The organism is Microbacterium sp. KR10-403, assembly GCF_040196215.1.
In the GTDB taxonomy this organism is placed as follows: Bacteria; Actinomycetota; Actinomycetes; order Actinomycetales; family Microbacteriaceae; genus Microbacterium.
In genome coordinates this window covers 114648-169327 of record NZ_JBEGDC010000007.1, presented here as the reverse complement: position 1 = coordinate 169327, position 54680 = coordinate 114648, and the positions used below count along the sequence as shown (strand labels likewise).

Genomic DNA, 54680 nt, shown 5'->3' with positions numbered 1-54680 from the left:
AGTCAGACCCTCTACGGCGAAGAGACCCTGCGCCAGGTGGCCGCCCAGGCGCAGCAGGTCGTCGCGGGCCTCGCGGGCCTGCCCGTGAAGGTCGTCTACAAGCCGGTGCTGACCGAGCCCGACGGCATCCGCCGCCTGGCGCTCGACGCCAACGCGCACGACGAGGTCATCGGCGTCATCGCCTGGATGCACACGTTCAGCCCCGCCAAGATGTGGATCGCGGGCCTCGACGCGCTGCGCAAGCCGCTGCTGCACCTGCACACGCAGGCGAACGTCGACCTGCCGTGGGACGACATCGACTTCGACTTCATGAACCTCAACCAGGCCGCGCACGGCGACCGCGAGTTCGGGTACATCCAGACCCGCTTGGGCGTGCCGCGCAAGACGGTCGTCGGGCACGTGTCGAACCCGGCGGTGCTCGCGCAGGTCGAGCAGTGGGAGCGCGCGGCGGCCGGGCTCGCGGCATCCCGCTCCCTCACACTCGCCCGCTTCGGCGACAACATGCGCCACGTGGCCGTGACCGAGGGCGACAAGACCGAGGCGCAGCTGCAGTTCGGCGTGCAGGTGAACACCTGGGGCGTGAACGAGCTCGCCGAGGCGGTGGATGCCGCGACCGACGCCCAGGTCGACGCCCTGATCGACGAGTACCTGGCGTCGTACGACGTCGCCGCCGAGCTGCGCCCGGGCGGTGATCGTCACTCGTCGCTGCGGGACGGCGCCGCGATCGAGGTGGGCCTGCGGTCCTTCCTCGAGGAGGGCGGCTTCGGTGCGTTCACGACCTCGTTCGAAGACCTGGGCTCCCTGAAGCAGCTGCCCGGCCTGGGCGTGCAGCGCCTGATGGCCGAGGGGTACGGGTTCGGCGCCGAGGGCGACTGGAAGACGGCCGTGCTCATCCGCATCGCGAACGTCATGGGTGCGGGGCTGCCCGGCGGCGCGTCGCTCATGGAGGACTACACCTACGACCTGGTGCCGGGCGACGAGAAGATCCTCGGCGCGCACATGCTCGAGGTGTCGCCGTCGCTGACCACCGCGACACCGCGTCTCGAGGTGCACCCGCTGGGCATCGGCGGCAAGGACGACCCGGTGCGCCTCGTGTTCACCGCCGATCCGGGCCCTGCGGTCGTGGTGGCGCTCAGCGACATGCGCGACCGGTTCCGGCTCGTGGCGAACGTCGTCGAGAACGTGTCGGCGCCCGACCTGCCCAAGCTGCCGGTGGGCCGCGCGGTCTGGAAGCCGCAGCCCGATTTCACCACCTCGACGACGTGCTGGCTGACCGCCGGCGCCGCGCACCACACCGTCATGACCACGGCCGTGGGCATCGAGGTGTGGCGCGACTTCGCCGAGATGGCGCAGACCGAGCTGCTGGTCATCGACGAGAGCACGACGGTGCCCGGCTTCGCGCGCGAGGTGCGCTGGAACCAGGCGTACTACCGCCTCGCCCAGGGGCTGTAGCCGCCGGAGTACCGTCGAGGCCATGAGCCTTCGCGACGCGCTCGGCATCGAGCAGCCCATCGTCCTCGGTCCGTTCGGCGGACTGTCGTCCATCGACCTGGTCGCCGCCGTGAGCGACGCCGGCGGCTTGGGGTCGTACGGTCTGTACGGGTACGCGCCCGACCGCATCCGCGAGACGATCCGGGCGCTGCGCGCGGCGACCGACAAGCCGTTCGCCGTCAACCTGTGGCTGCCCACGGGCGATGAGGTGACGCCGGCCGAGGTCGACCTCACGGCGGCGTCGCGCGCGGCGGCGCCGCTGTTCGCCGAGCTCGGCGTGGCCTTGCCGACGCCGCCCGAGCGCTTCCTCCCGCCCGTCGAAGACCAGCTGCAGGCCGTGCTCGACGAGGCGCCCGCCGTGCTCAGCGTGGTCTACGGCGCGCCGTCGACCGAGTTGGTGACGACGCTGCACGAGCGCGGCATCCGCATCACCGGCACGGTCACGACGGTCGCCGAGGCGCGGGCGATGGATGCCGCGGGCGTCGACGCGATCGTCGCCAGCGGCGCCGAGGCGGCCGGGCACCGAGTGTCGTTCCTCGACCGGCCCGAGCACTCGCTGGTGGGGACCTTCGCGCTCGTGCCGCAGGTGGTGGATGCCGTCAGCGTCCCCGTCATCGCGGCGGGCGGGGTGGCCGACCGTCGGGGCGTGGCCGCCGCCTTCGCGCTCGGGGCGTCCGGCGTGCAGGTGGGCACCGCGTTCCTGCGCACGCGCCAGTCGGCGGCATCCGACGCGCACCGCGAGGCCATCGTGGCGGCCGGCGACACGACCACCGTGCTCACCCGGGCGATGAGCGGACGGCTGAGCCGCGGCATCCCGAACCGTGCCATGCGCGCGATCGAGACGGCCGGCCAGATCGCACCGTTCCCCGCGCAGAACTGGCTGACCGGCCAGTTCCGGGCCGAGGCCGGCACGCGCGGGCTGGGGGAGTACCAGTCGCTGTGGGCGGGTCAGGCGGCGGCGCTGTCGACGCGCGACGATGCGGCCGAGGTCTTCGCGGAGCTCGTGGCGGGGCTGCCGGGCTGATGCGGCCTGGCCGACGGCCCCGACCGGTCAGCCGAGCGCGACGAAGAAGCCGAGCACCGCGCTGACGATCGACAGGATCAGCAGTACGAGCGCGGGAGCGGCCTTCTCCTTGCGGCGCAGGTGGGTCACGACCGCACCGATCATGAGCACGGCGAGGCAGCACGCGGCGATCGGCGTGAGCACCGTGGCGATGCCGGTCGCCAGCGGCAGGATGAGCCCGACGGCGCCGATGATCTCGGCGATGCCGATCATGCGCACCACCGGTGCGGCGAAATCATCGGTCCAGGCCATGCCGCCTTCGCGCAGGGCGTCCTTCGAGCGCAGGGCCTTCATGCCGCCCGCGCCGAGGAAGGCGAGCGCGAGCGCGACGTTGACGATCCAGAGGGCGATGGTCATGGGGGTTGGTCTCCATTCGTGTGGTCAATTACCATGAGTAACCAACCACACTCATCGACCGCGTACAAAAGGCACATGGGTGTGCCTGACGCACACGGAGGTCCGGATGTCACAGAGCGCAGAAGACGTGCGCAGCGCCTATGAAGACAGTTGCCACGCACGCGGCGATGTCGGCCCGATCGTGCGCGACGTGCTCGACCGCGTCGCCGACAAGTGGTCGCTGCTGGTCATCGCCACGCTGCAGCAGGGGCGGCTGCGCTTCTCGCAGCTGCAGGCGCACATCCCCGGCGTCTCGCAGCGCATGCTCACGCGCACGCTGCGTCACCTCGAGCGCGACGGGCTGATCTCGCGCACCGTGCACGCCGAGGTGCCGCCGCGCGTGGAGTACGAGCTGACGCCAATGGGCGGCACGCTCCTCGCCCCCGCGATCGCGCTCGCCGAGTGGGCCATCGCCCATCACGAACAGATCGAGGAGCGCCGCGCCGCCTACGACGCGCGCTGAGCGCTGAGCTCTCAGCGCCGGCGGCCGAACAGCCCGCGGCGCGGCGCGCGGGCGGCCGCGGCCTCGACCTGCGCTGCGGCGGCGGCCGCGGCATCCCGCCGCTCTCGCCACTCCGCCAGCTCGGCCTCGACGTCGCGCGTCGGAGTCACCACGGGCGGGCCGCCCTGCAACTGGCGGCGTGCCTCGACGACACGCCGGTTGAAGTCCTCGAGGTGCTCGCGCACCGCGCTCTCGCTGTGCAGCGCGTCGAGGGTCTCGTGCAACCGCTCGTTCTCGACGCGCAGCGTCAGCGCCGGCGGTCCGAGTCCCGAAAGCTGCTCGGTCTGGATCTTGCGGCGGATCCACCAGTCCGGGTCGTGATGGTCGCCGAGGCCCTCGAGCGGCTTGCCGGCACCGGGCAGGTCGTCGAACTCGCCGCGGCGGATCGCCTGCTGGATCGAGGTCTCCACGTACGCCCAGCGCTCGGTCTCGGTCATCGGACGGGGAGTGGATGCCGCGGCCGGCGCCTGCCCGTACAGCTCGGGATTCTCGCGCCGCTCCCGCTCCTGGCGGTAGCGTGCGGCGGCGTCTCGGGGGTCGTCTGCCATGTCGCACCTTCCGTTTCCCCGAGCCTACGCCGCCCGTCCGCGCGGACCGCCGGTATGTGACCGGTCCCACTGTTGCGGCGGGGCCCGAGTAGAATCGGCCGTCGGCCCGAAGATCGAACAACCTCAGGAAGTCCCATGGCACGCATTCCCCTGTCCGGAACCCAGCACGCCCTGCGCGCAGGCGATTACGAGGCGGTCATCGCCGGGGTCGGCGCATCGCTGCGCAGCCTCACCTACCAGGGGCGCGACCTGGTGATCCCGTTCGACGCCGACGAGGTGCGCCCGGGGCACCGCGGCGCCACCCTCGCGCCGTGGCCGAACCGCATCGTCGACGGTCGCTACACGTTCGACGGCGTCGAGCAGCAGGTGCCGCTCACCGAGCCCGCCCGTCACCACGCGCTGCACGGCCTGGCCTCGTGGATCGAGTTCGTGCCCGTCGACAAGGAAGCCAGCCACGTCACGCTCGAGGCCGTGATCGAGGCGCAGAAGGGCTATCCGTGGCGCGTGATCGTGCGCACCACCTACGCGCTGACCTCGGTCGGGCTCACCCAGTCGGTGACCGCCGTCAACGACAGTGCCGAGCCCGCGCCGTGGGGCACCTCGGCCCACCCGTACCTGGTGGCCGGCGCCGGGCACGTCGACGACTGGACGTTCGAGCTGCCCGCCGCCCAGGTGCTGCAGGTCACGCCCGACCGGCTCATCCCGACCGAGCTGACGGGGGTCGAGGTCGACGCCGCGCGCTTCGACTTCCGCACCGCGCGCCCGATCGGCGCCGTCGAGCTCGACCACGCGTTCACGGGCCTGGCCGGCGACGAAGACGGCGTGGTGACCGCGCGGCTGACCGACGCCTCGGGCAGCGGGGTCGAGATGGTGTGGGATGCCGCGTGCCCCTGGGTGCAGGCGTACACGTCCGACCAGCCCGCCGGTGCCGCCGACCCGTCGCACCGCGCCGGTGTCGCGCTCGAGCCGATGACCTGCGCACCGGACGCGTTCAACGCCGCACGGTACCCCTACGATGCGGGCATGATCACACTGCAGCCCGGCGAATCGACCACCGCGCACTGGCGCATCGGCGCGATCGGATGACCCTCGCCGCCATCACCGACGACCCGGCGCGCCAGCTCTGGGGGCAGGTGTTCGGCACCGGCTCCTCGATGACCGCGCTGGTGCTCTACATCCTCGCCGTCGTGGCGATGTGGCGGGTCTTCTCGAAGGCCGGGTATCCCGGCATCCTCGCGATCATCCCGATCGTGAACGTTTTCATCCTCGTCAAGATCGCCGGATACTCGGCCTGGATGACGCTGCTGTTCCTCATCCCGATCGTGAACATCGTCTTCTCGATCATCGTCGCGGTGCGCATCGGGCGCGGCTTCGGCAAGGGCGGCGGTTGGTCGTTCTTCCTGCTGTGGCTGCTGTCGATCATCGGGCTGTTCATCCTCGGCTACGGGAGCGCCCGCTACACCAAGCCCGCCTGATCCCCACCCGTGGGACCGGCTCGAGGGCCCGGCCCGCGGCATCCCTCCCTCCTCTCCACACGACAACACCCCTGTGCACGCTCGGAAGCCCGAGAGACGTGCACAGGGGTGATGTCGTGAAGCCGCGCTCGCGTCAGCTGCCCGACGAATCCGAGCCCTGGTCCTGCGGCATGTCGGTGGGCATGTCGGTCGGCGCTCCGCCGTCCGGTGCCTGCGGCATGTCGGTCGGGCGGGTGCCGTCCTGCGGGGGCTCGCCGCCACCCTGGCCGCCGCCGGGGCCGCCCTGGCCGCCGCCCATTCCGCCGCCGGGGCCGCCCATCTCCGACGAGGTCTGCTCGCCGGCGGTCGCCGTGGCCACGGTCGTGGAGCCTGCCGTGCCCGCCTCGGCGAGCGGGCCGGCGACCGTCGTGCCGGCGGTGCCGCCCGAGGTGAGCGTGTACTCGGTGCCGTTGCTGAGCTTCGACGACGAATAGACGACGTTCGACGCCTGCTTCTCTAGTGTGATGGATGCCAGGGCCGTGCCGTCGGCGTCGACCACCGTCAGCACGGTGCCGGCCTGGGCGGCCGAGTCGAGTGTGAACTCGACGCTGGCCTGGTCGGAGTCGTCGGCCGACGGCGCGACCGCCATGCCGCTGGAGCCGACCGCCATCAGGACACCGCCCGAGATCGTCATCCCCTTGTCGGCGTCGAGGGCGCCGTTGCCGTCGTTCGTGGGGCCCGAGACGACGACGGTGCCGCCGCTCTGGACGATCGCGCCCGAGTTCACGTCGAGCCCGTCGCCCTCGGCGTCGACGATCACCGTGCCGCCCGAGATCGCCAGCGTCTGCGTACCGGTGCCCTCGTCGGGCTCCGACACGTTGATGCCGTCGTCGCTCGTGGTGATGTCGACGGTGCCGTCGGTGATGTCGATTCCGGCGGCCTCGAGGCCCTCGTAGGCCTTCTTCACGGTGACGGTGCCGGCCGAGACGGCGAGTGCCAGGTCGGCGTGCGTGCCGTCGTCGCCGGTCGACAGGGTGACGTCGGCGCCGTTGTAGTGCGCGTACTTGTCGGTGTTCACCGCGTCGTCGGCGCTGTCGATCGTGATCGTGCCGCCCTCGAACACCGCGATGACGCCGGCCGAGACGCCCTTGGCGCCCGACTCCGGGTCTTCGTCCGACCCACCGCCCGCGACGATCGAGAGCGTGCCGCCTGTCGTGACGACGTCGGTCGCGGCATCCACCCCCTCGTCGCCCGAGGTGATCGAGATCTTTCCGCCCGCGATGTCGACGTAGCCGCGGTCGGCGTCCTCGTCGTTGTCGGACTTGAGTGCGTCGCCGCCCGCGTCGATGGTGATCGTGCCGTCGCGGAAGATGAGGTAGTCCTTGCCGCGGATGCCGTCGTCGACCGCGGTCACGTCGATCGTGCCCGACTGGATGACCAGACCATCGGTCGACGCGATCGCGTCGTTGCCCTTGCCGTCCACGGTCAGCGAGCCGGTGCCGGTGATGGTGAGGTCGGCCTTGCTGTACAGCGCCGCGTTCGCGTCGGCGTCGTCGGCATAGCTCGTGGCGTCGCTGAGCGCGTTCTCCGTGCCGTCGGCGAGGATGACGACCGCCTCGTCGGCTGCCTGGATGTCGATGGCGGGGCCGTCGGCGTTCGCGATCGTCACGCCGTCGAGCACCAGCTTCACCTGGCCGTCGGCGGTGCTGTTGACGACGACCTGGCCGGTCGAGTCGCCCGTGAGCACATAGGTGCCCGCCGCGGTGACGGTGACGATGCCGTCCTTCACGGTCACGCCGTCGGAACTGGATGCCGTGGCCGACGTGCCGTCGAGGGTGATCGTCACCGCATCGTCGGCCGACCAGTCGGCGTCGTCATCGGAGTCGTGGGCGTCCTGGTTGGCGGCGAGCACCTGCTCGGCGGTCTGCGCGGCCGCGGAGGTGCTCGTGCCGGCGGCGGCCGTGCTGGTCTCATCGCCCGAGGCGGCGCCGCTGCATCCGGCCAGCACGAGGGAGAGGGCCAGGGCCGGGGCTGCGAGCAGCCAGAGCTTGGCGGACTTCGGTCGGGAGGTCATGCGGGTGTCCTTTCGTCGGCGGAGCGTTCGGCGTCCGCGAAGTGGCGCTGCAGTGTCCGGCACCACTTGTTGCTGGGGAGTTCGGGATACAGCGCGGCCATGCCGGTGCCGTACTTGGAGATCGAGGTGGGTCGGTGGCCCGCGCGCCACAGCGCTCGGTCCATGGCCCCCGCGCGTCTGCCGGACTTGGTCTCGACGATCACGCGGTCGGGGGTGCGCAGGACGCCGCGGCCCGGTGCGCTCCACTCCAGGTCGATGTCGATCGTGGTGCGCGAGTCCTCGGCGGGCACGGCGCCCGGCAGCATGAGCGTGATGCGGCGGTAGTGGGAGTCCATGCTCGGACGCAGGCGGCGCGCGACGTTCTCGGCCGCGGGGATCTCGCCGGCGTCGAGAAGAGCGGCGGCCTGTTCGCGGCGGGCTTCGTCGAGCGCGACATCGGCGACCGGCACACGCTGCTTGACGGTGGCCCGCCGGCCGCTCTTGGTCTTCACCTCGAGGAACGAGTCGCCCGAGTCGACGTAGGTGCGGGCGCGCACCTTGAAGCGGCGCCGGCGCCCGCGCGCCGTGGTCAGGTAGCTGTCGAGCTCGGGGGTGTCGAAGTAGCGCGAGGCGTAGGCGAGCGTCGAGACGCCGTCGATCTGCAGGAGGCGGGTGGATGCCGGCAGCCGGCCGACGATCACCGGCAGCTCCGCGAGCGGGAGCACGTACTTGCGGTCGATGCGGGTCTGCAGGGCCGCGTGGGCGTTGAGCTCGACGAGATCGATCGGCGCGAAGGCCGCGAGGTCGGCGACCGGGGTGAGCGTGCTCATCGTCCGGCTCCGATCTGCGTCAGCGTACGGGAGTCGGCGGCCGCGGCATCCCGCCTCGCGTTCTTGTCGACCGCATACCGCACGTCCACGACGGTCGTGTCGGAGACGAGGTTGACCTCGCGCACGTGCAGGACGTGGATGCGGCCGCCCAGCGTCTCTCCGACGACGGCGCGCAGCGCGTCCTCGTCGGTGTACGCCCGATCCAGGGTGAGGCGCTGCTCGCGGTAGCGGCGGAAGAGCGCGGGGCTGTCGATGAGGGCCAGCGCGATGACGATGAGCGCCATCAGCACGATGCCCAGCCAGGTCACGCCACCGGAGAGGCCGGCGATGAGGCCGAGGGCCAGTGCGGCGAAGAAGTAGGCGATCTCGCTCTGCTCGATCTCGCTCGAGCGCAGGCGGATGATCGACAGGACGCCGAACAGGCCGAGTCCGAGGCCGGCGCCGACGGTGGTCGAGCCGAGGACGATGGAGACGGCGAGGACTCCGACGTTGATGCCTACGAACGCGACAGCCAGGTCGCGACGCCGGTGCCGGGGGAAGTACACCGCGAATGCGAGAATCGCGATCGCGACGAGATCGAGGCCGACGGCGGCGAGCTGTTCCATGAATCCTCCTGAAGTGTTCGGATTCCATTAAGCCGCGCGTCACTTTGCGAATCCTATGAGGTGACTTTGACGGGACGGCGAATCTCCCGGAGCCGTATTCCGGCTAATCTTGCAGGGGATCAACCGCCGTTCACAGGAGTGCCCGTGGCAGACACGAAGCGAGGCGACGCGGCTCGTCGCTTGGCGTCGTGGCGGCGCCCCAAGGGCATGAAGCTCTCCGACATGGTCGCCGACGGGCTGTACGTCGCCTCGGCCGCGACCCGGCTCGAGCTGAAGAACAGGATCCTCGTGGACGTCATCGCCCGCGGCGAGGACTTCGATGTGCGGCGGCTCATGCCCGAGGCGCGCGAGACGCTGCTCACGCTCGCCGCCGAGGCCGAGCAGGACGCCCTGCGCATCGAGAGCGCGCGGCTGCGGGCCAAGCGGCGGCACAGCGACTCGTACGGCACGCACGACTATCGCAGCCGCGACGTGCGCAACCTGCGCAAGCGGCAGCGGCAGTCCGAACAGGTGGCCGCCGAGCTGCGCACCCGGGCCGAGGACGACGACGAGCTGCGCACGCTCATCGAAGACGCGCGCGAGGCCGCGTGGGCCGAGGTCGAGCGCAACATCGACTCGACGCTGCGCATCGAGGCGGCTCGTCCCGACCTCGAGCCCGACTACGGCAAGCTGCGCGACGCGCGCATGCAGTCGCTGCGGCTCATCGACCTGCCCCGCCTGGCCGCGCACCGGCGGCGCAACGCCGAGGGCGCCGCCGGCACGCTGAACGACGAGCAGGCGACGGATGCCCCGGCCGACAAGATCGGCGGCGTCGACCTGTCGGAACTGGAGTAGGCCCCGATTCGCGCGATGACCGATCGTCGGATAACATGGTCTCTTGTGCGCAGCAGCGCACGGGCGCCTGTAGCTCAATGGATAGAGCATCTGACTACGGATCAGAAGGTTGGGAGTTCGAGTCTCTTCAGGCGCACACTGTGTTGAGACAGTAGCGAAAACCCCGGTTCACAGAACCGGGGTTTTCGCGTTGTCAGGGTCTCTGCGCGGGGGGTTACTCCGGCGCCCCGGTGACGTCGAGCGGACGCAGGGCGGGCGGCACGGTGATCGCCTCGGTGATGGTCTCGATCTTCTCGACTTTCTCGGGCTCGAGGTCTCCGGTCAGGCGGGCGACGGCCTCGTCGAACTGCGTCTGCAGGGCGGCGATCGCCGAGTCGGCGTCGCCGGCGCGCAGCGCCGTCAGCAGCGTGCGGTACGTCGGCGAGACGTCGCGCCGCACGATGTACTCGTCGCTCGTCGAGAAGCTGGCGATGCGCGTCTCGAGGGCCAGCGTCGCCATGTAGCGCGACAGGCGTCGGTTGCCGGATGCCTCGACCAGACGCCGATGGAACGCGAGGTCCGCATCGCCGATGGCCCGCGCATCCTGCCCCGTGCTCACCTTCTCGAGCTCGGCCAGGGCCGCCTCCACGTCGTCGAGCGCCGTCTTGTCGCGCACGATGATGCGCACGGACTCGAACTCGACCGCGCTGCGGGCGTCGTAGAGGTCCTGCAGGTGCTCGACGCCGATCACGCTCACGCGCAGGCCGCGACCGGGCGTGGCGGTCAGCAGCCCCTCCTGCACCAGGCGCTGCGCGGCCTCGCGCAGCGGGCTGCGGCTCACCCCGAGCTGGGTCGCGATCTCGACCTCGCCGATCTGACTGCCCACGGGCAGGGCGCCCGAGAAGATCGCCGTGCGCAGCTCGATCGCGATGAGGTCGACGGTCGAGGGCCGCGCGACGCGGAAGACGGATGCTGCGCCGAGCGGCTGCTTCGCAGGAGGTGCCATGGGATTCCTTCCAGATGTCCGGCGCGGGTCGCTCTGCGCCCGCAGACATGCCGTCACGTCAACCGTAGTGACCGTCCGCGCCGGAGGGGTACGTCACAACGCCACGATAACAATCTTCTGTATACACGCAGACAATCAGACCGCCAGATTGCATAAATGTCGACAGACGGTCATAAGGTGGGGGACGCCCATCAACTGATTTCGGGTCGGGTCGCCAGGCTCGCCGACGCGCCGGCTGGGTGGTTCGCCCCGCACACGACCGAAAGAGGAAAGATGATGACGAAGCGACGTTCCAGCACCCCGATCCGCCTCGGGGCCGCGGCCGTCGGTGTCTTCGCGCTCGTCGCGCTCACCGCCTGCAGCGGCGGTTCGAGCGGCGGTGACGGCGACAGCAGCGGCAAGAGCACGCTCGAGCAGCTGAAGGAGAAGGGGTCGATCACCGTCGCGGTCGCCGACGAGCGGCCCTACTCCTGGAAGGAGAACGGCGAGGCCAAGGGCGCCACGATCGCGATCGACAAGAAGATCTTCCAGGCCATGGGGATCGACGAGGTCAAGGTCGTCGAGGTCGACTGGAACTCGCTGATCCCGGGCCTGAACGCCGGTCGCTTCGACGCGGTCAGCGCGGGCATGTCGATCCTGCCCGACCGTTGCGCGCAGGCGGCGTTCGCCGACCCCGAGATCATGTACACGACCGGCCTCATGGTCGCCAAGGGCAATCCGCTCGGTCTTCAGACGCTCGACGATGTGAAGAAGGCGCAGGATGCCGGGAAGGACGTCAAGCTGGCGGTCCTGAACGGCGGCATCGAGGCCGGCTACGCGAAGAGCCTCGGGCTGAAGGTGTCGCAGTCCGTCAAGGACGCCCAGAGCGGCATGGACGTCGTCGCCAACGGCCGTGCGGACGTGTTCGCGATGACCGCGATCTCGCTGAACTACATGGCCAAGAACAGCGGCAACGGCAATGTCGAGACGACGCCGGCCTTCGTGCAGTCGATCGACGGCACCCCGCAGATCGGCGCCGGCACCGAGGTGTTCCGCAAGTCCGACACCGACCTCGTGAAGGCCTACAACGAGCAGCTCGACAAGATCACGAGCGACGAGAGCACCTACCTCGGCCTCGTGGGCGAGTACGGCTTCACGAAGGAGAACATGCCGCCCGCCGACCTGACCACCGAGCAGCTGTGCAAGGGCGACGAGGGCTGAGTCCTTGTCCTCCGACCTGCTGAACGCGCTCGGCGGCGCCCTGCCGCTGCTCGGCCCGGCGGTCCTCGTGACCGTCGGGCTGACGGTGGCGGGCGCGCTGCTGGCCGTGGTCATCGCGATCGGGCTCGGGCTCATGGCGCGGCTCGAGAACATCGTGCTGCGCGGCATCGCGCGCGTGATCATCGAGTTCTTCCGCGGCACCTCGCTGGTCGTGCAGCTGTTCTGGCTGTTCTTCGTGCTGCCGATGTTCGGGGTCGAATGGCCGCCGATCCTCGTCGGCATCCTGGCGCTCGGCCTGAACTTCGGCGCGTACGGCGCCGAGGTGGTGCGCGGGTCGATCAACTCCGTGCCGCGCGGGCAGTGGGAGGCCACGACGGCCCTCAGCATGTCGACGACGCAGCGGATGTTCCGCGTGATCTTCCCTCAGGCGTGGGCGCTGATGATCCCCTCGCTGACCAACCTGCTCATCCAGCTCCTGAAGGCCACCGCGATCGTGAGCTTCATCACGCTCGCCGACCTCACGCACTGGATCGACAAGCTGCGCATCGGCACCGGCGACACCTTCTTCGCCTACGGCATCGGTCTTGTCCTGTACTTCGTGATCGCGTACGTGCTCACGCTGCTGATGAACGCGCTCGAAGTGCATGCCAAGCACAAGATCGGCCGCGGCCAGTCGCTGCGTGAGGTACTGAGCTTCCGCACCCGTCCGCCCGTCGACCCGGTGGCCACGCCCGCCGCCGACCTCGAAGGGGAGCGTGTGAAATGACCGACCAGCCGATCTGGGACTGGAGCATGGCCTGGCAGGTGCTGCCCGACCTGCTGCTGGCCTTCGTGAAGGTGACCCTCGTGGTCACCGTGCTCGGCACGATCATCGCCGCCGTGCTCGGGCTCATCATCGCGATCGTGAAGCGCTCGGCACCCCAGCCGATCTCGGGCATCGTCGCGTTCGTCGTGAACTTCATCCGGATGACGCCCATCGTCGTGCAGCTGATGTTCGCGTACTTCGCGTTCACCTCGATCGACCCGATGACGATCGGCGTGATCATCTTCGGCATCCACTATTCGACCTACATGTCGGAGGTCTACCGCGCCGGCATCGAAGCGGTGCCCACGGGGCAGTGGGAGGCCAGCACCGCCCTGTCGATGTCGCGGACCCGCACCTGGGTGGCCGTCGTCATCCCGCAGGCGCTGCGCGCCACGATCCCGGCGCTCGGCAACTACGCGATCTCGATGTTCAAGGACACCCCGTTCCTCGTCGCGATCGGCGTCGTCGAGCTGGTGCAGGCCGGGCTCGAGTTCGGCGGCAACCACTTCCGGTACATCGAGGCGATCACCCTGTGCGGTGTCATCTTCCTCGTCGCGAGCTACCCCACCTCGCTGCTGGTGGGGCGATTGGAGAAGCGCCTTGCTTTCACGAACTGACTCCGCGCCCGCCCCGGCCGCTGCCGGCGGCGCGGCGACGGCACCCGTCATCCGCTTCGACCGCGTGCAGAAGCGGTTCGGTGACAACATCGTGCTCAACGACCTGAACTTCGAGGTCGCCAAGGGCGAGCGCGTGACGCTCATCGGGCCGAGCGGATCGGGCAAGACCACGATCCTGCGGCTGGTGATGACGCTCGAAGAGGCCACCGACGGCTACATCTTCATCGACGGCGAGCCGCTCACGCACGAGCTGCGCGGCGGCAAGCGGGTCGAGCTGAAGGAGAAGCACAAGAACGAGGTGCGCAAGCGCATCGGCATGGTGTTCCAGCAGTTCAACCTGTTCCCGAACATGACGGTGATGGAGAACATCATCGAGGCGCCGGTCCATGTCCTGAAGACGCCGAAGGATGCCGCGAAGCAGCGCGCCCTCGAGCTGCTCGACCAGGTGGGGCTCGCCGACAAGGCCGACGCCCACCCGATGCAGCTGTCAGGCGGTCAGCAGCAGCGCGTCGCGATCGCGCGGGCGCTCGCCATGGACCCCGAGATCCTGCTCCTCGACGAGGTGACCAGCGCCCTCGACCCCGAGATCGTGGGCGAGGTGCTCTCGATCCTGCGCGACATCGCGGCGACCACCGACATCACGATGCTGATCGTCACGCACGAGATGCAGTTCGCGCGTGACGTCTCGAACCGGGTGCTCATGTTCGACGGCGGAAAGATCGTCGAAGAGGCCCCGCCCGAGATCATGTTCACCGAGCCCACGCAGCAGCGCACGCAGGAGTTCCTCTCCGCGGTGCTGCGCGGCTGAGGGGTTCCTGCCGCGGTGCTGCGGACCTATCCCGCGGACAGCCGCCTCGTCTCTGTGCGGAGCACCTCGATCATGCGCTCGAGGTAGTCGACGATCGCCGCCTGCTCGGCGGGGGCGTATCCGCTGATCACGCCGCCGAGTGCGCCGCCGAGGCGGCCGAACTCTGCGTCGAGCGGTGAATCGTGCTGCGCGACGGCGCGGATCACCGCGCGCCGTCGGTCCGCGGCATCCGTCTCCCGCACGATGTGGCCGCCGGCTGAAAGACGTGCGATGACGCTTGTGACGCCGGCGGCCGTCAGACCGGTTTCACGGGCGAGTTCCGTGGCGCTCAACGGTCCCTCGCTCTCGATGAGCTGGAGGGTCTTGAGGTCTCCGGCGGAGAGCCCGGCGCGCTCTGCGAGGGCCTGGTGGAACAGGACGACGGCGCCGCTGAGGCGTCGGCCGAGCTCGCCGCCGGATGTCGGGGTTGACACGCATCCTCCAATTGCTTAGATTGAGCGTACTAATTATTTCACTCCAGCTTAGTAAATCAGGAGAGATGCCATGACAGAGGTCGACACGCGCGAACGCGCGGTGGCGGTGCTCATCGAGCGGTTGCGTGACGCGTGGGCGGCGGGGGATGCCGCGGCCTACGCCGCGCTGCACACCGATGACGCACGCTACATCGCCTTCGACGGCAGCGTGATGCGCGGCCGCGCCGAGATCGAGGCGGGGCATGCGCCGCTGTTCGGCGGCATCATGCGCGGCTCGCGGCTCGTCGCCGTCGAGCAGGAGACGCGCTTCATCGACGAGCGGACCGCGCTCGTGGTCCAGCGCGCGGGCATCATCATGCGGTGGCAGCGTGCGCGCACGACTCCCTCCCGCAAGCGGCTCTCGACGAACGCGACGCTCGTGCAGCGTCGTGGTGACGAATGGGCCGTCGTCGCCTTTCAGAACACCCGCTATCGGCCGTTCGCCGAGACGATGATGGGCAGGGTGGTCACGCATCGCGCGAGGCGGTGACGGTCGGCCGCCGCACGAGCATCTCGGTGAAGAACGCGTGGATCACCGCCTGCAATGCGGCTCGCGCCGCGTTGTCGATGGATGCCGCGTGCCCGCCCTCGTCCTGCTCGAGATAGTGCACCTCGGCGTCGGTCTCATCGAGCAGTCGGGCGGCCATCTTGCGCGCCTGCACCGGGCCCACGCGGTCGTCGCTCGTCGCGGCGTAGAAGAGGCTCGGCGGGTACGCGCGGTCGGGATCGATCAGGTGGTACGGCGAGAACGTGCGGATGAACTCCCAGTCGGCCGGGTCATCGGGGTCGCCGTACTCGGCGATCCAGCTGGCGCCCGCCGACAGCCGGGTGTAGCGGCGCATGTCGAGCAGCGGTACGCCGCAGGCGACGGCGCCGAAGTCGTCGGGGAACTGCGTCAGCATGTTGCCGACCAGCAGTCCGCCGTTGCTCCCGCCGTGGCATCCCACCCTCTCCGGCGTCGTGATGCCGCGGGCGACGAGATCGCGGGCGACCGCGACGAAGTCCTCGTAGGCGCGGTGGCGGTTCTCGCGCAGTGCGGCCAGGTGCCAGGCGGGGCCGAACTCGCCGCCGCCGCGGATGTTCGCGACGACGAACACGTTGCCGGCTTCGAGCCAGGCCGGCCCCTGGATCGTCGCGTACTCGGGCGGGCGTGAAACCTCGAAGCCGCCGTATCCGCTCAGCAGTACCGCCGCCGGGCCTTCGAGCGCGCGCGGCGCCACCTGGAAGTACGGGATGCGCGTGCCGTCGGCCGATGTGGCCCAGTGCTGGGTGGTGACGAGGCCCGTCGCGTCGAACACCGCGGGCGCCTGATCGATGGTGCGGGGTGCCGGGGCTGCGGCGTCCGTCACGATCAGCGTCTGCGGGGTGAGGAAGCCACGGGCGAGCAGGAACAGCTCGTCATCCTCGTCGGCGTCGGCGGTGACCACGTCGACGGTGAGGAGATCATCGGTGTCGAGCCCGGTCTGCAGCTCGGTGACGGCCCAGCCATCGGCCGGGTCGAGAGAGACGATGCGGCTGCGCACGTTCTCGAGGATCGTGAGCACGAGACGTGTGCGGGTCCACGACCAGTCCTCGAGCACCGCGGTGCCGGTGGGCGTGAAGACGGGAACGAGCGCCGCGCCGTCGCCGGTCGTCACGGTCTCGAGCGGGCCGACCAGCAGCGTGCCGCCCGGGTGGTGGGTGTCGCCGATCATCCAGTCGGTGGTGGTGCGCACCGCGATGAGGTCGCCGTGCACGTTCGTGTAGGCGTCGTCGGGGACGGCCAGCCGGGTCGGCGCGTCGCCCGGGGCCCACAGGTACTTCTCGCTGTGGAAGAAGTCGTGCGCGATCGACGACAGCGCGGTGGTGTGGCCGTCGGTGTGGTCGACGCCCACGAACACCGACACGTCGGCGGGCTCGGCTTCGATGATGGGGGATGCTGCGGCCAGCTGCGTGCCGCGCGGCCAGACCCGTGCCGATCGGGGGTAGCCCGAGTCGGTGGTCGCGCCGCCGTCGAGCGCGGTCCCGACGAGCAGGGTGTCGGCGTCGATCCAGGCGCAGCGCGACTTGTCGGCGGCCAGCACGAACGGATCGCCGGCGACGAAGCTCCTGGCGGCGAGGTCGAACTCGCGCACGACGTGAGCGTCACCGCCGTCGGGGCTCAGATACACCAGTGCGCGCGCGGTGCCGCGCGGGGCGTGCACGGCGCCGGCGAACGCCCAGGGCGTGCCCTCCTCGCGGCCGAGGGCGTCGATGTCGAGCAGGATCTCCCAGTCGGGGGAGCCCGCGAGGAACGAGTCGCGCGAGGCCCGGCGCCACAGGCCGCGGGGGTTCGCGGCATCCCGCCACAGGTCGTACATCCACGCGCCGTGACGGCTCGGCACGACGATGCGGTCGGGATCGTCGAGGATCGCCTTCAGTCGCGTCGCCAGGTCGGGATCGGAGAAGGCGGCCTCCGTCTCGGCGGTGCGCGCGCGGGCCCAGGCGAGGGCCTTCGGATCGCGGATGTCTTCGAGCCAGAGGAACGGGTCGTCGTCGAGAGGATCTGCCACTCCGCAAGCCTAAGCGCGGGTCTACCCTGAGCCGTATGAAGCTGGTGCAGGTGGCGCAGCACGCCGACGACCTCGAGCGGGCGGCCTCCTTCTACTCGACGTTGCTGCGGACGCAGCCGGCGGCGGTGTTCGATCCGCCCGGGCTGCTGTTCTTCGACCTCGACGGGGTGCGGCTGCTGCTCGACCGCAACGCGCCGTCGTCGCTGATCTACCTGCATGTGGACAACGTGCACGAGACGCTCGAGCGCATCGATGGGCTCGCCGAGGTCGTGTCGCGACCCAGCGTCATCTTCACGCACGAGAACGATCTGCTCGGCCCCGCCGGGCACGATGAGTGGCAGGCGTTCATCCGCGACTCCGAGGGCAACACGGTCGGGCTGGTGGCGTTCCAGCGGCGGTGACGCGCAGGTGCGACCCGACAGATCCTCGGCGGCGGTCGTCGAGGGGGAGGGGATGCTGCGGCACGGCCGACCCGCCGCGCCAGATCTGTCGCCGTTGGGCGTTCTGAGCAGAGACGTCGCGCAACAGCGACAGATCTGCGCAGCGGTACCCAGCGAGACGCGCAGGTCTGCACGCGTTCCCCGCCCCACGGGCCCCTCGCACCACGTAGCCTGGAGGGGTGAGCGCATACGTCTCGGCGTTCGAGCTGTTCTCCATCGGTGTAGGACCCTCGAGCTCCCATACGGTCGGCCCCATGCGGGCGGCCCGCGACTTCGCCGCGCGCATGGCGCCGGTCCTCGATCGCACCGCCCGCGTCACCTGCACGCTGTTCGGCTCGCTCGGCGCCACCGGCCTCGGCCACGGCACGCCCGACGCCGTCGTCGCGGGGCTGCGCGGCGACGAGCCCGAGACGGTCGATCCCGACGCCGTGCGTCGTGCGTGGACCGACTGGCGCGACGGCGATCGACTGCGCGTGAACGGCACGCACGAGGTCGTCTTCGCCAAGGATGACATCGCCTTCGCACCGCGCACGCGCCTGCCCGCGCACCCGAACGCCATGACCCTCACCGCGCTCGATGCCACAGGCGAACAGCTCGCCGAGGAGACCTACTACTCCATCGGCGGCGGGTTCATCAGGCGGGAGGGGGATGCCGCGGCCGCGGCATCCCGCACCTTCCCGTTCTCGTTCGACACGGCCACGGACCTCCTCGCGCTCTGCGACGAGCACGATCTCACCATCGCCGAGGTCGCGCGGATCAACGAGCAGGCGCTGCGCAGCGAGGAGGAGGTCGCAGCCGGGCTCGACGCCATCTGGGACGCGATGGCGGGCTGCGTCACAGCGGGCCTGGCCGCCGACGGGGTGCTGCCGGGCATCCTCAAGGTGAAGCGGCGCGCGAGCGCGATCCGCGCGCAGCTCGAGGCCGTGCAGGCCGACGGTGCGCGCGAGCTGCCGGGCGAGTGGCTGGGTGCGTTCGCGCTCGCCGTCAACGAGGAGAACGCCTCGGGCGGCCGCGTGGTGACCGCGCCCACGAACGGTGCCGCGGGCATCGTGCCCGCGGTCGGCATGTACTGGTGGCGCTTCCTCGCCGACTCGGGCCTCGGAGCGGAAGGCGCCGTGACCCCCGACAGCGAGCCGGCCGGCAGCGCGCTGCTCGGCGAAGAGCACGATGTCGCCGAGGCCAATCGGCGACGCGGCATCCGTCGCTATCTGCTCACGGCGACCGCGCTCGGGTCGCTGTTCAAGGCCAACGCCTCGATCTCGGGCGCCGAGGGCGGCTGTCAGGCCGAGGTGGGCTCGGCGTGTGCGATGGCCGCGGCGGGCCTGACCGCGGTGATGGGCGGCACGAACCGTCAGATCGAGAACGCGGCCGAGATCGCCATGGAGCACCACCTCGGACTCACCTGCGACCCCGTGGCGGGGCTCGTTCAGATTCCGTGCATCGAACGCAATGCCATCGCGGCATCCACCGCCGTCACGGCCACGCGGCTCGCGCTCCGCGGCGACGGCACGCACTACGTGCCGCTCGACACGGTCGTGGAGACCATGCGCCAGACCGGCATCGACATGTCGACGAAGTACAAGGAGACCAGCGAGGGCGGCCTCGCCGTCAACGTCGTCGAGTGCTGACGCAGAACCGGACAGCGTAGGATTGCCCGAACCCGAATACCGGTCAGTTTCTGCGAGGATGCCGATGGCCACCGAACCCGCGACGCCCGAGCGCGTCGCCCCCGCCGCTTCCGTGCGCCCGCGCGCACCCCGCGCACCGTTCCCCGCGCGGTCCTGGTTCGTCGTCATCGTGCTGGGACTCGTCGGCCAGCTCGCCTGGACCGTCGAGAACATGTACCTCAACGTGTTCGTCTACGACACGATCTCGACCGATCCGACGGTGATCGCTGTGCTCGTGGCATCCAGTGCCATCGCCGCCACCCTCGCGACGATGCTCATCGGCGCCGCATCCGACCGGGTGCGCCGACGCAAGCCGTTCATCGCGGTCGGATACATCCTCTGGGGCGCGACGACGGCGCTGTTCGGCTTCGTGCAGCCGGAGGGCGGGGTGGATGCCGCGCAGGCCGTCGGCTTCGCGGTGGTGGCCATCGTCGCCCTGGACTGCATCATGTCGTTCTTCGGCTCGGGTGCCAACGACGCCGCGTTCAACGCGTGGGTGACCGAGTCGACGGTGCCCGCCAACCGCGGCCGGGTCGACGGGGTGCTCGCGATCATGCCGCTCATGGGCATGCTCATCGTGTTCGGCGCGCTCGACGGTCTCACGCAGGACGGGCAGTGGAAGCTCTTCTTCGGCATCGTCGGCGCCGCCACCGCCGTGGTCGGGGTGATCGCGTTCTTCCTCGTGCGCGAGCCGGCCGAGACCCGCACGCCCCCCGACGGCTACTTCGGCGCCGTGATCAACGGCCTGAAACTGCGCACGGTGCGCGAGAACCCGCGGCTGTACATCCTGCTGGCCGCCTGGGCGGTGATCGGCACGAGCACGCAGGTGTTCATCCCGTACCTGATCATCTACATCCAGAGGTACCTGCGCATCGACGGCTATGCGATCGTGCTGGCGAGTGTCCTGATCCTCGCCGCGGTCATCAGCGTGCTGGGCGGGCGGCTCATTGACCGCATCGGCAAGACCGCCGCGATCCTGCCCGCCGTCGCGTTCATGATCGTGGGCCTGGTGGGCATGTTCTTCGTGCGCGGGATGCTGCCGGTCATCGTCTTCGGAACGATCATGATGGGCGGCTTCATGCTGTCGACGGCATCACTGTCGGCGAGCGTGCGCGATGTGACCCCGGCCGACCGCGTCGGCATGGTGCAGGGCCTGCGCATGATCGCGATGGTGCTCATCCCCATGGTCGCCGGTCCCTTCATCGGCTCGGCGGTGATCATCGGCGCCGACGAGACCTATGTCGACCTCGGCGTGGTCAAGCAGGTGCCGACGCCCTGGATCTTCATCGCCGCCGCGGTCGTCGCCGTGCTCGTCGTGATCCCGATGCTCGCGCTGCGCAAGACTCCCGCCCCCGACCCGGAGGACCTCGCCGTATGACCGCTCTCACCCGCTGGGGCGAACAGCTCGACCCCGCCGCTCCGCTGTCCGAGTACCCCCGCCCGCAGCTCGTGCGCGAGAGGTGGCAGAACCTCAACGGCGTGTGGGACGTCGCGTTCACGCCGTTCGGCGGCGCGGACGGCGGCCGCGATGGCGACGGCGCCGGCGCCGGCGACGACGCCGACGACCCGCTGGCCGTGGCCGATCCGACGGTCCCGCCGCGAGAGTGGGACGGCGAGATCGTCGTGCCGTTCTCGCCCGAGACGGCGCTGTCGGGGGTCGGCCGTACGCTGCAGAGCCATGAGACGCTCTGGTACCGCCGCACGTTCACCGCCGATCACGGGGAGGGCGAGCGCGTCATCCTGCATCTGGATGCCGTCGACCAGTCGTGCCGCATCGCGGTCGACGGGGTCGAGGTCGCCTCTCACACCGGCGGCTATCTGCCGGTCATCGTCGACGTGACGGCGGCACTGTCCGATCGCGCGGAGCACGAGCTCGTCGTCGCCGTGCGGGACGTGACGGATGCCGCGTGGCTGGCCCGCGGCAAGCAGTCGAGCTCGCGCGGGGGCATCTGGTACACGCCGCAGTCGGGCATCTGGCAGACGGTATGGCTCGAGGTCGTGCCGGGCGTCGCCGTGGATGCGCTCGTGCTCACACCGCACCTGGAGACCGGAGAGATCGAGATCCGCGTCGGCAGCGAGACTGCGGGCACCAGGGGAGAACCGCTGTCCGCGACCGTCACCGTGCTCGCCGAGGGGGAGGCCGTGGCATCCGCGACCGTCCCCGTCGGGCAGCCGACGCGGGTGGTGCTGCCGCAGCCGGTGCGCGCGTGGTCGCCGGAGGTCCCCTTCCTCTACGACGTCGAGATCGCCCTCGGCGACGACCGCGTGCGCTCGTATGTCGGCATGCGCTCGTTGGGGGTGGGGCGGGATGCCGCGGGCACCCCGCGCCTGCTGCTGAACGGCGAGCCCTACCTGCCGGTGGGGCTGCTCGATCAGGGATACTGGCCCGACGGCGGGTACACCGCGCCGGCGGACGAGGCGCTGGAGTACGACATCCGGCTCGCGAAGCGCCTGGGCTACACGATGCTGCGCAAGCACATCAAGGTCGAGCCGCTGCGCTGGTATCACCACTGCGACCGGCTCGGCATGCTCGTCTGGCAGGACGCCGTCAACGGCGGCACCGCGTACAAGCCGCAGATCATCACGGCGCCGGCGTTCGGCGCGCCGCCGATCCGCGATGACCGGTACCGGGCGTTCGCACGGGCCGACGCGGTCGGCCGGGAGCGGTTCGAGGTCGAACTCGTCGAGATGATCGAGCATCTGCGGTCGGTGCCGTCGATCGCGCTGTGGGTGCCGTTCAACGAGGCATGGGGACAGTTCGATGCCGCGCGCATCGCGGCGCGCGTGCGCGATCTGGACCCGACGCGACCCGTCGACCACGCGAGCGGCTGGCACGACCAGGGCGCCGGCGATCTGCGGAGCCTGCACATCTACTTCCGGCCGGTGCGGCCGCGTCGTCGACGCGACGACCGCGTGCTGGCGGTGACCGAGTACGGCGGATACAGCCTCGTCGTGCCCGGGCACACGTTCGGCACGAAGACCTTCGGCTACCGGCGCTATCGCTCGCGGGAGAAGTGGCAGGCGGCGTTCGAGCGGCTGCACGAGCGTGAGATCGCGCCGGCGATCCGCCGCGGCCTGGCGGCGCTCGTGTACACGCAGCTGTCCGATGTCGAGGACGAGGTCAACGGCCTGGTCACCTACGATCGGCGCTTCGTGAAGGCCGACGAGCAGCGCACGCGGCGCATGAACGACGCGCTGCGTGCGGCGGCGGCCGAGTCGGGCGGCCATCCTGCCGGCCTCAGCCGCGACGACATCACCGGGGAGAGCGCATGACCGCCCGCGAGCTGACCGCGCCCGTCTCGCTCACCGGTCCCGACGGGCGGCTCAACCCCGACGCGGTCGGGTGGGCGCGGCATCCCCTCGTCGAGACCGCCGGCATCGGCCGCGGTCCGCACCGGAGCTGGGGCCGCAACAAGCGCTGGGAGTACTGGAGCGTCATCACGCCCACGCACTTCCTCGCGATGACGATCTCGGCCATCGACTACGCCGCCGTGCATGAGGCGTGGGTGTTCGAACGGAGCACCGGGCGCGAGTGGCACCACGGCGCGACGGTGCTGCCGCAGCGGGGCGTCGAGATGCCGGAGCGGTTGGATGCCGCACCCGCCCGTGCCCGGGCGAAAGGCCTCGAGCTCGACGTCGAGCCGGCAGGCGCCCTGCGCCACGGCGCGGCGCAGCGGGTGCGGCTGCGGGCGCGCTTTCCGCGGGCGTCGTTCGACATCACCGTCACACGTCCGGAGGGCCACGAATGCCTGGCGGTCGTCGTGCCGTGGAGCGCGACCCGGTTCCAGTACACGGTGAAGGATGTCGCGCTGCCGGCTGCCGGCACCGTCACCGTCGACGGGGTCACCCATGAACTGCCCGAGGGATGGGCGGTGCTCGACCACGGGCGCGGGCGCTGGCCGTACGACGTGCGCTGGAACTGGGGAGCCGGCTCGGGCGTCTCGCACGGACGCACGATCGGCGTGCAGGTCGGCGGGAAGTGGACCGACGGCACCGGGCAGACCGAGAACGGCCTGGTCATCGACGGCCGGTTGCACAAGATCCACGCGGAGCTGGTCTGGGAGTACGACCTCGCCGTGCCGGTGCGGCCCTGGAAGATCCACGGCGGCGGGCTCGCGGCATCCTTCACCCCCTTCCACGACAAGCGGTCGCGCACGAACCTGCTCGTGCTCTCGTCGCGCACCGACCAGTGCTTCGGCACGTGGGCGGGCACGTTCACGACCGAAGACGGCGAGACGATCGCGTTCGACGGCATCGAGGGCTGGGCAGAAGACGTGCACAACCGCTGGTGACCGTGCGGCGCGACGCTATGCCGCCGGCGGCAGCGCGTCGTAATCGGGCAGCGCGAATCCCTTGTCGCCGAGGAACGCGCCGGTGCGTCCGGCGAGCCACGGGATCGCCATGAGCCGCATGACGAGATTGCGCGTGGTCAGCGCGAGCTGCGAGCGCGGCGCGAAGAAGCTGCGGAACCGCAGCGCACTGTGCTGCTTGGCGGCGATGAACGTGTGCAGCGCGCTCTCGTAGCGCGTGAGCGCCCCGGGGACGTCGCCGGGGGTGCGCGCGAGCTCTCCGGCGAGCACATACCCCTCGACCATGCCGAGCCCCGTGCCCTCGCCGGCCAGCAGCGAGACGCAGGCCGCGGCGTCCCCCACCAGTCCCACGCTGCCTCGGCTCCAGCGCTCCATGCGGATCTGGCTGACCCGGTCGGCGTAGAGGTCGGATGCCGCGTCCATGCCGTCCAGGAGCGCGGGGACCTCCCACTCCATGTCGGCGAAGGCCCTGCGCACGGCCGCACGCGGGTCGTCGCCGATCGGGCCGAGTCGATCCGATTCGCACACGAACAGCGCGAGCGTGTCGTCGTGGCGCATCGTGAAGCGGGCGGCCTGGCGACCGACGACGGTGTGGGTCGCGTACACGAGCTCCTCACGGGGTCGATACCCCGGGATGTGGAACGCGATGACCGTGCAGCCGAGGTCGTGCTCGAAGCGCCGTTCGGGCCCGAACACCGCCTCGCGGATGCGTGAGTGCAGGCCGTCGGCGCCGATCACGGCGTCGAAGCGCTCGGTCGTGCCGTCGGAGAGCGTGGCGGTGACGCCGTCGGCATCGGGGGAGACATCGGTGATCGAGGTCCCGAACCGCACGGGGGCGTCGCCGCACGCGTCGAGCAGCGCATCCGACAGCTCGCTGCGCGCGATGCTGACGAACCGGTCGCCGACGGCCCTGCGCATGGGCTCGACCTGCGCGGTCGCGATGCGGTGCCCGTGCTCGTCGACGGCGACGAGCTGCTCGACGAAGTACCCGCGCTCGCGCAGCCGGTCCGTGAGGCCCATCCGCTCGGCGAGGTCGTAGCCGAGGCCCCAGAAATCGATGACGTAGCCGCCGGTGCGCCGAGAGGGGGCGCGTTCGAAGAGGACGGGCTCGTGTCCGCGGCGCGCCAGCCAGAAGGCCGCCGTGGGGCCCGCCACGCCCGCGCCGTTGATCGCCACGCGCATCGTCGCACCTCCGCGTCTGAGACCGACGCTACACCGCGCGGTGGCGGCGGCGGGCGGCGCTGTGCGCCGGCGGGAGATCAGTCCTTCGGGCGTCCGCGCAGCTTGTCGGTGAGGCGCTGGAGCTCGGCGAGCTCGTCGTCGTCGAGAGCGGTCATCTGCGCGGCGATCGCACGTGCGTGGGCGGTGGCGATGGCGCGGAAGCGCGAGGCGCCCTCGTCGGTCGCGCGCACGAGCGAACCGCGTCCATCGTCCGGGTCGGGACACTTGGCGATGAGGCCGCGCGCGACCATCCTCTCGACGAGGCGGGAGACGCTGGGCTGGCTGATGAGCATGTTGGCGGTGACGTCGCGCAGCCGTGCGGTCATCTCGGGTGAGCGCGAGACCGTGAGCAGCACGTCGTACTCGGCCTGACTCAGCGTCGCGTCGTCGAAGTCTCCGCTGATCTGCGCGAAGATCTCGTGCTGCGCGCGGAACAGGCTCTCCCAGGCGGCGACGGCCAGGTGACGGTCGGTCATCGCTCCAGCGTATCCGGACCCATAGGCTGACAGAGATGCCTCGATATGTCCGTGCTCTCCTCGTCGCGGCCGCGGTGGCCGCGGCATCCCTCCTCTCCATCGCACCGGCTGCGGCCGCGGTCGTCCCCGCGGGATCCGCCGCGGTCGTCGGACCCGTCGCCGGCGATGTCGACGACTTCTCCTTCTCGAGCCTCGACGTCGATTACACGCTCGGTCGCGACGACGACGGCACGAGCACGCTGAGGGTGGTCGAGACGTTCGTCGCCGAGTTTCCGCAGACCGATCAGAACCACGGCATGAAGCGGTCGATCCCCGACACGTACAACGGGCAACCGCTGAACCTGCATCTCGTGTCGGTGACGGACGAGAACGGCGATCCGCGCCCGGCCGACACGGATGACGACGACGGCTGGTTCACGATCACGTCGCGCAGCGACGACTATCTGCACGGGGCGCAGACCTTCGTGTTCACGTACACCGCACGTCATGTGACCTGGCACTTCTCCGACTCCGGTGCCGACGAGTTCTACTGGGACGTCAACGGCACCGGCTGGGCGCAGCCGTTCGGGACGGTGGATGCCACGCTGCACGTGCCCGCGGAGCTCGCCGGCGCCCTCACCGGGCGGCAGTCGTGCTATCAGGGCGCGTACGGCGCGGACGACGCGTGCGAGATCACCTCGACGCCCGGCGAAGACGGGGCGGTGACGATGCACGCGACGGCGCAGAACCTCGACGCCGGCGAGAACGTGTCGATCGCGGTCGGCTTCACCGAGGGCACGTTCACGCCCTTCGATCCGTCCCCACTGGCGTCGCCGTGGGGCTGGATCCAGGGAGTCGGGGTGCTCGCGACGCTGGCGTCGGTCGTGTCTGCGATCATCGTGCGGGTGCGCAAGCTGCGTGACGAGCCGGGACGCCCCGTGGTCGTGGCCGAGTACACGCCACCGAAGGATGTGGATGCGCTGCTTGCGGCCGTGATGCGCGGTGCGACGTCGAAGGCCGTGCCGGCAGAGGTGCTCGAGCAGGCGATCCGGGGCAGCATCCGCATGATCGAGGGCGAGCGCCGCGTGTTCGGCACGCACAAGATGCAGGCCGAGCTCGTTGATGCATCGCGTGCGGGCGACAAGGACGGCAGGATGCTGCTGACGGGGATGTTCGGTTCCCGCCGCGCACCCGGTGCTGTCTTCACGTTCGGGAAGACCAACAATCGCTTCGCGAAGGCCGGGCAGCAGATGCTCAGGTGGGGCGCGGCCGAGGTCAAGCGGCGGAAATGGAAGCGCCAGGACAAGAAGAACGTACGCTTCCTGCCCGTGCTGCTGGCCGTCGCGGGCCTTGCGGTCACGATCGTCGCGGGAATCATCGCGATGGCGGCGCACGTGTCGGCGGCGGCCGGCGGTGTGATGATCGCGGTCGGCGTCGCGGCTTTCTTCGCGTCGATGGTCCTCATTGCACGCTCGCCTCTCACCGCGGCCGGTGCCGAAGTGCGCGACCATCTCGAGGGACTGAAGATGTTCATCGAATGGGCCGAAGCGGATCGGATCAGGATGCTGCAGTCGCCCTCCGGTGCCGAGAAGACCCCTGTCGATGTGAATGATCGTCGGCAGGTGCTGAAGCTCTACGAGGCGCTGCTGCCGTATGCGGTCGTGTTCGGGCAGGAGAAGGAGTGGGCGCAGCAGCTCGCGACGATGTATCCGGCCGACAGCGGGCCCGGGTGGTATGCCGGGAACATCGCGACGTTCAACGCGGCGACGTTCGCCGCCGGCATCAGTTCCTTGACGGCGACGGCGGCGTCGTCTTCTTCGAGCTCGGGCGGCTCCAGCGGCGGCGGCTTCTCCGGCGGCGGTGGCGGCGGTGGCGGTGGCGGCGGGGTCTGAGCTCTCGGTGGTGTGTGGGCACGGCTGTCAGGCGTGAACGGATGGCCTACGTGCGTCTGATTTCGTCGGTGGCGGGTGTTCGGGTTGTGTTGCCGAGGCGCCGGCGGAGTCGGTTGCGGGCGTGGTGGAGGGATCCGTGGGCGGGTCGCCAGGCACCGGTGGGGTCGAGGTTGCGGGGTGCACGCACCTGGGGGAGTCCGTTCACCATGCGGATCTGCCATCCGCTGGTTTCGATGGTGCGGTGGTGCCACCAGCACAGGGGGACGCCGTTGTCGACGTGGGTGGGTCCGCCTTCGGCGTGGGGGGTGACGTGGTGGATCTCGCACCAGGCGGCGGGGGCGTGGCAGCCGGGGATGATGCAGGTGCCGTCGCGGGCGGTGATGGCTTTGCGTTGGGCGGCGTTGAAGGTGCGGTTGGGTGTGCCCAGGGCGATGATGCGCCCGTCACCGTCGAGGATCTGGCGCTGGGTGCCGGCGTTGCAGGCGTTCTGGCGGGCGACGAAGGCGGGGACGGTGCAGTCGGTGCCGTTGATGAACCCGATGCCCTCGTGGCCCTCGGCGTCGCCACGAGCCGTGCCCCTGCCGTCGTGATCACCGGCGCCGTTGCTGTCGTGGCGGTCGGGGTGCAGGTCGTCGTCGTCGATGGTGATGACGATGACGGGGGCTGCGCCGCCCAGGGTGGGAGCCTCGGCGGAGCGTGCGGCAATACCCAGGATGCTGGCGAACACATCGTGCAGTTTCTGCGCGTACGAGCGGGTGTCTTTCGGCTCGGCGGGGCCGGTCTCGTCGGTGGTGTCGGGATTCTCCCGGAAGGTCACGCCGGGCCCGCTGATGCCATCACCGGTACGGCCGGTCGGAGCCGTGACGCCGTTGCCGGTGGTGTCGCTGGTGTCCCCGGTCTCGCTGGTGGGATCAGGCAGGTCTGCCACGCGGGGGTTGAGATGCGCGTCGGCGAGCAGGCGGAACTGTTCGTAGAGTTCGGTCAGGATCCAGCCGTTGACGGGGCGGATGCCGCCCTGGTCGGGTCCGAACCGGATCCCGCGTTTGCGAGCCGCGCGCTCGGCGTCGGGGAGTGCCCCGTCGGGGTCGAGCACGAGCTCCCAGACCTTCGCCTGGATGCGGGTCTCATCGGCCGTACATGGGGGTGCCCCGTCAGCACCATGCCCGGTGGCCGCCGCGGTCAGCTCATACTCTGCCGCCGACCACTGGGCCGGGTTGGTCCGGTCGGCGATCGAGCCCAGCACGGCGGTGATGGCGGTGACGGAGTCGATGCCGATGCCCCCGTCGACGAGCGCTTCCCTGACGGTGGGGAACAGCGCCGGCAACGGCTCGCCGGTCAGCGTCGTGCGCACGGCGACCGCACGCCCCTGTCGGATCCGGGCACGCGCGGTGGTGCCGGCGACACCGGTGACTCGGCAGAGCAGGTCCGCGGCACTTGAGCACCCGGAGCGGGCGGAGAGGCGTTCCTCACCGAGCTCGGTGCGGGACCGGTGATCGACCTCGGCGGCGGTGGTGATCCGCAACGTGTCGACCCGACGCCCGAGCGCTTCGGTGAGGCGGGTCAGTTCGAGCAGTTCGGCGTCGGGCAGGGCCGAGATCGTGTCGGCCCCCAGTGCGTCGTGCACGGTCTCACCCAGCGTGGCGTCGAGACCGGCCAGGGTCTCGAGCAGGTGGGCGGGTGCCGTGTTCATGCTTCCATCATGCCGCCCACCACCGACATTGAAAGCAGGCGAATCCCCGGTCAGCGCACTAATCTGTGGATAACTCCGATACGGCCCGAATCGTGCCCGCCTGTGGAGGAATCGATGCGCTTATCCGGCCAATGAGCGGCATCCCGATCAGAACGGATACCGCTCCACGCGGCTCTGCATCGTGACCCACTGCGTCTCGGTGAAGGTGTCGAGGTTCGCGCGCGGTCCGCCGAAGCGACCGCCGACCCCCGAGGCCTTCGAGCCTCCGAAAGGGATGACGGCTTCGTCATCCACCGTCGCGTCGTTGATGTGCACGGCGCCCGATTCAATGCGATCGCACAGCTCGTATGCGGCGTACGGGTTCGACGTGATGATCGACACCGACAGCCCGTACTCCGACGCGTTGATCACGTCGATCGCCTCGTCGACGTCGTCGTAGATCTGGATCGGAGCGACGGGCCCGAAGATCTCCTCGGCCCACGCGGGGTTGTCGGATGCGACATCCGTCAGCACCGTCGGCCGGTAGAAGAGGCCTTCATACTCGCCGCCGACGGCGAGCGTCGCACCGTGCTCGACGGCTGCCGTCACATACCCGTGCACGCGATCCCGCTGCTTCTCGTCGATGACCGGGCCCAGCGGCATCCCCTCTTCCGGATCGCCGACCGGGATGCCGCGGGCTTTCTCCGTCAGTGCGGCGATGTACTCCTCTGCTTGGGAGCGATGCACGAGGTGTCGCCCGGTGGTCATGCAGATCTGGCCCTGATGCAGGAACGACCCCCATGCGCCGACCGAGGCTGCGGCCTGCACATCGGCGTCGGGCAGCACCAGCATCGCGTTGTTGCCGCCGAGCTCGAGGTGCACGCGCTTCAAGAGGGGTGCGGCGGCTTCGCCGATCTTGCGGCCGGCGGGCGTCGATCCGGTGAACGAGATGCACGGCACGCCGGGGTGAGTGACCAGCGCGGCGCCGAGCTCGCCGCCGCCCGGCAGCACGTGCAGCACGCCCTGCGGCAGCCCGGCCTCTTCGAACAGCGCGGCGAGCGCGAGCCCACCCGAGATCGAGGTGCGCGGATCGGGCTTGAGGATCACGGCGTTGCCCAGCGCGAGCGCGGGCGCGACCGAGCGCATCGACAGGATCGCGGGGAAGTTGAACGGCGAGATCACCCCGACGACGCCGAGCGGCACGCGCCGGGCGATCGAGGTGCGGTCCTTCACGCTGCGCAGGAGTTCGCCGTACGGGTGGGATGCCAGGGCCGCCGCCTCCTGCAGCTCGCTGATCACAAGCCCGGCCTCGAAATCGGCCTTGCCACGGCCCGATCCGCTCTCGGGGATCAGCACGTTCGTCAGGCGGCCGGGATCGGCCTCGAGCAGCTGGGACGCCTTGAGCATGACCGCGGCGCGCACGGCATAGGGCGCCTTCGCCCATGCCTTCTGGGCGGCGGTCGCCGAGGTCACGGCCCGGTCGAGATCGGCAGCATCGGCCTGGGCGACCGTGTCGATCACCGCGCCGGTCGCCGGGGCGACCACGTCGAGCGGGGCGCCGGTGCCGGCGCGCCAGCCGTCCGAGAAGAGGGTGTTGTGCCAGGGGGAGAGTGTCATCATCGACTCCGATCCACATCAAGAGTAAGGCCCGGTCAGAGAGGCTTACTGACCGGGCCTTTTCCCTTGCACCAAGAGTGTCCTGCAATCACATGCCGGTGGCTGCCACAGCAAAACAACCACCGTGCGACCACTGTATAACGACGAGGTAACGGACGCCAGCCCTGAGCGTTATCTTTTCGTAATTCTTATGCAGCTCTCATGGTTCTGACATCTCGGTCCGCGCCGCGCCGGCCCACGCCCGCTGCTCACCCGCCCGCGCGCCACACCGCGCGCAGCACGTCGATGACATCGTCGAGCCCTGCGCTGCTCTCGGCGGAGACGTCGACCAGCGCGCGCACCTGCTGCAGCACCGGGCGGGGGAGCACCGCCGCCGACGCGGCGACGCGAGTGCCTGCGGCCGTGCGGGTGACGACCAGACCGTCGCGCTCGAGCAGCTTGTATGCTTTCGCGACCGTGCCGGGCGCCACGCCCAGATCGCCGGCGGTCTGCCGCACCGTCGGCAGTCGCTCGTCGGCGGCGAGCTGCCCCGACACGATGAGTCCCCGCAGCTGCCGGTAGATGTCGACGGTCGGGTTGGCGTCGGCGGCGGCATCCAGGAGCGCGGTCATCGCAGTGCCTCCACCCCGGCGAACTCCGGCCGCGGAGCGCTGCGCATGACGCGCGCCCGGCGCGCGGCGACGAGCAGCAACAGGGCGAAGCCGGCGATCTCGGCGAACGGGGCGAGCCACCCGGCGAGGTCTGCGAGGGCACCGTAGCGCCACATGGCGTCGTACGGCTGCCCGCCGTTCTGCCCCATGATCCAGAGCAGGCTGCCCGACCCCGCCGACGAGATCAGCCGCCAGGCCCCCGCGAGGGACAGCAGCATCGCGCCGGTGGCGATGCGCACGACGCCGCCGGCCACGACGCGCCGCGCCGCTCGCTCGGCCGCAACGGTGTCGGGCCGCACGAACGACCGCGCGGCGTTGCGCTGCAGCGTCACCCATGTCGCGATCGCCAGCGCAGCCGTGCAGATGAGCACCGGCACTCCGTACGCCCATCCGTAGAACCAGGTGCGAAGCGGGTCGATCCCGCTCTCGTTCGGCACCGGAATGACCAGCCAGATGTACCGCCCCTGCCCATCGGGCGACGACGCCAGCCCTGCCGTGACCGTGGTCGCGACGAGCGCGGCGAGCACGATGCCGGCGCCGATCAGGCCCGCGCGCGGGCCGAAGCTCGTCCAGGTGCGGCGCGCCGTGGGCGACACCGGCGACTCGGGGCGCGTCGTGCCGCGCGTCGTGACGAGCGACAGCACCACGCACACGCCGACGAGTGCGACGAACAGGGGAGTGGCGAACCGCCACCACGACACCACGTCGCTCAGGTCGAGCAGGTACCCGCGCACGAGGACGTCGATGATGAACACGGCGATGACCCCGATCGCGACACCGCGCACCGCCCGCAGTTCGGGCAGGTGACGGGATGCCGCGGCCCCGGCCGTCAGGGCGGGCGCCGAGGCCGACTGCGCGTTCGTCGCGATCAGGAGGATGGCGACCAGCACTGCCGCGATGAGCAGCGTGACCACGGGCAGAGACAGGGCGGCCCCGGCGAGATCGACCGGGGTGAATGACGTGTGCGGCATCGGAGTCTCCTTATTTGTGTCACATGTTTAACACAACTTGTGACGCATCGGAAGTACAAGATCCGCAGCACCTGCGGCGTGGTCGGCCGCGGCATCCCGAAGATGTCCTTCTGACGCGCTCGATGACGCTGCGTGTCCGACTGTTGCGGGCGGCGGCATCCCCGCATTGTCGTGCCGGTGACGTCTCGCCATACTCAAGTAATTCGCATGACTTACTCAGGAAAGGATCAGACATGACCTCCCCCGCATCCCCCACGGAGGACGCGCCGCCCACTCCGGCCGCGCCCCGATTCCGCCTCGGCCTCGACTGGTGGGCGGTGATCCTCGCGGGCGTCTTCGTTCTGCTTGCGGTCACCGATCTTCTGCCCACGATCGGCTGGTGAGCGCCATGACGCACAGCACCACGGCCGAACCCACCGCCGCCGACCGCGACGCCGCCCAGCTCGAGGCGCTCGCCGAGACCGATCCGTTCCGCAGTCGCAACCCGCTCGACTACGTGCCCGGCATCCTGTTGCTCCTGGCCGTCGGCCTGCTCGGCAAGTTCTGCGAGAAGTGGTGGCTGCAGCTGGGCGCGGCGCTCGGCTGGAAGGTGCCCGACATCGAGTACGTGCTCTGGGCGATCGTCATCGGGCTGATCATCACCAACGTGTTCGGCCTGCACAAGGTCTTCAAGCCCGGGGTCGCGACGTTCGAGTTCTGGCTGAAAGCCGGAATCGTTCTGCTCGGCGCGCGCTTCGTGATCGGCGACGTCGCCAAGCTCGGCGGCACGAGCCTCATCCAGATCCTCGTCGACATGACTCTGGCCGGCACGATCATCCTGCTGGTCGCGCACTGGCTCGGCCTGTCGGGCAAGCTCGGCTCGCTGCTGGCCATCGGCACCTCGATCTGCGGCGTCTCGGCGATCATCGCCGCGCGCGGTGCGATCCGCGCCAAGAACACCGAGGTCGGGTATGCGATCGCGGCCATCCTCACGCTCGGCGCCGTCAGCCTGTTCGTCCTGCCGCCGCTCGGCCACGCCATCGGGCTCAGTGACCATGAGTTCGGTCTGTGGGCGGGCCTCGCCGTCGACAACACCGCCGAGACGACCGCGACCGGTTACGCCTTCTCCGACGAGGCGGGCGACCTCGCCGTGCTCGTCAAGTCGGTGCGCAACTCGCTGATCGGCTTCGTGGTGCTGGGCTTCGCCCTGTTCTGGTCGGGCCGCGGTCAGGCGGACCGGCTGGCCCCCGGCTTCGGTGCCAAGGCCGCCTTCGTCTGGGCCAAGTTCCCGAAGTTTGTGCTCGGCTTCCTCGCAGTGTCGCTGCTGGTGACCATCGGCGCGTTCAGCACCGAGCAGGTGGCGAACCTGGGCAACCTCTCGCGCTGGGCGTTCCTGTTCACCTTCGCCGGGGTCGGACTGTCCACCGACATCCGAGCGCTCGTGAAGACCGGCTGGCGCCCGCTCGTGGTGGCGGTCGTAGGCCTGGCGAGCGTCGCCGTGATCTCGCTCGGCCTGGTGCTGTTCACCTCGCGCGTGCTCGGCTGGAACGGGTCCTGACCGCCCGTCACCCAGTGAGCTGCTCGCCCGGCGCGTCGTCGACCAGCCGGGCGAGCAGCTCGCCGAGCACCTTCTGCTCGGCGGGCGTCAAGCGGTCGAAGGAGTCGTGCAGGACGGCATCCATCGCCTCATCCGCGGCGGCGAGCACGCGTCGCCCCTCCGGCGTGAGTTCGGGACGGATGGCGCGGCCCCGGCCGCTCACGCGGCGGATGAGTCCCCGCGCCTCCATCCGCGCGGCCAGCGTGCCGAACGCCTGGTCGGTCTGGAAGGTGAGCGTCGCCAGGTCGTGCAGCGAAGCGCCGGGATGGGCGGCGAGATGGCGCAGCGCATCCCATTGCACGATCGTCACGTCGAGGCGGCGCAGCGCCTCGTTGCCGGCGCGGTGGTGCCTGACCTGGAGCCGCTTGATCGCCTGCCCGAGCTGCTGCGTCGACATCGTCATGATGCGATCGTATCGCGGTGACGCAATGTCTTTATATAAACATGTTGTGTTACTATTTCGGGCATGGATGCGAACCTCACCCTCACGACCGCGGCGGGCGAGGTCCCGCTCTCCTTCTCCGACGTGGGCACCGGCCCCGCCGTACTGCTGCTGCACGGTGGCGCGGGCCCGGCGTCGGTCGCCGGCTTCGCCGACCTCCTCGCCGAGCGATCGGGCGTGCGGGTCATCGCGCCGACGCATCCCGGCTTCGGCGACACACCGCGCCCCGACGCGCTCGCCGACGTGGCCGGCCTCGCCGAGCTGTACGCGGCGCTGCTCGACGCCCTCGACCTCGCCGACGTCACCGTCATCGGCAACTCGCTCGGCGGCTGGATCGCCTCCGAGCTCGCCCTGCGCCGCTCGCCGCGCGTCGGGCGGATCGCGCTCGTCGACGCCGTCGGACTCGCCGTGCCGCGGCATCCCGTCGCCGACTTCTTCGCGCTGAGCCCGGCCGAGATCGCCGCGCACAGCTATTTCGACCCGTCGGTCGCGGTCATCCCCGACCCCGCGACACTGCCGCCCGCCGCGCAGCGCATCGCGCTCGGCAATCGCGACGCGCTCGCCGTCTACGGCGGCACGATGACCGACCCGGGTCTGGGCGGCCGGCTCGGGCGGATCGACGTGCCCGCGCTCGTCGTCTGGGGTGCGGCCGACCGGATCGCCGACCCCGACTACGGCCGTGCATACGCCGCGGCGATCCCGGGTGCGCAGTTCGCGCTGCTCGAGCGCAGCGGACACGTGCCCCAGCTCGAGACGCCCGATGCGCTGTACGACGCGCTGGCGGCGTTCGTCGGGGCTGGGGCGCGCGTCTAGCGTCGGGGGTGTCTCGCACCACCACCGCCCGTCGCCCGAGTGCGCGCCCGGGTCCGACGTAGGCTGATGCCGTGTCGGGCCCGAGATGGGTGCGCGAACTCGCGCGCCAGCAGCATGTGCCGGTGCCCTGGGTGCGGATGCTGCGGGTCGCCGTCGCGATCGCCCTCCCCGTCTCGCTCGGTGCGGCGCTCGGTCAGCTCGGGCTGGGACTCCTGCTCTCGATCGGCGCGCTCGGCGGCAGCCTCACCGACGCCGAGGGCACCATGCGCTCGCGCGTCGTGCGGGTCGCCTGGGCGACCACGGGCGGCTTCATCGGCTTCGTGCTCGGCGGGCTCATCGCCGGGCACCCGTTGCTGACGGGCGTGTGCGTCGTCGCCGGGGGCCTTCTCGGCGGCATCCTGAGCCTGCAGGGCGCGGTCGCCTCGGTCGCTTCCCTGCAGTTCCTCATCTACCTGATCGTCGGTTCGGGCGCCGACTTCGGCGCCGTGCCCGAATGGCTGCCGCCCGTCGGCTACGTGGTGGGCGCCGCGTGGGCCGTGCTGCTCGCGATGATCGAGAGCCGCCTGTTGGCGAGCGATCCGGGGCGGGATGCCGTCGCCGACGTCTTCGCGCGGCTCGCCGACTACATGGCGGCGTGCGGCGGCGACGCGGGCACCGACGACGCCCGCAACCGGCTCACGCTCGCGATGAATCGCGCATACGACATCGTCACCACCTCGCGCGCCCGCGTCGGCGGCCGCGACCCGCACATCCGCCGGCAGGCCGCGTTCCTGAACGCCGCGACCCCGGTGATCGAGGCGACGACCGTCCGCGCGGTCGCGGGCCGCGGCATCCCGCCCGAGCTCACCGCCTGGGTGCGCGACCTGGGCGAGCGCATCGCCCGCACCGATCCACCCGACGAGGCGCTCTGGTTCGCGGTGCTCGAGCGGCCCGAGTGGCGCGACCTCGCCGCCGGACTCGAGGCCGTCGACGAGCTCGCGCGTCACACCCCGCGTGCCACGGCGACCCCGGCCGCCGAGCCGTCGCCCATCACCCGGGCGATGCGCCTGCCGGGCGCGACGACGGCGCAGACGACGATGCGCACGCGACTGAGTGGGGTGTGGGATGCCGTCGCCGGCGGCCGCGAGACGTGGACGCCGATCCTGCGGCTCGTGCTGTGCCTCGCGGTGGGCGAGATCGTGGCCGCGTTCTATCCGGCCGAGCGGCCGTACTGGATCGTCATGACGATCGCGGTGACGCTCAAGCCCGATTTCGGCAGCGTCTTCGCACGCGCCGTGCAGCGCGGGGTGGGCACGGTGCTCGGTGTGCTCATCGGCACCGCCCTGCTCGCCCTCTCGCCGGGGCACGTCGTGCCGCTCATCGCGATCGCGGTGTTCGCCGCCCTCATGCCGTTCGCGCAGCGGCGCAACTACGGGCTGTTCACGATGTTCCTCACGCCCGTGATCGTGATGCTGCTCGACCTGGGTGCCGGCGGCGGCTTCGACCTCGTCGTCGGGCGCGTCACCGACACCGTCGTCGGCTGCGCCATCGTGCTCGTCGTCGGGTACCTGCCCTGGCCCGACACCTGGCGGTCGCGCTCGCGGTTCGGTCCCCGCATCGCGCGGGCGGCCTCGGCCCTGGCCGCGTACATCCGCATCGGCTTCGGCACCGCGCCGGGTGTGCGGCAGACCGCGCGGCGCCAGGCGTACCGGCAGCTGACCGACCTGCGCACGAACCTGCAGCAGGCCCTGAGCGAACCGCCGCCGGTCAGTCGCACGGCCGCCGGCTGGTGGCCGGTCATCGTCACGCTCGAGCGCGCCGTCGACGCGACCACGGCGATCATCCTGCACAGCGGTGCCGCCGCCGTCGACCCGAACCAGGTCGAACGGCTCGCGGCGGCGGCCGAGGCGATCGGCGATGCCGCACGCGGCGAGCCGCCGCGACCCGTGACGCCCGCGCCGCAGGACCCCGTGCTCGAACCGCTCACCGCCGAGCTGCGGGCGGGGCTGGCCGTTTTCCGCCGCGGCGAGGAGTGAGGTGCGCGGGTGGTCAGCCCGCGGCATCCGCCTCGTACAGATCACGGAACTCGTCGGCCAGCACCAGCAGGCCGAACCGCAGCTCGGCGGACTGCTGGATCTCGTCGGGCAGGCTGCGCACCGTCGCGTACGCCGCATAGCGGACGGACGAGAGCGGATGCCGCATCGCCCGCGCTATCGCATCGGCGGCATCGCGATCGCCGGTAGAGGCGAGCGGCGTCAGCCCGCGCAGCGCCATCACGCGCCGGGTGGTCTCGGCAGCGACCGAGGCGAGCGGGTGGATGTCGGCATCCAGCACCTCCACGAGGAACCAGCCGGCCTCGGCCGATCCCAGCTCGGCGGCGCACTGCACGAGCGCGGTCTGCACGGCATCGGCACCGGTGCGGTAGGCCCGTGCAAGGGCCGCGACGCCTTCCGGGCCGCGGCGGCGCAGCGCGTGAAGCGCGCGCCGCCGCGAGTACCCGTCGTCAAGTGCGGGCCCGGCATCGACCCAGGCCCGGATCCCCGGGTCGAGGTCGACGCTCCCCAGCGTGCCCGTCGTCATCTCCAGCGTGCCCATGTTCGCCCTCCCCAGCGACGAATGGACGACAGTGCGGGCCCGGAAACGTCCCCCGTACAACCCGAACCCCGACGCTCCCCAGAGCCGGGGCCCGTCACCGGGCCCGCACTGTCACTTGTCACGAGAGAGCGGCCGTCACAGCATCCTGATACATCCTTCGCGCGGGTCCATTGCCGAGTGCCCGCCGGCGTGATGTGATCGAAGCATGGTGACCCAGCAGGTCGTGGCCCCGCCCGCGCGCGCGGCGATCTTCCTCGTGCTGACGATCGCGCGCGGTTCCGAGCCCGTGGTGCGCGATGCGCTCACCGAGGTGTCGGGACTGTGCCGGTCCGCGTCGTTCCGGCGCCCCGATGCCGAGCTGAACTGCGTGATCGGCATCTCTTCCGACGCGTGGGACCGCCTGTTCGACCTGCCCAAGCCCGCGCTGCTGCACCCCTTCGTGCCGCTGCAGGGGCCGGTGCACGCGGCCCCTGCGACGCCCGGCGACCTGCTCGTGCACCTGCGCTCCCGTGACATGGACCTCTGCTTCGAGTTCGCGCGCCTGCTCTCCGACCGGCTCGGCGATGCCGTCGAGGTCGTCGACGAGGTGCACGGCTTCCGCTACTTCGACGAGCGTGATCTGCTGGGCTTCGTCGACGGCACCGAGAATCCCGAGGGGGATGCCGCGACCGACGCCGTGCTCATCGGCGGCGAGGACCCCGCCTACACCGGCGGCAGCTACGTCATCGTGCAGAAGTACACGCATGACCTGCGCACGTGGAACGCGCTGCCGGTCGAAGAGCAGGAGCGCGTCATCGGACGCACGAAGCTCGACGACGTCGAACTGGACGACGCTGTCAAGCCCGTGAACTCGCACGTCGCACTGAACACGATCGAAGACCCCGACGGCACCGAGCGCGACATCCTGCGCGACAACATGCCGTTCGGCAGCATCGCCGACGGCGAGTTCGGCACGTACTTCATCGGCTACGCGGGCGACGTCGGCGTGATCGAGCAGATGCTCGAGAACATGTTCCTCGGCGACCCGCCCGGCAACCACGACCGCATCCTCGACTTCTCGACGGCGGTGACCGGCGGGCTGTTCTTCGTGCCGACGATCGACTTCCTCGACGATCCGCCGGTGGGTGTGGATGCCGCGACCGCCGACAGCTCGGCCGATGGGGTGGCAGCGGCTGCGGCATCCACCCCACCCGACACCAGCCTGCGCATCGGCGGGCTCAAGAACTGACCTGTACGAAGGAGACGACATGGACAATCTGCATCGCGAACTCGCGCCCGTCAGCGCGGCCGCGTGGGACGAGATCGCCGAAGAGGCCGCGCGCACGTTCAAGGTGCGCATCGCCGGGCGTCGCGTCGTCGATGTGCCGGATGCCGCGGGCTCGGCCTTCTCGGCCGTGGGCACCGGTCACACGTCCACCGTGGACGCTCCGGCCGACGGCGTGCAGGCCCGGCAGCGCGAGGTGCAGCCGCTCGTCGAGCTGCGCGTACCGTTCACGGTGACGCGCGCGGCGGTCGACGACGTCGAGCGGGGTGCGCAGGACTCCGACTGGCAGCCCGTGAAGGACGCTGCCGAGCAGCTGGCCACCGCCGAGGACCGCATCGTCTTCGGCGGGGCGCTCGGTATGACGGGCATCGGGCCGTCGAGCTCGAACGACACGGTTCCCCTGCCGAGCGATGTGCAAGAGCTGCCGGCGGCCGTCTCGCGGGCGCAGACCGCGCTGCGCATCGCCGGCGTCGAGGGTCCTTACGCCCTCGTGCTCTCCAGCGACCTGTACACGGCGGCTGCCGAGGCGGTCGACCAGGGCTATCCGATCCTCAGCCACTTGGAGCGCCTGCTCGGGCCCGAGCGCATCGTGTTCGCGCCGGCGCTCTCCGGCGCGCTGCTGCTGAGCCTGCGCGGCGGCGACTACACGCTGCAGCTCGGGCAGGACGTGTCGATCGGCTACCTCTCGCACGACGCCGAGAGCGTGACGCTCTACCTGCAGGAGTCACTGGCCTTCCTCGCGTTCACCGCCGAGGCCTCGGTCGTCATCGCCTGACCGACCCTCGCCTCGCGAATCGGCGGCAGGATGAGAGGCATGGGAATCACCGCCGTCGAGAACATCGACGCGCTCGTGGTCGTCGAGCCGGGCAGGCGCACCTCTCAGGTGGCGCTGTCGGCCGACGGCGTGCGAGCCGTCATCTTCGCCTTCGACACCGACGCCGAGCTCACCGAGCACACGGCGCCCGGGCCGATCGTCGTCCAAGCGCTGGAGGGGCACCTGACCTTCACAGCGGAGGGCGTGACGAAGCACCTGCGCCCCGGCGGCGTCCTGCACCTCGACGCCCGCATCCCGCACTCGGTGCGCGCGCTCGAGCCCTCGAAGATGATGCTCCTCCTGCTGCGCAAGGCGCCCGAGAAAGCGCCCGAGATCTCGCTGCCGGAGGGCATCTCGGTCCAGGGGTAGCTGTCGCTGCGGTACCCCGTCCCCGCCCGCGCGCACCCCGCCCGAACGGTGAGGGTGCAGCTGATGGACGAGGAAGCGGGTGCTTCCCTATCCCTCGTCCACCAGTTGCACTCTCAGCGTGAGGGAGCCGGCGCCAGCAGCCCCGCGATCACGGTGTCGACCGTGCGCTCGGCGGCCGCCTGTGCGGCGTCGTCGGGCAGGTGCCGCAGCGGCCCGCGCAGCCAGAGCCGTGCGAACCCGTGCACGGCCGACCAGCACGGCCACTCGGCGCCGGGCCGCTGTTCGGGACTGAGGTCGCCGTCGTGCACCAGGGCATCCAGCGCGGCGCTGAGTGCGAGCAGGGGAGCGGGGGAACTTGCCGCCCCGGGCGTCGCGCTGATCGTGCCGAACGCGGTTTCGAACCAGCCCGGCTCTTCGCGGGCGAAGGCGATGTAGCCGAGCCCGACGGCCCTCAGTCTGTCGCGCCCGCGCCGTTCGCGCCCGGTTGCGGCATCCGGTTCGAAGGACTGCATGCGGGCGGCCATCGCGTCGCGGATGCGGGCGGCGACGGCATCCACCAGCGCATCGCGGTCCGCGAAGTGGCGGTAGGCGGCGCTCGCCGAGACGCCGACGTCGCGGGTAGCGGTGCGCAGGGTCAGTGCGGACGGGCCGCCGGAGCGCGCCAAGGCGAGGCCGGCCTCGACCAGCGCCTCGCGCAGATTGCCGTGGTGGTAGTGCTCGCGTGTCGGTGTCGGCATCTTTCCCCTTGACGTGCCGCCCATGATGTGTACGCTGTCAACATACCATGTGAACAATGTTTACATCCGAAGGAGGATCTCATGGCCACTGCACTGCCCCCTGTCGTCGACGCCGACACCTGGCGCACCGAGCTTGCTGCGCTGCGAGTGCGCGAGAAGGCCGCCACGCACGAGCTCGACGCGATCGCGGCACAGCGTCGCCGCCTGCCCATGGTGAAGCTGCCCGAGTACACGCTCGTCGGCGAGGAGGGGCCGGTCCGCCTCGCCGACGTCTTCCAGGGGCGGTCGCAGCTGATCACCTACCACCACATGTGGAATCGCGGAGCCGAGTGGCAGTGCGGCGGCTGCACCGGCTTCACCGCGCAGTACACGCGGCTTGATTTCCTCGGCAAGAACGACGCGCGCTTCGTCGTCGTCTCACAGGGTGAGATCGGCGAAGCGCTCGCATACCGCGACAAGACCGGCAACCGCATGGACTGGTATTCGACCTACGACAGCCCCTTCGGCGCGGACATGGACGCGCCCGTGGGCGGGGGCGTCGCCGTCAACGTGTTCCTCCGCGACGGCGACGACGTCTACCGCACCTGGCACACGACCGCGCGCGGGACCGAGGTGCTCACCCACACATTCCCGCTCGTGGACATCCTCCCGTACGGTCGGCAGGAGGAGTGGCAGGACGTCCCCGAGGGCTGGCCGCAGGCACCCACCAACAACAGCTGGGGCCCCGCACAGGACATCGCCCGGCTCTACGGCCCCGGCTCGGGTCACCGCGACTGACGCGGCGCGGGCGGCCGCGGCATCCACCCCTCCCGACACCGTGAGAGTGCAGCTGGTGGACGAGGGATAGGGAAGTACCCGCTTCCTCGTCCACCAGCTGCACTCTCAGCGTAAGGGGGCAGCGGCGGTGGCGCGGGATGCCGCTACGCGCGGTGCGCGCGGTAGTAGTCGAGCAGGGCGCGGGTCGAGGCGTCCTGCGCCTCAACAGCCTCGGCGTCGCCCTCGATCGCCGGGGCGATCTGCAGCGCGAGCTGCTTGCCGAGCTCGACGCCCCACTGGTCGAACGAGTTGATGCCCCAGATCGTGCCCTGCGTGAACGTGATGTGCTCGTACAGCGCGATCAGCTCGCCGAGCACGCGTGGGGTCAGCGCCGGCGCGAAGATCGACGTCGTCGGCCGGTTGCCGCTGAACGTGCGCGCGGCCACCAGTGCGCCGGTGGTGCCCTCGGCCTCGACCTCTTCGGCGGTCTTGCCGAACGCGAGCGCCTTGGTCTGCGCGAGGAAGTTCGCCAGGAACAGCCCGTGCACGTCGCGGTCACCGTCGCGCAGCGGGTAGGCGGGGTTCACGAACGCGATGAAGTCCGCCGGGATGAGCCGGGTGCCCTGGTGGATGAGCTGGTAGAACGCGTGCTGCCCGTTCGTGCCGGGCTCGCCCCAGAACACCTCGCCGGTGTCGGTGGTGACCGGCGACCCGTCCCAGCGCACCGACTTGCCGTTCGACTCCATGGTCAGCTGCTGCAGGTACGCGGGAAAGCGGTGCAGCAGCTGCGCGTACGGCAGCACGGCGTGCGACTGGGCGCCGAGCAGGTTGTTGTACCAGACGTTGAGAAGACCCATCAGCACCGGGACGTTCTTCTCGAGCGGGGTGGATGCCGTGTGCACATCGATCGCGTGGAACCCGGCCAGCAGCTCCTCGAACGCGTCGGGGCCCAGGGCCAGCTCGAGCGACAGCCCGATGGCCGAGTCGACGGAGTAGCGACCGCCGACCCAGTCCCAGAAGCCGAACGCGTTGTCGGTGTCGATGCCGAAGGCCGCGACCTTGTCGAGCGCGGTGGAGACGGCGACGAAGTGGTGCGCGACGGCGTCGGTCTTCGCCGCGTCGCTGCCGTCGATCGCGCCGGCTTCGTGCAGCCCCGCCCACAGCCAGTCGCGCGCGAGGCGCGCGTTGGTCAGGGTCTCGAGGGTCGTGAACGTCTTGGACGCCACGATGAACAGCGTCGTCTCGGGGTCGAGGTCGGCAGTGGTCTGGGCGAGGTCGGTGGGGTCGATGTTCGAGATGAACCGTGCCTCGATGTCGGTGACGAGCGGCTTCAACGCCTCGTAGACCATGACCGGGCCGAGGTCGGAACCGCCGATGCCGATGTTGACGACGTGCGTGACCTTCTTGCCGGTCACGCCCTGCCACTCGCCGCTGCGCACGCGCTCGGCGAACGCGCGCATGCGGCCGAGTACCTCGTGCACGTCGTGGTCGATGTCCTGCCCGTCGACGACGAGCGCCGGCTTCTCGCCCGCAGGGCGGCGCAGGGCGGTGTGCAGCACGGCGCGGTCTTCGGTCGTGTTCAGGTGCACGCCCTCGAGCATCTGCGCGAACCGCTCGGCGACCCCGGTCTGCTCGGCCAGGCGCGCGAGCGAGGCCAGCACCTCGTCGGTCACGAGGTTCTTCGACAGGTCGACGCGCAGATCGGCGGCGTCGAAGCTCAGCCGGGCGGCACGGTCGGGGTCGGCGGCGAACCAGCCGCGCAGGTCGGGGGTGAGGTCTGCCTTGTGCTGCTGCAGCTCGGCCCAGGCAGAGGTCTCGGTGGCATCGATCGGAGCGCTCATGCTCCCCACGGTAGTGCGCCCGGGCCGCGCCGTGTCAGCGTGTTGCGGCCGTCTCACTTCGCGGATCCGTCGCTGTTGCGCGGCGATGGCCGCGTGGGCGCGCAGCGGCGACAGATCCGCTCTCCCGACATGCACCCCTCGACACAGGACCCGCACAGGAGGATCATAGGGCGCAGTGACGGACGCGACGCCGGTTCACTGGGGGCCGACGCAGCCGTCGGAGAGAAAGGCCGTGCTGATGCGCACGCATCGCGTTCGTGTGCTGGCCGCCGTGGGTTCTGCGAGTCTCCTCATGCTGGGACTCGCCGCCGCGCCGGCATCCGCACACATGAAGTCCCCCTCTGAGGGCGCCTCCCGCGTGATCGCGGAAGGACTGAACAATCCACGGGGCATCACGGTCGGTGACCATGGCGCCCTCTACATCGCCGAAGCGGGCACGGGAGGTCCCGCATCGGACTCGTGCTTCGTGGCATCCGCCGGGTCGAACGTCTGTCCCGGCGACACCTCGTCGGTCACCCGCCTCACCATGTCGCGGCGCGGCTGGCACCAGCAGCGCGTGGTGACCGGGCTCCCGTCGCTCGCGGCTCCGGCCGGCACCGATGGCGCCGGCACCGAGGCCATCGGCCTCAGCGAGGTGCTCGTGAGCGGCTCGCACTACACCGCGCTGTTCGGCTTCGGCGCCGGCTGCGAAGACGTCGCCTCCGGTCCCGACCCCTCGTGCGACCCGCGGGATGAATACGGTCTGTCGTCGCTGTTCGGCACGATCGCGACCGGAAGCCTGTACAGCCACCGCAGCCCGCGCGCGGTCGCCGACCTCGCGTCGTACGAGTACCGGACGAACCCGATCGACACCCCCGACAGCAATCCCGTCTCGATCGTGCGCGAGCGCGGGGGGTATCTGGTGGCGGATGCCGGGGCCAACACGGTCGTGCAGGTGCGCGGTCGGCACATCCAGGCACTGGCGGCGTTCGCCGACGTGCCGGTGCAGAACCCGTTCGCACCCGCGGGTGTCATGACGCCCATGCAGTTCGTGCCGACATCCGCGGTGCGCGGACCCGACGGCGCCCTGTACGTCAGCCAGCTGACCGGCTTCCCGTTCCCGCAGGGCGGGTCGACGATCTGGCGCATCCGCGCCGGGCACGCCCCGACCGCCTACGCCACCGGGCTCACCAACGTCACCGACCTCGCGTTCGGATCGGACGGCAGCTTGTACGCCGTCGAGATCTCGACCGCGGGCCTGCTCAGCGGCGACATGACCGGCGCGCTCGTGCGGGTGCCGCGGCACGGCGGCACCGCCACCGTCGTCGCGGGCGGTCTGCCGGCACCGTACGGCGTCGCGCTGCAGGGCCGGTACGCCTATGTCACCGTGAACAGCAGCTCGCCGGGCGCCGGTGAGGTGCTGGAGGTCACGCTGCGACGCTGAGGATCGGGCCTGCCGCAGATCTGTCGTCGTCGCACGGCGACGAGCGCGTGCGTGCGCAGCACCGACAGATCTGTGGATGCCGCGGCCCGCGGCATCCACTTCCGACACCCGCATCCGCCCGCACCTCTGGCGCGGGTGGATGCGCGGGCTCTAGATTCTGTGCATACCCGTCGCTCGAGCCTGGGAGGCACAGATGTACGCACGGATCGTGGTCGCGCTCGACGGATCGTCGTTCGCCGAGGAGGTCATTCCGCGCGCCGCGAGGATCGCCGAGCAGATCGGCGCGACCCTGTCGTTCGTGCGGGTCGCCGAGCGCCCCGGCGACATGCTCGTCGCCGACGAGTACGTGCGCACGCTCGCCCGCCGCCACGGCGTCGACGGTCGTGCCGTCGTCGCGTCCGGATCGGTCAGCGAGAGCATCATGGGCGAAGTCGACCGCGTGCCCGACAGTCTCGTCGCGATCTCGGCGCGCGGCCGCAGCGGTCTGGGCACCGCCGTGCTCGGCAGCACCGCGCGTGAGTATGTGCAATCCAGCCATGACCCGGTGCTCGTGTACCGGCCGACCGGCGTCGACGAGCACGACGTCGCCCCCGTCACGACGGTGCTGCTGCCGCTGGACGGCACGGAGCGCTCGGAGTCGATGGCCAGTGAGGCCGCCGACTGGGCCCAGGCGCTGCACGCGAACCTCGTGATCGTGCAGGCCATCGACGCGCGCGGAGTCGACCTGTCGGGCATCGACACGACCGAGGACGCCTACGTCCACTCCCGTGCGGACGTGATCGCCGAGCGCGTCGGCATCCCCGTCGCGTGGGAGGTGCTGCACGGCGACCCGGCACAGGCGCTGGCCGCCTACGTGCGCGGCCGCCGCGACGTACTCATCGTCATGGCGACCCGCACGCAGCCGGCCCTGCGCGCGGCCGTGCTCGGCAGCGTCACCTCCGAGCTCATGCACGGCGCGAGCGTGCCGGTCGTGGTGCGCGCCGTGCGGTCGTGACCGCGTCGACGTCGGAATCGGACGTATTTTTCCTCTTCTCACCAGCCTCTTCGTAGAAGGAGGACGGCGCCGGGTCGTCCGCTGGATTCAGAGCAGGTGTGACATGACCGTGCCCATAGGCGGCGGCGTCGGCATCGCGACGACGGACGGCGGCCGGATGACCCCCGTCGACTACTTCGGCGACGCGCTGCAGGCGGGACTCGAAGAGGCCTGGAATCATTTCCATCCCGAACTGGAGGAGCAGCTGCGACAGCTGCTCACCACGCCCGATCTCATCGCGTCCGGCTTCACGCTGTACGACACGCGGGTGTCCATCGCGAAGGATCTCTCGTACGCCATCGACCGCGATGACACCGATGACGTCGTCATCACCGTGACGACCGGACAGAACCGGATCGAGACGCACACGACACAGCCGACGGTGCTGGGGAAGTGGGCGGATCCAGCGATATCGGTGACGTTCGGGCTGTCTTTCACCTACGTCCTCGACATCCCCTCGATCACCGGCCCGCTCTCGGCCTCCCGGTTCTCGCACGTGCGGGTGCTCGCCCCGGTCGTGAAGCCGGAGAACGTCATCGCCGACTTCGCGTTCCTGCTCAACGACGTGCTCAGGTTCATGAGCGGAGTGGACCTGATCGCCGTCGCGGAGAGGACGGTCGCCGGCTTCGACTTCGCCGGTGTCGCGAACAGGGCGCTGGTGCCGTTGAACACGGAGCTGGGGCGGCTCGCCGACGAGGGGTACTGGTTCATGGATGTGCTCGTCGACGCGCTGGACGGAACCAGCGGGACGCTGCATGCGCAGTCGTTCCCCGGGTTCTCGGGGGCACCGGCCGATCAGCTCGGCGTCGTGCTCACGGTGCGCGCGCTCGACCGTTCCGGGGTCATCGAGGGAGAGGTGCACTGGCCTGCTGAGATCGGCGCGCCCGCGCTGCCGCTGGCGCAGCGGCTGGGAGACCTCTCGCAGCTCACGAGCGCGGCACTGAGCGGAGCGCTCGGGCAGGTGGCGCCGGCACCGGCTGCGACGGGCCCGGCGACGCACGTCACTCCGGAGGGCCTCTCTCCGGCCGAGCAGGCCGCGGTGCCGCGGCTGACGTCTGCGGTGCAGGCGCCGGTGCCGGCCGACCCGATCCAGAAGGGGCTGCTGGGCCTCGATGCACAGGACCGGATCACCGCTGCTGCGGAGCTGCGCCGGGGATCGGCATCCCGATTCTTCGCCGTCCTGGGAACGAGCCTCGCCGCCGCGCAGATCGATCAGATCGCGCGGGGGAGGTCCGACTTCGTCATCGAGGTCACGACCGAGCTTCGGGAGAAGGCCGACAGCCCCGAGGAGCGGGTTCTGTTCGGCGAGACGCGCGTGGTCGGACGGATGTCAGGGCTCTGGGCCGCCGACGACGAGAAGACCATGCGGCGTCGGTTCCGCCTCGTGGACGTCGCCACGGACGTACCGCTGACCGTCACCGTGCGGGTGGCGAAGGGCTACTCGTGGCACGGTCCGACAGAGTATGTCTCGCCCGCGAAGGACGGCTGGGACGGCGAGGTCACCGTGCACCGGATGCAGGAGAAGAACGCCCACCGTGTGCTCGGCGACCTGTCGGATCTGCGCACGCACGGTGCGCTGAGCGCTCCGGTGGGCATCGGGGTCGCGATCGGCGCGGTGGACGGGCAGGAGAGTGCATTGAACCCGCAACCGTTGCCGCCGAAGGCATTGAACCCGCAGCCGCTGCCGCCGAAGGCCTCACCGTTCGTGCCGCGGCTCGGGAAGAAGAAGGCGCACGGTGGGCTCACCGTCGACATCGGCGCGGCCGCGAAGCTCGACGTGCCGCCGGTCGTCTCCGAGCGCGTCGGCGGTGTGCGCGACGACGTCGTCCGGCTGGTCAAGCGCGACGATCCGTCCGGTGAGGGCGTCGTCCGCGGGATCGACTTCGTGATGACGCCGTACACGCCCTCGCGGCTCGGCTGACGCCGCGCCGGCGCCCTTCGGCTCGCCGCGCTCCGGCCGGCGAGCCGAAGAGGTGCCCTCAGCGGACGGCGGCGGCGAGGTTCGCGCGCAGCTCGTCGGCATTCTGCCGCACGACGTACGCGGGCTGGTCCCGCTCGACGCGCCAGCTCTCCGCCAGCGGGCCGGCGCTGACCGTGTCGTAGCCGAACTCGTCATACAGCGCGGTGACGAAGCGCACGGCTTCCTCGTCGTCCCCCGCCGTGGCGAGCGCGCGCCGGTCTTCGGTGCCGGCCGGCGTCCCGTCGACCAGGATGTCGGTCGACATGATGTGGTTGAACGCCTTCACCACGCGGGAGGCCGGCAGGTGCTCCTGCACCATCTGCGAGGTCGTCGTCCGCTTCTCGTCGAGCGCGGCGATCCGACCGTCGCGCTCCCAGTAGTAGTTGCACGTGTCGAGCACGATCTTGCCGGCGAGCCCTTCCACCGGCACCGTGTCGAGCCCCTTCAACGGCACCGTGACGATCGCCCAGTCCGCGGCATCCGCCGCCTCGGCGGCCGTCGCCGCACGGGCTCTGTCGCCCAGCTTCTCGACGAGATCCGCGAGCGTCTCGGGTCCGCGCGAGTTCGCGATGACCACGTCGTGGCCGCGGGCGATGAGGCCCTCTGCCAGGGTGCTGCCGATGTGTCCTGCTCCGATGATTCCCACTGTCGTCATACGAGAGGACAACGCGGGATGCCGCGCTGTGTTCCCGCGCGATGGAATCCGGTGTCGGTGGGCCGCGGTACGCTCGCCGGACCTCTGCGGAAGGAATGACACCATGACGGCACTCGATGACGAGTGGACGATCGAGAGACACCTGCGCGCCGGCACGCCCGCGTCGATCGCGCTCTACGAGCGGTTCAGCGACATCGTGCACGGCTTCGGTCCGATCCGCATCGCGGTGTCGAAGTCGATGATCACCTTCAAGGGCAGCCGGCGCGGGTTCGCGGGGGCCAAACCGCGTGGCGACGTGCTCGTCGGCTATCTCGACCTGATGGAGCCGCTGCCGACCGAGGAGCGCATCCGGTCGGCGGCGGCCTTCAGCAGCAAGCTCTTCGTGCACAACTGGCGCATCGAGCGCGAAGAGCAGCTCGACGACACGTTCGTCGGCTGGCTCCGCGACGCCTATGCGGTCGGCTGCGGCGCGCACGTGGGGACGTGAGCGCGCCGCAGCGTTCGCCGCTCAGGCCGCGACCGCCTCCTCGGCGGCGGCGATCGCCTGCTCGGACGGCTCGGCGTCCAGCGCCCGACGCGACGTGAAGAACAGCAGCATACCGAGCGCGAAGGTGAGCAGCTCGGTGACCGTCATCGCCCAGATGACGCCGGTGATGCCGAACACCGCGTTGCCGATGAGCACGACCGGAATGAACAGCACGCCCTGCGCGATCGACATGATCGTCGCGTTGCGCATCTGCTCGGTCGCCTGGAAGACGGCGATCACCAGTCCCGTGATGCCGTTGAAGATCGTCGAGACGAGCATCGCCGTCAGCACCATCGTCCCGTCGTTCAGCACGGCCGGATCGGCGCTGAACAGCGCGAACACCTGGTCGCGGAACACGAACACGAGCGTCGAGAACACGACGGTGATGCCCAGGATCGCCAGGGCCGCGCCCGTGATCGCACGGCGCAGGCGTGCATGGTTGCGCGCCCCGAACGCGTACGCGAGCAGCGGGATCACGCCGATGAAGACGCCCATGCACATCATCTCGGGCAGCTGCGAGATGCGCAGCGCCACGCCCATCGACGCGAGCAGGGCCGCGCCGTAGCCGATCGCGATCCAGTTCATGACGAGGGTCGTGACGATCAGGAACGACGACTGCAGCAGCTCGGAGACGCCCACGCCGAAGACGGTGCGCAGCATCTCGCGGTCGACGCGGAACCAGCGCAGCCCGAGCGCGGCGATCTCGCTGCGGCGGATGAGCCACCAGACGTAATAGCCGACCATGACGATGTTCGACAGGCCCAGCGCGATGCCCGCACCGAGGATGCCCCACCCCAGCACGAGGATGAACAGCACGTCGAACACGAGGTTCGCGACGGTCGAGGCGATGAGCCCGGTCATCGAGGCGACCGCGGCGCCCTCGGCGCGCACGATCTGCTCAAGGGAGAAGCACGCCACGTAGATCGGGGCGAACGCGAACATCGCGCCGATGTACAGCGCCGTGGGCGCGAGCGAGGCGCCCGATGCACCCACCGCCGCGGCGATGGGCGTCGCGAAGACGAGACCTGCGATGCCGATCACGACACCGACCGCGAGCGAGCCCCACAGCGTGAACGACGAGACGTTCTTGATGCGGGATGCCGCGGCTGCGGCACCTGTGCCGGGCGAGAGCGGGTGAGACGCAGCATCCACCCCCTCCTGATCCTGCGATCCGAGCAGACGGGAGATGTACGTGCCGCCGCCGACCCCGAAGACACCGCCGACGGCCATGATGAGCGCGAAGACGGGGAGCGAGAAGGTGAGGGCGGCCAGGAGCGGCGTCGAGTGCAGCGAACCGATGAAGCCCGAGTTGATGATGTTGTAGACGGCGCCGACGGACATGCCGGCGATCATCGGGATGCAGAGATGGATGAGTGCGCGCCAGATCGGCGCGGATGCGAGTTGGAAACGGTTGTTCGAAGACATGACGATACCTCCGTCACACGGGACGGCTTTCTGAAGAAGGAGAGGGGAGGGGCGGCTCAGCGGCGACGTCGGTCGCGGCGCTCGGGCGGCGGCGGAGAGTCCGGCACGCCGGACTCGCGGATGACCCGATCGAGAAGGTCGAGCAGGGTGTCCTGCTCGTCGGGGCTCAGCGATGCGAAGAGGCGCTCCTGTCCGGAGCGCATCTCGTCGTCGAACCCCTCGATGAGGCGCGAGCCCTCGGGGGTGATGGTGATCAACTTGACGCGCGAGTCGTCGGGTGACGGCGTCCGCGTGATGTAGCCGCGGTCTTCGAGCCCCTGCAGGAGGCCCGCGACGGCGGCCGGCGTCGTGCCCGACACCTCGGAGAGCTCGCGGGCGATCACTCCGCGGTCCTGGTGCTCTTCGATGTATCCGAGCGTGAAACCCTGTTGCCGTGTGAGTCCGCTGTCGCGCACCCACGCGTCGGCCATCGCCCGCTGAGCGAAGCCCAGCGTGCGGATCGCGACCATGAGTCTCTCAGCACGGCGTGTCATAGTTAAGAAGTTAATAGTTAAGTTCCTAACTGTCAAGCGTCGTTTCCGCGGATCGTGTGCAAGATGGGGTGATGACTTCCCTTCCGACTGTGACTCTGAACGATGGCGCCTGGTTCCCCGAGCTGGGATTCGGCACCTACAACCTCACCGGTGACGAGGGGGTGGATGCCGTGGCCGGCGCGATCGCGGCGGGCTACCGCCTGCTCGACACGGCGGTGAACTACGGGAACGAGGCCGAGGTCGGCGAGGCCGTGCGCCGCAGCGGCGTGGACCGCGACGCGCTGCTCGTCACCACGAAGCTGCCCGGGCGCGATCACGGCTACGACGAGACCATCGCGAGCGCGCACGGATCGCTCGAGCGCCTCGGACTGGACCGCATCGACCTCTATCTGATCCACTGGCCGAACCCGAGCGTCGACAAGTATCTCGACTCGTGGCGGGCGATGATCCGGCTGCGCGACGAGGGGCTCGTGCGCTCGATCGGCGTCTCGAACTTCACCGAGGCGATGCTCACCCGGCTGATCGATGAGACCGGTGTGACCCCGGCCGTCAATCAGGTCGAGATGCACCCATACTTCCCGCAGGCGGCACTGCGCGCGTACCACGCCGAGCGCGGCATCCGCACCGAGAGCTGGAGCCCGCTGGCGCGCCGCAGCGAGCTGCTCGCGGAGAAGGTCGTCGGCGACATCGCCGCCGCGCACGGCGTGACGCCCACCCAGGCCGTGCTGCGCTGGCATGTGCAGCTGGGGTCGACCCCGATCCCGAAGTCAGCGCACGCCGGGCGCCAGCGCGAGAACGCCGATGTGTTCGGGTTCACGCTGCGCGATGACGAGGTCACCGCCCTGTCGGACCTCGAGCGCGGACGCCTGTGGGACGGCGACCCCGACACGCACGAGGAGATGTAGGGGCCGTGCTGACCGTTGAACTCGTCGCGGTCGATGCGCTCGATGAAACACTCGCCGACCCGATCGGCAGCGCCAAGGACTCGGCCGGCGTCTCGTCGCAGAGGTGCTGGATGCCGACCCTGACGTGCGCCAGCGCGTGCTCCTCACGGACACCGACGAAGCGCAGCACGCGTTCTACGTGTCACTCGGCTTCACGGAGACCCACGATTACGAACCCGGCCTCCGGGCGTTCGTTCAGCTCTTGCCATAGCGCCACCTTGGGCCGACGCCGCTCGCCGATCTCGCGCGGTGTTCTGCAGCACTCCTGGGGATAAGGACACACACGGAAGCGTCCTTCTCCCCAGGAGTGCCGCCATCTGATGTCCCGGTGGCCGCCGAACACGTGCGGACACGTCCTTATCCCCAGGAGTGCCCTGCGCAGCATCCACCCCACCCTCGATACGGGGAACGAGACACCCCGCGGCGTAGCGTGGGCTCATGCGCACAACGCCGTTCGACTCCCTTGACGACTACATCGCCCTGCCCCGCACCGAATCGATCGCCCTCTCGCCCGACGGCAGCCGCGTCGTGCTCGGCGTGGCGACGCTGAAGAAGGACGGCACCGGTTACGACCGGACGCTGTGGGAGGCGGCGGCCGACGGACGGGATACCCCGGCGCGGCGCCTCACCCGGTCGGTGAAGGGCGAGTCGTCGGCGGTCTACACGGCGGACGGCGACCTGCTGTTCCTGTCTGCGCGGCCTGACGGCGATGCGGCCGACGACGATCCTGCGCAGCTCTGGCTGCTGCCCGGCGCCGGGGGAGAGGCGCGCCCCCTGACCCGGCTCGCCGGCGGTGTGTCGGCGATCGAGGCGGTGGCCGAGGCATCCGACGTCGTCGTCATCTCGGCGCCGCTGCTGCCTTCGGCCGACACCATCGAAGACGACGCGCGACTGCGCGCCGAGCGCAAGAAGCACAAGGTCGCGGCGATCCTGCACGAGAGCTATCCGGTGCGGTTCTGGGACCACGACCTCGGCCCCGACGAGCCGCACCTGTTCGCGCTGCGCCTGAGCGAGCTCGCGGAACAGGTGGGCGTCGAACGTCCGGATGAGGATGCCGCGGACGACGCGCCGGCGCCGTACCCGGCATCCCTTCCCCGTCCGTTCGACCTGACGCCGCACCCGGGTCACGCGGCCGGCTCTGCGGGCGTCGCGATCACGCCGGACGGTGCCACGGTGATCGCGGCGCTGTCTGCGCGTGAGGGGCGCGACGAGCGCGCGCGGCTCGTGTCGATCGACGTCGCGACCGGTGCGCACACGATCGTGCGCGACGAGCCCGGCGTCGACAACGAGGTGCCCGTGGTCGGGCACGGCTCGTCGCTCATGGCGTGGGTGCGCGCCGTCAAGAGCACGCCGGCGGGGCCCGCCGACCAGGAGCTGTGGGTGTCGGCGCTCGACGGCACCCACGCGCGGCGGATCGCCGCCGACTGGGACCGCTGGCCGACCGGGATCGCGTTCGCCCTCGATGACGCCTCGCTGCTGGTGACCGCCGATCAGGACGGGCGCGGGCCGGTGTTCCGGGTGCCGCTCGACGACGGTGCCGTGCAGCAGCTGACCGACGACGACTTCACGTATCTGGGCATCGACGTTGACCGCTCGAGCGGCGACGTGGTGGCGCTGCGGACGAATTGGATGCTGCCGCCGCACCCCGTGCGCATATCGGGCGACGGCGTCACGGTGCTTCCGTCACCGGTACCGCTGCCGGAGGTGCCGGCGACGATGGTCGAGGTGTCGACGGCGGCGGACGACGGCGCCCGCGTGCGCGGCTGGCTGCTGCTGCCCGAGGGGGCATCGGGGGAGGCGCCCGCACCGCTGCTGCTGTGGATCCACGGTGGGCCGCTGAACAGCTGGAACGCGTGGAGCTGGCGCTGGAATCCGCAGCTGCTGGTGGCGCGCGGCTTCGCCGTGCTGCTGCCCGACCCGGCGCTGTCGACCGGCTACGGGCTCGACTTCATCGCGCGCGGATGGAACAGCTGGGGCGCGAAGCCCTTCACCGACCTCATGGCGATCACCGACGAGGTCGTCGCGCGCGCCGACATCGACGAGACGCGCACGGCCGCGATGGGCGGATCGTTCGGCGGCTACATGGCCAACTGGGTCGCGGGGCACACCGACCGGTTCCGGGCGATCGTGACGCACGCGAGCCTGTGGGCGCTCGATCAGTTCGCCGGCACGACCGACCACTCCGGATACTGGCAGAGCATCTTCACGCCCGACGCGATGGTCGAGAACTCTCCGCACCGGTTCGTGCGCGACATCCGCACCCCGATGCTCGTGGTGCACGGCGACCGCGACTACCGTGTGCCGATCGGGGAGGGGCTGCGGCTGTGGAGCGAGCTCAACGAGCACTTCGCCGCGGCGGACGGCACGTCGCCGCACAAGTTCTTGTACTTCCCCGACGAGAACCACTGGGTTCTGAAGCCGCAGCACGCCGTCGTCTGGTACGAGACGGTCTTCGCCTTCCTCGCTCAGCACGTGCTCGGCCAGGAGTGGGCGCGTCCCGGCCGGATCGGGTGAGTTCGCGCCTCGACTCTCTCAATACGTATACGCGATGTGCTGCAGCCCCGTGCTTCCGTCAGCGCCTCGCTCAAGGACCTGAACAAGGTTCATCTGTACATCGCCGGGCCCGCTACAGGCGAGCCCCGTCATCGTCATCATCGTGCAGACCCGGAGTGTGTCCACGCTGCGACTCGTATGCGATCAGCCAGCCGATCGACACGAGCACCGCCAGCAGCAGTCCCAGCCACACGTTGCTCAGCACGAGACCGACGATCGCCCCGACGACAAGCAGCAGTGCCGTTCCCAGCAACCAAGCGATGCGACCACGCGGCCATCCCGAACTCGACATGACTCCAGGCTAGAGTCCCCCTGC

Annotated in this window: 53 protein-coding genes, 1 tRNA gene and 1 pseudogene (1 of these 55 only partly in view); 33 read left to right on the top strand and 22 right to left on the bottom strand. The window is 70.3% G+C overall.

What is annotated here, in order from left to right:
- Positions 1 to 1452, top strand: partial view of an L-arabinose isomerase gene (gene araA, locus ABMQ42_RS16585; RefSeq protein WP_349724109.1) — the 3' portion only. Its footprint begins 51 nt before the window's first position; only the last 1452 of its 1503 coding nucleotides appear in the window; the start codon falls outside the window, past its left edge; its stop codon occupies positions 1450 to 1452.
- Between the two features lie 22 nt (positions 1453 to 1474).
- Positions 1475 to 2515 carry an NAD(P)H-dependent flavin oxidoreductase gene (locus ABMQ42_RS16580; RefSeq protein WP_349724108.1) on the top strand — a complete coding sequence of 347 codons (1041 nt, stop codon included), beginning with the start codon at positions 1475 to 1477 and terminating at the stop codon, positions 2513 to 2515.
- A 27-nt stretch (positions 2516 to 2542) separates the two neighbouring features.
- On the opposite strand, the gene ABMQ42_RS16575 is transcribed toward ABMQ42_RS16580, so the two are convergent.
- Positions 2543 to 2911, bottom strand: coding sequence for a DoxX family protein (locus tag ABMQ42_RS16575; RefSeq protein ID WP_349724107.1), 369 nt, complete (start codon positions 2909 to 2911; stop codon positions 2543 to 2545).
- 106 nt (positions 2912 to 3017) lie between these two features.
- Here ABMQ42_RS16575 and ABMQ42_RS16570 point away from each other — a divergent pair, with 106 nt between their 5' ends.
- Positions 3018 to 3413 carry a winged helix-turn-helix transcriptional regulator gene (locus ABMQ42_RS16570; RefSeq protein WP_349724106.1) on the top strand — a complete coding sequence of 132 codons (396 nt, stop codon included), beginning with the start codon at positions 3018 to 3020 and terminating at the stop codon, positions 3411 to 3413.
- A gap of 11 nt (positions 3414 to 3424) precedes the next feature.
- On the opposite strand, the gene ABMQ42_RS16565 is transcribed toward ABMQ42_RS16570, so the two are convergent.
- Entirely contained in the window at positions 3425 to 4000 is a 576-nt protein-coding gene (locus ABMQ42_RS16565; RefSeq protein ID WP_349724105.1) for a DnaJ family domain-containing protein, read from the bottom strand.
- Positions 4001 to 4135: 135 nt separating this feature from the next.
- Here ABMQ42_RS16565 and ABMQ42_RS16560 point away from each other — a divergent pair, with 135 nt between their 5' ends.
- Together ABMQ42_RS16560 and ABMQ42_RS16555 are read left to right on the top strand one after the other, a co-directional pair.
- The gene (locus ABMQ42_RS16560) at positions 4136 to 5086 is read left to right on the top strand and encodes an aldose 1-epimerase family protein (RefSeq protein ID WP_349724104.1); all 951 of its coding nucleotides are present in this window, start codon (positions 4136 to 4138) and stop codon (positions 5084 to 5086) included.
- A complete protein-coding gene (locus ABMQ42_RS16555; RefSeq protein WP_349724103.1) occupies positions 5083 to 5475 on the top strand; it encodes a DUF5684 domain-containing protein in 393 nt (130 codons plus the stop codon). Before ABMQ42_RS16560 ends, ABMQ42_RS16555 begins: the two co-directional genes overlap by 4 nt.
- A gap of 133 nt (positions 5476 to 5608) precedes the next feature.
- On the opposite strand, the gene ABMQ42_RS16550 is transcribed toward ABMQ42_RS16555, so the two are convergent.
- The 3 genes from ABMQ42_RS16550 to ABMQ42_RS16540 are packed head-to-tail and all read right to left on the bottom strand — an operon-like array spanning position 5609 to position 8942.
- Positions 5609 to 7528, bottom strand: coding sequence for a carbohydrate-binding domain-containing protein (locus ABMQ42_RS16550; protein WP_349724102.1), 1920 nt, complete (start codon positions 7526 to 7528; stop codon positions 5609 to 5611).
- The gene (locus ABMQ42_RS16545) at positions 7525 to 8337 is read right to left on the bottom strand and encodes a polyphosphate polymerase domain-containing protein (protein WP_349724101.1); all 813 of its coding nucleotides are present in this window, start codon (positions 8335 to 8337) and stop codon (positions 7525 to 7527) included. The genes ABMQ42_RS16550 and ABMQ42_RS16545 overlap by 4 nt, the downstream gene beginning before the upstream one ends.
- Complete coding sequence (locus ABMQ42_RS16540) at positions 8334 to 8942, bottom strand: DUF4956 domain-containing protein (RefSeq protein WP_349724100.1); 609 nt, start codon at positions 8940 to 8942, stop codon at positions 8334 to 8336. The genes ABMQ42_RS16545 and ABMQ42_RS16540 overlap by 4 nt, the downstream gene beginning before the upstream one ends.
- A 144-nt stretch (positions 8943 to 9086) precedes the next feature.
- Between ABMQ42_RS16540 and ABMQ42_RS16535 the strand changes: the two genes are divergently transcribed.
- Both ABMQ42_RS16535 and ABMQ42_RS16530 read left to right on the top strand, forming a co-directional pair.
- Positions 9087 to 9776: an asparagine synthase gene (locus ABMQ42_RS16535; RefSeq protein WP_349724099.1), complete on the top strand. Its 690-nt coding sequence runs from the start codon at positions 9087 to 9089 to the stop codon at positions 9774 to 9776.
- A gap of 63 nt (positions 9777 to 9839) precedes the next feature.
- Positions 9840 to 9912: transfer RNA gene (locus ABMQ42_RS16530), tRNA-Arg, on the top strand.
- A 78-nt stretch (positions 9913 to 9990) separates the two neighbouring features.
- Here ABMQ42_RS16530 and ABMQ42_RS16525 read toward each other — a convergent pair.
- Positions 9991 to 10761, bottom strand: a complete 771-nt coding sequence (locus ABMQ42_RS16525; RefSeq protein ID WP_349724098.1) for a GntR family transcriptional regulator — start codon at positions 10759 to 10761, stop codon at positions 9991 to 9993.
- 273 nt (positions 10762 to 11034) lie between these two features.
- On the opposite strand from ABMQ42_RS16525, the gene ehuB reads away from it, so the two are divergent.
- Genes ehuB through ehuA form a run of 4 tightly spaced genes read left to right on the top strand, consistent with a single transcriptional unit; the run spans position 11035 to position 14191 of the window.
- Positions 11035 to 11961 carry an ectoine/hydroxyectoine ABC transporter substrate-binding protein EhuB gene (ehuB, locus tag ABMQ42_RS16520; protein WP_349724097.1) on the top strand — a complete coding sequence of 309 codons (927 nt, stop codon included), beginning with the start codon at positions 11035 to 11037 and terminating at the stop codon, positions 11959 to 11961.
- Positions 11962 to 11965: 4 nt separating this feature from the next.
- Positions 11966 to 12727 carry an ectoine/hydroxyectoine ABC transporter permease subunit EhuC gene (gene ehuC / locus ABMQ42_RS16515; RefSeq protein ID WP_349724096.1) on the top strand — a complete coding sequence of 254 codons (762 nt, stop codon included), beginning with the start codon at positions 11966 to 11968 and terminating at the stop codon, positions 12725 to 12727.
- Positions 12724 to 13383 (top strand): ectoine/hydroxyectoine ABC transporter permease subunit EhuD, encoded by a 660-nt coding sequence (gene ehuD / locus ABMQ42_RS16510; RefSeq protein WP_349724095.1) that lies wholly within the window; start codon positions 12724 to 12726, stop codon positions 13381 to 13383. Before ehuC ends, ehuD begins: the two co-directional genes overlap by 4 nt.
- Entirely contained in the window at positions 13367 to 14191 is an 825-nt protein-coding gene (gene ehuA / locus ABMQ42_RS16505) for an ectoine/hydroxyectoine ABC transporter ATP-binding protein EhuA (protein ID WP_349724094.1), read from the top strand. Before ehuD ends, ehuA begins: the two co-directional genes overlap by 17 nt.
- Before the next feature lie 26 nt (positions 14192 to 14217).
- On the opposite strand, the gene ABMQ42_RS16500 is transcribed toward ehuA, so the two are convergent.
- On the bottom strand, positions 14218 to 14664 hold the full coding sequence (locus ABMQ42_RS16500) for a MarR family winged helix-turn-helix transcriptional regulator (protein WP_349724093.1): 447 nt from the start codon (positions 14662 to 14664) through the stop codon (positions 14218 to 14220).
- 70 nt (positions 14665 to 14734) lie between these two features.
- Here ABMQ42_RS16500 and ABMQ42_RS16495 point away from each other — a divergent pair, with 70 nt between their 5' ends.
- Entirely contained in the window at positions 14735 to 15193 is a 459-nt protein-coding gene (locus tag ABMQ42_RS16495) for an SgcJ/EcaC family oxidoreductase (protein WP_349724092.1), read from the top strand.
- Here ABMQ42_RS16495 and ABMQ42_RS16490 read toward each other — a convergent pair.
- On the bottom strand, positions 15171 to 17234 hold the full coding sequence (locus ABMQ42_RS16490; RefSeq protein WP_349724091.1) for a prolyl oligopeptidase family serine peptidase: 2064 nt from the start codon (positions 17232 to 17234) through the stop codon (positions 15171 to 15173). The two genes, ABMQ42_RS16495 and ABMQ42_RS16490, sit on opposite strands and share 23 nt — an antisense overlap.
- A gap of 35 nt (positions 17235 to 17269) precedes the next feature.
- On the opposite strand from ABMQ42_RS16490, the gene ABMQ42_RS16485 reads away from it, so the two are divergent.
- The 5 genes from ABMQ42_RS16485 (at position 17270) to ABMQ42_RS16465 (ending at position 23633) form a co-directional block, all read left to right on the top strand.
- Positions 17270 to 17635 carry a VOC family protein gene (locus tag ABMQ42_RS16485; protein WP_349724090.1) on the top strand — a complete coding sequence of 122 codons (366 nt, stop codon included), beginning with the start codon at positions 17270 to 17272 and terminating at the stop codon, positions 17633 to 17635.
- Between the two features lie 218 nt (positions 17636 to 17853).
- Positions 17854 to 19302: an L-serine ammonia-lyase, iron-sulfur-dependent, subunit alpha gene (locus ABMQ42_RS16480; RefSeq protein ID WP_349724089.1), complete on the top strand. Its 1449-nt coding sequence runs from the start codon at positions 17854 to 17856 to the stop codon at positions 19300 to 19302.
- A 64-nt stretch (positions 19303 to 19366) separates the two neighbouring features.
- On the top strand, positions 19367 to 20719 hold the full coding sequence (locus ABMQ42_RS16475) for an MFS transporter (RefSeq protein ID WP_349724088.1): 1353 nt from the start codon (positions 19367 to 19369) through the stop codon (positions 20717 to 20719).
- Complete coding sequence (locus tag ABMQ42_RS16470; protein ID WP_349724087.1) at positions 20716 to 22614, top strand: glycoside hydrolase family 2 protein; 1899 nt, start codon at positions 20716 to 20718, stop codon at positions 22612 to 22614. Before ABMQ42_RS16475 ends, ABMQ42_RS16470 begins: the two co-directional genes overlap by 4 nt.
- Complete coding sequence (locus ABMQ42_RS16465) at positions 22611 to 23633, top strand: DUF2804 domain-containing protein (RefSeq protein ID WP_349724086.1); 1023 nt, start codon at positions 22611 to 22613, stop codon at positions 23631 to 23633. Before ABMQ42_RS16470 ends, ABMQ42_RS16465 begins: the two co-directional genes overlap by 4 nt.
- Before the next feature lie 15 nt (positions 23634 to 23648).
- Here ABMQ42_RS16465 and ABMQ42_RS16460 read toward each other — a convergent pair whose 3' ends face one another.
- Both ABMQ42_RS16460 and ABMQ42_RS16455 read right to left on the bottom strand, forming a co-directional pair.
- The gene (locus tag ABMQ42_RS16460) at positions 23649 to 24833 is read right to left on the bottom strand and encodes an FAD-binding domain (protein WP_349724085.1); all 1185 of its coding nucleotides are present in this window, start codon (positions 24831 to 24833) and stop codon (positions 23649 to 23651) included.
- Between the two features lie 77 nt (positions 24834 to 24910).
- Positions 24911 to 25348 carry a MarR family winged helix-turn-helix transcriptional regulator gene (locus tag ABMQ42_RS16455; RefSeq protein WP_349724084.1) on the bottom strand — a complete coding sequence of 146 codons (438 nt, stop codon included), beginning with the start codon at positions 25346 to 25348 and terminating at the stop codon, positions 24911 to 24913.
- Between the two features lie 35 nt (positions 25349 to 25383).
- On the opposite strand from ABMQ42_RS16455, the gene ABMQ42_RS16450 reads away from it, so the two are divergent.
- Complete coding sequence (locus ABMQ42_RS16450; RefSeq protein WP_349724083.1) at positions 25384 to 27219, top strand: DUF2207 domain-containing protein; 1836 nt, start codon at positions 25384 to 25386, stop codon at positions 27217 to 27219.
- A gap of 46 nt (positions 27220 to 27265) precedes the next feature.
- Here ABMQ42_RS16450 and ABMQ42_RS16445 read toward each other — a convergent pair whose 3' ends face one another.
- The 4 genes from ABMQ42_RS16445 to ABMQ42_RS16430 all read right to left on the bottom strand — a co-directional run bounded on the left by ABMQ42_RS16445 (position 27266) and on the right by ABMQ42_RS16430 (position 32126).
- Complete coding sequence (locus ABMQ42_RS16445) at positions 27266 to 28909, bottom strand: HNH endonuclease signature motif containing protein (protein ID WP_349724082.1); 1644 nt, start codon at positions 28907 to 28909, stop codon at positions 27266 to 27268.
- Between the two features lie 147 nt (positions 28910 to 29056).
- The gene (locus ABMQ42_RS16440) at positions 29057 to 30505 is read right to left on the bottom strand and encodes an aldehyde dehydrogenase family protein (protein WP_349724081.1); all 1449 of its coding nucleotides are present in this window, start codon (positions 30503 to 30505) and stop codon (positions 29057 to 29059) included.
- Positions 30506 to 30753: 248 nt separating this feature from the next.
- The gene (locus ABMQ42_RS16435) at positions 30754 to 31116 is read right to left on the bottom strand and encodes a GntR family transcriptional regulator (RefSeq protein ID WP_349724080.1); all 363 of its coding nucleotides are present in this window, start codon (positions 31114 to 31116) and stop codon (positions 30754 to 30756) included.
- Positions 31113 to 32126, bottom strand: a complete 1014-nt coding sequence (locus ABMQ42_RS16430) for a hypothetical protein (RefSeq protein WP_349724079.1) — start codon at positions 32124 to 32126, stop codon at positions 31113 to 31115. Before ABMQ42_RS16430 ends, ABMQ42_RS16435 begins: the two co-directional genes overlap by 4 nt.
- Before the next feature lie 233 nt (positions 32127 to 32359).
- Here ABMQ42_RS16430 and ABMQ42_RS16425 point away from each other — a divergent pair, with 233 nt between their 5' ends.
- Together ABMQ42_RS16425 and ABMQ42_RS16420 are read left to right on the top strand one after the other, a co-directional pair.
- Positions 32360 to 32509: a hypothetical protein gene (locus ABMQ42_RS16425; protein ID WP_349724078.1), complete on the top strand. Its 150-nt coding sequence runs from the start codon at positions 32360 to 32362 to the stop codon at positions 32507 to 32509.
- A gap of 5 nt (positions 32510 to 32514) precedes the next feature.
- Positions 32515 to 33663, top strand: a complete 1149-nt coding sequence (locus ABMQ42_RS16420) for a YeiH family protein (protein WP_349724077.1) — start codon at positions 32515 to 32517, stop codon at positions 33661 to 33663.
- Positions 33664 to 33670: 7 nt separating this feature from the next.
- On the opposite strand, the gene ABMQ42_RS16415 is transcribed toward ABMQ42_RS16420, so the two are convergent.
- The gene (locus ABMQ42_RS16415) at positions 33671 to 34105 is read right to left on the bottom strand and encodes a MarR family winged helix-turn-helix transcriptional regulator (protein ID WP_349724076.1); all 435 of its coding nucleotides are present in this window, start codon (positions 34103 to 34105) and stop codon (positions 33671 to 33673) included.
- A gap of 63 nt (positions 34106 to 34168) precedes the next feature.
- Between ABMQ42_RS16415 and ABMQ42_RS16410 the strand changes: the two genes are divergently transcribed.
- Entirely contained in the window at positions 34169 to 34957 is a 789-nt protein-coding gene (locus ABMQ42_RS16410) for an alpha/beta fold hydrolase (RefSeq protein ID WP_349724075.1), read from the top strand.
- A 71-nt stretch (positions 34958 to 35028) separates the two neighbouring features.
- Positions 35029 to 36972 carry an FUSC family protein gene (locus ABMQ42_RS16405; RefSeq protein ID WP_349724074.1) on the top strand — a complete coding sequence of 648 codons (1944 nt, stop codon included), beginning with the start codon at positions 35029 to 35031 and terminating at the stop codon, positions 36970 to 36972.
- 13 nt (positions 36973 to 36985) lie between these two features.
- On the opposite strand, the gene ABMQ42_RS16400 is transcribed toward ABMQ42_RS16405, so the two are convergent.
- Positions 36986 to 37531, bottom strand: coding sequence for a hypothetical protein (locus ABMQ42_RS16400; protein WP_349724073.1), 546 nt, complete (start codon positions 37529 to 37531; stop codon positions 36986 to 36988).
- Between the two features lie 205 nt (positions 37532 to 37736).
- On the opposite strand from ABMQ42_RS16400, the gene ABMQ42_RS16395 reads away from it, so the two are divergent.
- The 3 genes from ABMQ42_RS16395 to ABMQ42_RS16385 are packed head-to-tail and all read left to right on the top strand — an operon-like array spanning position 37737 to position 39978.
- The gene (locus ABMQ42_RS16395) at positions 37737 to 38759 is read left to right on the top strand and encodes a Dyp-type peroxidase (RefSeq protein ID WP_349724072.1); all 1023 of its coding nucleotides are present in this window, start codon (positions 37737 to 37739) and stop codon (positions 38757 to 38759) included.
- 19 nt (positions 38760 to 38778) lie between these two features.
- On the top strand, positions 38779 to 39570 hold the full coding sequence (locus tag ABMQ42_RS16390; protein WP_349724071.1) for a family 1 encapsulin nanocompartment shell protein: 792 nt from the start codon (positions 38779 to 38781) through the stop codon (positions 39568 to 39570).
- A 39-nt stretch (positions 39571 to 39609) separates the two neighbouring features.
- A complete protein-coding gene (locus ABMQ42_RS16385; RefSeq protein WP_349724070.1) occupies positions 39610 to 39978 on the top strand; it encodes a cupin domain-containing protein in 369 nt (122 codons plus the stop codon).
- Positions 39979 to 40091: 113 nt separating this feature from the next.
- Here the strand turns inward: ABMQ42_RS16385 and ABMQ42_RS16380 are convergent, their stop codons facing one another.
- Entirely contained in the window at positions 40092 to 40715 is a 624-nt protein-coding gene (locus tag ABMQ42_RS16380) for a TetR/AcrR family transcriptional regulator (RefSeq protein WP_349724069.1), read from the bottom strand.
- An 81-nt stretch (positions 40716 to 40796) separates the two neighbouring features.
- Here ABMQ42_RS16380 and ABMQ42_RS16375 point away from each other — a divergent pair, with 81 nt between their 5' ends.
- A complete protein-coding gene (locus ABMQ42_RS16375; RefSeq protein WP_349724068.1) occupies positions 40797 to 41492 on the top strand; it encodes a DUF899 family protein in 696 nt (231 codons plus the stop codon).
- Positions 41493 to 41635: 143 nt separating this feature from the next.
- Here the strand turns inward: ABMQ42_RS16375 and pgi are convergent, their stop codons facing one another.
- Entirely contained in the window at positions 41636 to 43312 is a 1677-nt protein-coding gene (gene pgi, locus ABMQ42_RS16370) for a glucose-6-phosphate isomerase (RefSeq protein ID WP_349724067.1), read from the bottom strand.
- A gap of 271 nt (positions 43313 to 43583) precedes the next feature.
- On the opposite strand from pgi, the gene ABMQ42_RS16365 reads away from it, so the two are divergent.
- From ABMQ42_RS16365 to ABMQ42_RS16355, 3 genes are all read left to right on the top strand, one after another.
- A complete protein-coding gene (locus tag ABMQ42_RS16365; protein WP_349724066.1) occupies positions 43584 to 44735 on the top strand; it encodes a ScyD/ScyE family protein in 1152 nt (383 codons plus the stop codon).
- A 193-nt stretch (positions 44736 to 44928) separates the two neighbouring features.
- Positions 44929 to 45729: a universal stress protein gene (locus tag ABMQ42_RS16360; RefSeq protein ID WP_349724065.1), complete on the top strand. Its 801-nt coding sequence runs from the start codon at positions 44929 to 44931 to the stop codon at positions 45727 to 45729.
- 103 nt (positions 45730 to 45832) lie between these two features.
- Positions 45833 to 47689: a hypothetical protein gene (locus tag ABMQ42_RS16355; protein WP_349724064.1), complete on the top strand. Its 1857-nt coding sequence runs from the start codon at positions 45833 to 45835 to the stop codon at positions 47687 to 47689.
- Between the two features lie 58 nt (positions 47690 to 47747).
- On the opposite strand, the gene ABMQ42_RS16350 is transcribed toward ABMQ42_RS16355, so the two are convergent.
- Complete coding sequence (locus ABMQ42_RS16350) at positions 47748 to 48431, bottom strand: NADPH-dependent F420 reductase (RefSeq protein WP_349724230.1); 684 nt, start codon at positions 48429 to 48431, stop codon at positions 47748 to 47750.
- 55 nt (positions 48432 to 48486) lie between these two features.
- Between ABMQ42_RS16350 and ABMQ42_RS16345 the strand changes: the two genes are divergently transcribed.
- Positions 48487 to 48870 (top strand): DUF5655 domain-containing protein, encoded by a 384-nt coding sequence (locus ABMQ42_RS16345; RefSeq protein ID WP_349724063.1) that lies wholly within the window; start codon positions 48487 to 48489, stop codon positions 48868 to 48870.
- Positions 48871 to 48891: 21 nt separating this feature from the next.
- Here ABMQ42_RS16345 and ABMQ42_RS16340 read toward each other — a convergent pair whose 3' ends face one another.
- Positions 48892 to 50334, bottom strand: a complete 1443-nt coding sequence (locus ABMQ42_RS16340; protein WP_349724062.1) for an MATE family efflux transporter — start codon at positions 50332 to 50334, stop codon at positions 48892 to 48894.
- A 56-nt stretch (positions 50335 to 50390) separates the two neighbouring features.
- A complete protein-coding gene (locus ABMQ42_RS16335; RefSeq protein WP_349724061.1) occupies positions 50391 to 50867 on the bottom strand; it encodes a MarR family winged helix-turn-helix transcriptional regulator in 477 nt (158 codons plus the stop codon).
- Positions 50868 to 50938: 71 nt separating this feature from the next.
- Here ABMQ42_RS16335 and ABMQ42_RS16330 point away from each other — a divergent pair, with 71 nt between their 5' ends.
- The 3 genes and pseudogenes from ABMQ42_RS16330 to ABMQ42_RS16320 all read left to right on the top strand — a co-directional run bounded on the left by ABMQ42_RS16330 (position 50939) and on the right by ABMQ42_RS16320 (position 54325).
- Positions 50939 to 51772, top strand: coding sequence for an aldo/keto reductase (locus ABMQ42_RS16330; RefSeq protein WP_349724060.1), 834 nt, complete (start codon positions 50939 to 50941; stop codon positions 51770 to 51772).
- Between the two features lie 67 nt (positions 51773 to 51839).
- A pseudogene (locus ABMQ42_RS16325) lies at positions 51840 to 52022 on the top strand (GNAT family N-acetyltransferase); the annotation flags it as partial.
- 227 nt (positions 52023 to 52249) lie between these two features.
- Positions 52250 to 54325 (top strand): S9 family peptidase, encoded by a 2076-nt coding sequence (locus ABMQ42_RS16320; protein WP_349724059.1) that lies wholly within the window; start codon positions 52250 to 52252, stop codon positions 54323 to 54325.
- A 112-nt stretch (positions 54326 to 54437) separates the two neighbouring features.
- On the opposite strand, the gene ABMQ42_RS16315 is transcribed toward ABMQ42_RS16320, so the two are convergent.
- Positions 54438 to 54656 (bottom strand): hypothetical protein, encoded by a 219-nt coding sequence (locus ABMQ42_RS16315; protein ID WP_349724058.1) that lies wholly within the window; start codon positions 54654 to 54656, stop codon positions 54438 to 54440.
- Between the last annotated feature and the right edge of the window lie 24 nt (positions 54657 to 54680).

What these genes read in the sequence shown, in the direction of transcription:
- ABMQ42_RS16580 (WP_349724108.1), top strand. Translation starts at nt 1,475, where the DNA reads ATGAGCCTTCGCGACGCGCTCGGCATCGAGCAGCCCATCGTCCTCGGT.
- ABMQ42_RS16575 (WP_349724107.1), bottom strand. Translation starts at nt 2,911, where the DNA reads ATGACCATCGCCCTCTGGATCGTCAACGTCGCGCTCGCGCTCGCCTTC.
- ABMQ42_RS16570 (WP_349724106.1), top strand. Translation starts at nt 3,018, where the DNA reads ATGTCACAGAGCGCAGAAGACGTGCGCAGCGCCTATGAAGACAGTTGC.
- ABMQ42_RS16565 (WP_349724105.1), bottom strand. Translation starts at nt 4,000, where the DNA reads ATGGCAGACGACCCCCGAGACGCCGCCGCACGCTACCGCCAGGAGCGG.
- ABMQ42_RS16560 (WP_349724104.1), top strand. Translation starts at nt 4,136, where the DNA reads ATGGCACGCATTCCCCTGTCCGGAACCCAGCACGCCCTGCGCGCAGGC.
- ABMQ42_RS16555 (WP_349724103.1), top strand. Translation starts at nt 5,083, where the DNA reads ATGACCCTCGCCGCCATCACCGACGACCCGGCGCGCCAGCTCTGGGGG.
- ABMQ42_RS16550 (WP_349724102.1), bottom strand. Translation starts at nt 7,528, where the DNA reads ATGACCTCCCGACCGAAGTCCGCCAAGCTCTGGCTGCTCGCAGCCCCG.
- ABMQ42_RS16545 (WP_349724101.1), bottom strand. Translation starts at nt 8,337, where the DNA reads ATGAGCACGCTCACCCCGGTCGCCGACCTCGCGGCCTTCGCGCCGATC.
- ABMQ42_RS16540 (WP_349724100.1), bottom strand. Translation starts at nt 8,942, where the DNA reads ATGGAACAGCTCGCCGCCGTCGGCCTCGATCTCGTCGCGATCGCGATT.
- ABMQ42_RS16525 (WP_349724098.1), bottom strand. Translation starts at nt 10,761, where the DNA reads ATGGCACCTCCTGCGAAGCAGCCGCTCGGCGCAGCATCCGTCTTCCGC.
- ehuB (WP_349724097.1), top strand. Translation starts at nt 11,035, where the DNA reads ATGATGACGAAGCGACGTTCCAGCACCCCGATCCGCCTCGGGGCCGCG.
- ehuD (WP_349724095.1), top strand. Translation starts at nt 12,724, where the DNA reads ATGACCGACCAGCCGATCTGGGACTGGAGCATGGCCTGGCAGGTGCTG.
- ABMQ42_RS16495 (WP_349724092.1), top strand. Translation starts at nt 14,735, where the DNA reads ATGACAGAGGTCGACACGCGCGAACGCGCGGTGGCGGTGCTCATCGAG.
- ABMQ42_RS16485 (WP_349724090.1), top strand. Translation starts at nt 17,270, where the DNA reads ATGAAGCTGGTGCAGGTGGCGCAGCACGCCGACGACCTCGAGCGGGCG.
- ABMQ42_RS16475 (WP_349724088.1), top strand. Translation starts at nt 19,367, where the DNA reads ATGGCCACCGAACCCGCGACGCCCGAGCGCGTCGCCCCCGCCGCTTCC.
- ABMQ42_RS16470 (WP_349724087.1), top strand. Translation starts at nt 20,716, where the DNA reads ATGACCGCTCTCACCCGCTGGGGCGAACAGCTCGACCCCGCCGCTCCG.
- ABMQ42_RS16465 (WP_349724086.1), top strand. Translation starts at nt 22,611, where the DNA reads ATGACCGCCCGCGAGCTGACCGCGCCCGTCTCGCTCACCGGTCCCGAC.
- ABMQ42_RS16460 (WP_349724085.1), bottom strand. Translation starts at nt 24,833, where the DNA reads ATGCGCGTGGCGATCAACGGCGCGGGCGTGGCGGGCCCCACGGCGGCC.
- ABMQ42_RS16455 (WP_349724084.1), bottom strand. Translation starts at nt 25,348, where the DNA reads ATGACCGACCGTCACCTGGCCGTCGCCGCCTGGGAGAGCCTGTTCCGC.
- ABMQ42_RS16450 (WP_349724083.1), top strand. Translation starts at nt 25,384, where the DNA reads ATGCCTCGATATGTCCGTGCTCTCCTCGTCGCGGCCGCGGTGGCCGCG.
- ABMQ42_RS16445 (WP_349724082.1), bottom strand. Translation starts at nt 28,909, where the DNA reads ATGAACACGGCACCCGCCCACCTGCTCGAGACCCTGGCCGGTCTCGAC.
- ABMQ42_RS16440 (WP_349724081.1), bottom strand. Translation starts at nt 30,505, where the DNA reads ATGACACTCTCCCCCTGGCACAACACCCTCTTCTCGGACGGCTGGCGC.
- ABMQ42_RS16435 (WP_349724080.1), bottom strand. Translation starts at nt 31,116, where the DNA reads ATGACCGCGCTCCTGGATGCCGCCGCCGACGCCAACCCGACCGTCGAC.
- ABMQ42_RS16430 (WP_349724079.1), bottom strand. Translation starts at nt 32,126, where the DNA reads ATGCCGCACACGTCATTCACCCCGGTCGATCTCGCCGGGGCCGCCCTG.
- ABMQ42_RS16425 (WP_349724078.1), top strand. Translation starts at nt 32,360, where the DNA reads ATGACCTCCCCCGCATCCCCCACGGAGGACGCGCCGCCCACTCCGGCC.
- ABMQ42_RS16420 (WP_349724077.1), top strand. Translation starts at nt 32,515, where the DNA reads ATGACGCACAGCACCACGGCCGAACCCACCGCCGCCGACCGCGACGCC.
- ABMQ42_RS16415 (WP_349724076.1), bottom strand. Translation starts at nt 34,105, where the DNA reads ATGACGATGTCGACGCAGCAGCTCGGGCAGGCGATCAAGCGGCTCCAG.
- ABMQ42_RS16410 (WP_349724075.1), top strand. Translation starts at nt 34,169, where the DNA reads ATGGATGCGAACCTCACCCTCACGACCGCGGCGGGCGAGGTCCCGCTC.
- ABMQ42_RS16400 (WP_349724073.1), bottom strand. Translation starts at nt 37,531, where the DNA reads ATGGGCACGCTGGAGATGACGACGGGCACGCTGGGGAGCGTCGACCTC.
- ABMQ42_RS16395 (WP_349724072.1), top strand. Translation starts at nt 37,737, where the DNA reads ATGGTGACCCAGCAGGTCGTGGCCCCGCCCGCGCGCGCGGCGATCTTC.
- ABMQ42_RS16390 (WP_349724071.1), top strand. Translation starts at nt 38,779, where the DNA reads ATGGACAATCTGCATCGCGAACTCGCGCCCGTCAGCGCGGCCGCGTGG.
- ABMQ42_RS16385 (WP_349724070.1), top strand. Translation starts at nt 39,610, where the DNA reads ATGGGAATCACCGCCGTCGAGAACATCGACGCGCTCGTGGTCGTCGAG.
- ABMQ42_RS16380 (WP_349724069.1), bottom strand. Translation starts at nt 40,715, where the DNA reads ATGCCGACACCGACACGCGAGCACTACCACCACGGCAATCTGCGCGAG.
- ABMQ42_RS16375 (WP_349724068.1), top strand. Translation starts at nt 40,797, where the DNA reads ATGGCCACTGCACTGCCCCCTGTCGTCGACGCCGACACCTGGCGCACC.
- pgi (WP_349724067.1), bottom strand. Translation starts at nt 43,312, where the DNA reads ATGAGCGCTCCGATCGATGCCACCGAGACCTCTGCCTGGGCCGAGCTG.
- ABMQ42_RS16360 (WP_349724065.1), top strand. Translation starts at nt 44,929, where the DNA reads ATGTACGCACGGATCGTGGTCGCGCTCGACGGATCGTCGTTCGCCGAG.
- ABMQ42_RS16355 (WP_349724064.1), top strand. Translation starts at nt 45,833, where the DNA reads ATGACCGTGCCCATAGGCGGCGGCGTCGGCATCGCGACGACGGACGGC.
- ABMQ42_RS16345 (WP_349724063.1), top strand. Translation starts at nt 48,487, where the DNA reads ATGACGGCACTCGATGACGAGTGGACGATCGAGAGACACCTGCGCGCC.
- ABMQ42_RS16340 (WP_349724062.1), bottom strand. Translation starts at nt 50,334, where the DNA reads ATGTCTTCGAACAACCGTTTCCAACTCGCATCCGCGCCGATCTGGCGC.
- ABMQ42_RS16335 (WP_349724061.1), bottom strand. Translation starts at nt 50,867, where the DNA reads ATGACACGCCGTGCTGAGAGACTCATGGTCGCGATCCGCACGCTGGGC.
- ABMQ42_RS16330 (WP_349724060.1), top strand. Translation starts at nt 50,939, where the DNA reads ATGACTTCCCTTCCGACTGTGACTCTGAACGATGGCGCCTGGTTCCCC.
- ABMQ42_RS16320 (WP_349724059.1), top strand. Translation starts at nt 52,250, where the DNA reads ATGCGCACAACGCCGTTCGACTCCCTTGACGACTACATCGCCCTGCCC.
- ABMQ42_RS16315 (WP_349724058.1), bottom strand. Translation starts at nt 54,656, where the DNA reads ATGTCGAGTTCGGGATGGCCGCGTGGTCGCATCGCTTGGTTGCTGGGA.